We start from the raw sequence: 55225 nt of genomic DNA, 5'->3' as shown, positions 1-55225 counted from the left end.
TGCCGCGGGCGCGGTGGGGCGTGGCCGGCCGCGCCCCGGCCCCCCCCCCCCCCCCCCCCCCCCCCCCCCCCCCCCCCCCCCCCCCCCCGCCCGCGGACGGACCGCGTTCAGTCGCCGATCAGGGCGTCCACGAACGCCTCCGGCTCGAAGGGGGCCAGGTCGTCCGGGCCCTCGCCGAGGCCGATCAGCTTGACGGGGACGCCCAGCTCGCGCTGGACGGCGACGACGATGCCGCCCTTGGCGGTGCCGTCGAGCTTGGTCAGCACGATGCCGGTGATGTCCACGACCTCCGCGAAGACGCGGGCCTGGGTCAGGCCGTTCTGCCCGGTGGTGGCGTCCAGGACCAGCAGGACCTCGTCCAGCGGGCCGTGCTTCTCCACGACGCGCTTGACCTTGCCGAGCTCGTCCATGAGCCCGGTCTTGGTGTGCAGGCGGCCGGCGGTGTCGATGAGCACCACGTCGGCGCCCTCGGCGATGCCCTCCTTGACCGCGTCGAAGGCGATCGAGGCCGGGTCGCCGCCCTCGGGGCCGCGCACGGTGCGCGCCCCGACCCGGTCGCCCCACGTCTGGAGCTGGTCGGCGGCGGCGGCGCGGAACGTGTCGGCGGCGCCGAGCACCACGCTGCGGCCGTCGGCCACCAGGACGCGGGCGAGCTTGCCGGTGGTGGTGGTCTTGCCGGTGCCGTTCACGCCGACGACCATCACGACGGCGGGGGTGTCCACGCCGCTCTCGGTCTTCACGGCGCGGTCGAAGTCGGTGCCGACCAGGGTCAGCAGCTCCTCCTTCAGCAGGGCGCGCAGGTCCGCGGGGGTGCGGGTGCCGAGCACCCTGACCCGTGCGCGGAGCCGGTCGACCAGTTCCTGGGTGGGTACGACACCCACGTCGGCGATGAGGAGGGTCTCCTCGATCTCCTCCCAGGTGTCCTCGTCGAGGTGCTCGCGGGAGAGCAGCGTGAGCAGCCCCTTGCCCAGCGAGTTCTGCGAGCGGGCGAGGCGGGCGCGCAGCCGGATCAGGCGGCCCGCGGTGGGCTCGGGCACCTCGATCTCGGGTGCGGCCGGCGCCTCGACGACGGGGTCCTCGACGGCGACCGGGGAATCGGTGGCGGCCGCGGTGTCGGGGAGGGTGACCTCCTCGATCGTGCGGCGCGGCTCTTCCGCCGTCGGTGCGGCGTCCTCCCCCACCTGCGGTTCGGCGGGCGGGGCAGTGATGGTCGGCGTGCTCGACGGTGCCGAGGGCGGCAGCTGCTTCTTCTTGCGGCTGCTGACCACGAGCCCGCTGATCATGCCGACCGCGACCAGGGCGATGACTACAGCAAGGATGAGGATTTCCATAACGTCCCCAGTATCGGCCACGGGCGCTCCGGACCCGGGACCCGGGAGCGCCGCACCAGGACCGAATCCTCTATTTGTGGTCTTAGTGGCACATCTACGATGATGGACGACTCCCCGCCCATCTCCCCCACCGGAGTACCGCATGCCTGCCGAGCCCGCCGAGGGTGCGATAGAGACCGCGATCGAGACCCGCGGGCTGGAGCCCGTCCCGGACGGCGAGCGCACCGGCCGGGTGCGCGAGCTCGTCCCGACGTGGGTCGCCGCCAACATCAGCGTGCTGCTGCTCACCATGGGCGCCGGCCTGGTGATCTTCAACAAGCTCAACATCTGGCAGGTGCTCGTCGTCGCGGTGGCCGCCCCGGTCGTCTCGTACGGGATGGTCGGCGTCATCTCCATCGCCGGCAAGCGCGGCGGCTCCCCGGGCATGGCCCTGTCGAGGGCGGTGTTCGGACAGCGCGGCAACCTGTTCCCCGGGGCGCTGATCTGGGTGGCGCGCTGGGGCTGGGAGACCATCAACGCGGTCAGCGGCGCCTACGCCGTGCTGACCGTGCTCGACCTGCTGTTCGGCGTCGAGAGCAGCACGCCCCTGATCGTGGTCACCCTGCTGTTCTTCGTGGGCTGCACCTTCGTGGTCTCCGGCCTGGGCATCAACGCGCTGCGCGTCTGTTCCACCTGGTCCACGTACCTCTTCGGAACCTTCAGCGTGCTGGTCCTCGGCTACCTGGTCGCCACGACCGACTGGTCCGCCGTCTTCGGGAAGCCGGCCGGCTCCACCGCGATGATGATCGCGGGCATCGGCACCATCGCGGCCGGCGGCATCAGCTGGGTCCCGTCCGGTCCGGACTTCACCCGCTACCTGCCGCGCACGGCCTCATCCAAGGGCATGGTCGGCGCCACGATCGGCGGCGCCGGCGTGGTCGTCCTTCCGATGGTGCTGATGGGCGCGGTCATGGCCGTGGGCACGCCGGACCTGGCCAGCGCGCAGGACCCGGTCTCCTTCATCGGCGAGCTGCTGCCGACCTGGATCGCGGTCCCGTACCTGCTCATCGCGCTCGTCGGCATGCTGCTGATCAACTCGATGTCGATGTACTCGGCCGGGTTCACCGCACAGACCCTCGGCATCAAGGTCCCGCGCGCCTGGGCCGTCAGCGTGAACGCCGTGATCAGCCTGGTCTTCGGCTTCCTGCTGATGGTGGTCGCGACCAGCTTCTTCGGCTCGTTCATCTCCTTCCTGACCCTGCTCGCCGTGGCGTTCTCCGCCTGGATCGGCGTCTTCGGCGTGGACATGCTGCGCCGCGAGACCTACGACGGCGCCGCACTCCTGGACACCACGCGGACCAGCGCCTACTGGTACAAGGGCGGGTTCGCCTGGCAGGCGATGACCGCGTGGGCGCTCGCCCTGGTGGTCGGCCTGCTCTTCACGTCGGTGGACTGGTTCAGCGGGCCGCTGTCCTCCACCTGGATCGGGGAGAACGGCCTCGGCTGGGTGGCCGGCATCGTGACCTCCGCGGCGCTGTACGCGGTGCTGCCGCGCACGCCCGCCCCGGCCGCGGCCGGGGCGCCGGCCGAGGACCGCGAGCCCGCCGGAACCCTGTCCAACTGACGTCACGTCAGCTAACGTCCCCCTTCGCCCGCCCACCCACATCCGGCGAAGGGGGACTCCTCCATGCCCATCACCGTGGCCCGGTTCAATCTCGTCGACCCGAACGGCACCCCCGAGTCGCTCTCCGCCCGCTACCGGGCGGCCCTGGAGATGGCCCGGTACGCGGACGACCGCGGGATCGACACCGTCCAGACCGAGGAGCACCACGGCACCGCCAACAACTGGCTGCCCTCGCCCTTCGCCTTCGCGGGCGCGGTCTTCGGCGCCACCCGCCGCATCGCGGTGACCGTCTCGGCGATCATCGGCCCGCTGTACGACCCGTTGAAGGTGGCCGAGGACATCGCCGTGCTCGACCTGCTCAGCGGCGGCCGGCTGGTGACGGTGGCGGGCATCGGCTACCGGCCCGAGGAGTACGAGCAGCACGGCGTGGAGTGGGGCCGGCGCGGCCGGCTCCAGGACGAGCTGCTGGAGACGCTGCTGAAGGCGTGGACGGGCGAGCCGTTCGAGTTCCGCGGCCGGACCGTACGGGTCACCCCGCGGCCCTTCACGCGGCCGCACCCGCTGCTGCTCGTCGGCGGCAGCTCCGAGGCGGCGGCGCGGCGCGCGGCCCGGCTGGGGCTGCCGTTCTTCCCGAGCGCACACCTGCCGGAGCTGGAGGCGTACTACCAGGCGAAGCTCGCGGAGTACGGGACGGAGGGCTTCTGCATGATGCCCGCCGCCGAGACCCCGCTGCTGCACATCGCGGAGGACCCGGACCGGGTCTGGGCCGAGCACGGCGGGCGCTTCCTGCACGAGGCGGGCATGTACGCGTCCTGGCAGTCCAAGGACATCCGCAGCGCCGTGCGGTCGGGCGCGCGCACGGTGGAGGAACTGCGCGCCGAGGGCGTGTACCGCGTCCTCACCCCGGACGAGGCGGTCGCGTACGCGAAGGGCGCCGGCGAGGCGGGGAACCTGGTGCTGCACCCCCTGTGCGGCGGGATGCCGCTGGACGAGGGCTGGCGCAGCCTGCACCTGCTGTGCGAACGGGTACTGCCCCGGCTCAAGGACTGAGCCGGGGCAGTACCCGTACGAGAGGAGAGGGGTGGTGGCGGGGGTGGTTACCCCATCTCCTCCAACGCCTTGCCCTTGGTCTCCGGCACCCATTTGAGGATGAAGGGGATCGAGAGCACGGCGAAGACCGCGTAGATGACGTACGCGCCGGACAGGTTCCAGTCCGACAGCGTGGGGAACGTGACGGTGATGACCCAGTTGGCGATCCACTGGGCGGCGGCGGCGACGCCGAGGGCGGCGGCGCGGATGCGGCCCGGGAACATCTCGCCGAGCAGGACCCAGACCACGACGCCCCAGGACAGGGCGAAGAAGAGGACGAAGAAGTTGGCCGCGATGATCGCGACGAGTCCCTGAGTGTGCGGCAGCGTGATGTCGTCGCCCACGCCGGACCGGAAGGAGAAGGCCCAGGCGGCGATGCCGAGGGAGATCGCCATGCCGACGGAGCCGATGAGGGCCAGCGGCTTGCGGCCGATCCGGTCGACGAACAGCATCGCGATCACCGTACCGATGATGTTCACGACCGAGGTCTCGAAGGAGTACAGGAACGAGGAGCTCGCGTCGATGCCGACCGACTGCCACAGCGAGGAGCTGTAGTAGAAGATCACGTTGATGCCGACGAGCTGCTGGAAGACGGAGAGGCCGATGCCGATCCAGACGATCGGCAGGAAGCCCATGCGGCCGCCGAGCAGGTCCTTGAAGGTGGACTTCTGCTCCGAGTGGATGGCGTTGTGGATCTCGTTGACCCGGGCGTCGGCGTCGATGCGCTCGCCCTCGACCTCGCGCAGGACGGTCTTGGCCTGGTCCATCTTGCCGACCGAGACGAGGAAGCGCGGGGACTCGGGGATGGCGAAGGACAGCAGGCCGTAGAGCACGGCCGGGACGACCATGACGCCGAGCATCCACTGCCAGGCTTCCAGGCCGCCGAGCTCGCCGCGCTGGTCGCCGTCGGCGAGGTTGAGGATGCCCCAGTTGACCAGCTGCGAGACGGCGATGCCGATGACGATGGCGGCCTGCTGGAAGGAGGCGAGCCGGCCGCGATAGGCGGGCGGCGAGACCTCGGCGATGTAGGCGGGGCCGATCACCGAGGCCATGCCGATGCCGAAGCCGCCGATGATGCGCCACATGGCGAGGTCCCACAGGGCGAACGGCGTCGCGGATCCGATGGCGCTCGCGGTGAAGAGGACGGCGGCGATCTGCATGCAGCGGATGCGGCCGATCCGGTCGGCGATGCGGCCGGCGGTCGCCGCGCCGAAGGCGCAGCCGATGAGGGCGGCCGCGATCACCTGGGCGAGGGCCGCGGAGCCGACGTCGAACCGGTCGCGGATGGCCTCGACGGCGCCGTTGATGACGGAGCTGTCGTAGCCGAAGAGGAAACCGCCCATGGCCGCGGCCGCGGTGATGAAGATGACGTGCCCGAGGTGCTCGGGCTGGGTGCTTCCACCGCCTGCCGAGGGTGCGTTCGCTGTGCTGGTCAAGGTGCGCTCCTGGGCCCGGCGCCGACGGCGGGCAGCGTGAGGGGTGTTGGTTCTCGTGTCGTCGCCTGATCGTGTTCCTCACAGTGGCGCACATCAAACAGTGCGCCACCACCTGAACGTGCCGGGCGACAGAGGAGAGCCTATGACTTCACTTCTTGAAGTCAAGAGGATGTGAAGAACCGATTTCGCCCCCATGAAATCGACAGTTGCGGCAGCAGCTCGGGCTTGATGTTCAAAACTTGAACGAGACAGACCCCTAACGGAGCCTTTGACTGATCACTTTGGACACTCCATCTCCCTGCATGGAGACGCCGTACAGGGCATCGGCGACCTCCATCGTGCGCTTCTGATGCGTGATGACGATCAGCTGCGAGCTCTCCTGCAGCTCCTCCATGAGCCGGATCAGCCGCTGCAGGTTGGTGTCGTCGAGCGCGGCCTCCACCTCGTCCATCACGTAGAACGGGCTGGGCCGCGCCTTGAAGATCGAGACCAGCAGCGCCACGGCCGTCAGGGAGCGTTCGCCGCCGGAGAGCAGCGAGAGCCGCTTGACCTTCTTGCCCGGCGGACGGGCCTCGACGTCGACGCCGGTGGTGAGCATGTTGTCGGGGTCGGTGAGGACCAGCCGCCCCTCGCCGCCGGGGAACAGCCGCGAGAACACCCCCTCGAACTGCCGGGCCGTGTCGTGGTACGCCTCGGTGAAGACCTGCTCGACGCGCCGGTCGACCTCCTTCACCACCTGAAGGAGGTCGGCCCGCGTCTTGCGCAGGTCCTCCAGCTGCTCGCTGAGGAACCGGTGGCGCTCCTCCAGCGCCGCGAACTCCTCCAGCGCGAGCGGGTTGACCTTGCCGAGCTGCTGGTAGGCGCGCTCGGCCGCCTTGAGCCGCTTCTCCTGCGCCGCCCGTACGAAGGGGCCCGGCCGGTTGCGGGGGTGCTCCGGATCGTCGGGGAGCTCCTCGCCGTCCGCGGCCGGCGACGCGGGCACGGGCTGGTCGGGCCCGTACTCGGCCACGAGCCCGGCGCAGTCCATGCCGAACTCCTCCAGCGCCCTGGCCTCCACCTGCTCGATGCGCAACCGCTTCTCGGCCCCGAGCACCTCGCCCCGGTGGACGGAGTCGGTGAGCTTGTCGAGCTCGGCCTTCAGGTCGCGGCCCGCGGTCCTCGCCCCGGCGAGCTCCCGCTCGCGCAGGCCCCTGGCGTGCTCGGCGCCGGCGCGCTCCTCCTCGGCGCGGGCCAGCGACACCTCCACGTGCGCGAGCAGCTGCCGGGCGCCGTCGGCCACCGCCCGGGCCACCTCGGCCTCGTACCGCAGCCGGGCGCGGCGGCGCTCGGCGCGGGCCCGGGCCTCCCGTTCCGCGCGGGCCCCCCGGTCGAGCGAATCGGCCCGCCCGGCCAGTGCCTTGACCCGCTCCTCGTGGGTACGGAGCTGGAGGCGGGCCTCCATCTCGGTCTGCCGGGCGTTCGCGCCGTCGGCGGCCAGCCGGTCCCGACGCGAGGCGTCCGGCTCGTCCTCCACCGGCAGCTCCTCGGCCGCCGCCAGGCGTTCCGCGCACTCCTCCACGTCGAACAGCGCCTGCTCCAGCGCGTCCTGGGCCTTGGCCGCGGCGGTGGCGGTGCGCTCGGCCTCGCCCTCGGCGCCCTTGGCCTGCCCCGCGAGCCGGCCGAGCTGCTGCGCGACCCCGGCCCGGGCCCGCTCCCCCGCCCGGCGCCGCTCGGCGATCTCGTCGGCCAGGGCCGCCGCGTCCCGGTGCCGGGTCCGGGCGGTCTCCTGGGCCGAGCCGAGCTCCGCGCAGCGCAGGTCCAGGCCGGCCAGTTCCGCCGCCGCCTCGTCGACGGCGGCCTGGACCTCGATCAGGCTGGGCGCCCCGGCGGAGCCCCCGTGCGCGAGGTGCGCCCCGAGGACGTCGCCGTCGAGGGTGACGGCCACCGCGTCGGGGCGCTCCGCCACCAGGGCCTGCGCCGCGTCGAGGCCGCCGACCACGAAGCAGTCCCGCAGGACCCAGGCCACCGCCCGCAGCACGGCGCCGTCCCCGCCGACCAGCCCGGCGGCGGCGACGGGGGGTGCGGCCGCGGCGCCGTCGGCCGTACCGGGGCGGGGCCTCGTCCCGAGGACGGCTTCGGCCGCCGGGCCCGCGGGCGCGACCGGTGCGGGGCCGGGGGCACCGGCGACCGGGGCAGGGGCTGCCGGGACGGGCGCTGCCGGGGCAGGCGCTGCCGGGACGGGGCCGGAGCCCCCGGTGGCACCGTGGGACGCGGGTCCCGCCGGATCCGCGGCCGCGGAGTCCCCCCGCCCGCCGCCGGTGCCGGCTGCGTACGGCGCGGGATCCGCGTCCCGGGAGGGGGCCGGACGGGGGAACGCCCCCGCGGCGGCGTCCGCCCCCCGGTGCGGGAGCCCGGCGCCGACCCCGGTGGCCGCGCCGGCCCCGTCCCCGGCATCGGCGCCGCTCCCGGACCCGGCCGGCTCGGCGGCCGGTCCCGGGACCGTCGCCCCCGGTGCGGCGATCAGGAGCGTGGCCCGGCCCCCGTCACCGTCGCGGAGGTGCCGGATGGCCGCGGCGGCCGCCTGCGGCGAGGCCACCGCCACCGCGTCCGCCGCCGCGCCCAGCGCCGCGGCCACCGCGACCTCGTACCCCGGGGTCACCGTCAGCCGCTCGGCCGCCGGTCCCAGCAGCCCCGCCAGCCGCTCCCGCGCCGCGAGCAGCGCGCCCGTACCGTCCTTGCGGCGCAGCCCGAGCGCGAGCGCGTCCCGGCGGGCCGTCACCGCCGCGCGCGAACGTTCCGCCGCGGTCACCGCCTCCCGCGCCGCGGCCAGTCCGGCCTCGGCGGCCGCCAGCCCGGCCCGCGCCGCCTCGTGCTCCCCCTCCACCGCGGGGTCGTCGAGGCCGCCGACCTCCTCGGCCAGCGCCTCGTACTCCTCCCGCGCCAGGGCGGCCCGGGTCTGCGCCTCGTCCCGCGCGGCGACCAGCCGGTCGATCTCGGACTGCGCCGCTCCCGCCCGGGAGCGGGCCGCGCCGAGCCGGCCGGTGAGCCGGGCCAGCCCCTCGCGCCGGTCGGCGATGGCCCGGGCCGCGTCCCGAAGCCGCCGTTCCTCCCCGGCCAGCTCGCGCTCCAGCTCGGCCCGGTGCCCGGCCGTGTCCTCCAGGGCGCGCGAGGCCGCCTCCAGGGCGGCCGTCAGCTCGGCCTCCTGCTCGCGGACGCGCGCGGCCTCCTTCTCCATGTCCTCCGGGTCGCGGCCGCGCCGCTCCTCCTCCACCGGCGCCGACGCGCTCTTGACCCGCGCCTGCGCCAGGGACGCGGTCCCGCGCACCCGCTCGGCCAGCTGCGACAGCTCGTACCAGGTCTGGCGGGCCCTCGTGAGCCGCGGCGCCAGCTCCCGTACGGCCTCCTCCAGCTCGGCTTCGCGGCGCAGGGCGTCCGCGAGGCGCGCCTCCGCGGCCTCCTTGCGCTCCTTCAGGGCGGCCTCGTCCGCGATCTCGGCGTCGAGCGCACGCCGCAGGTCCGTCAGGTCGTCGGCGAGCAGCCGCAGCCGCGCGTCGCGCAGGTCCGCCTGGATGACGGCGGCCCGCCGGGCCACCGCCGCCTGCCGCCCCAGCGGCTTCAGCTGCCGCCGCAGCTCCTCGCCCAGGTCCTGGACGCGCGCGAGGTTGGCCTGCATCGCGTCCAGCTTCCGCAGCGCCTTCTCCTTGCGCTTGCGGTGCTTCAGTACGCCGGCGGCCTCCTCGATGAAGGCCCGGCGGCCCGTGGGGTCGGCGTGCAGGACGGAGTCCAGCCGGCCCTGGCCGACGATGACGTGCATCTCACGGCCGATGCCGGAGTCGGAGAGCAGTTCCTGGATGTCGAGCAGGCGGCACGTGTCACCGTTGATCTGGTACTCACTGCTGCCGCCGCGGAACATGATCCGGGTGATGGTGACTTCGGCGTACTCGATGGGCAGCACGCCGTCGGAGTTGTCGATCGTCAGCGACACCTCGGCGCGCCCGAGCGGCGGGCGCCCCGTGGTGCCGGCGAAGATGACGTCTTCCATCTTCCCGCCGCGCAGGGATTTGGCACCCTGTTCGCCCATGACCCAGGAGAGCGCGTCCACCACGTTGGACTTGCCGGAGCCGTTCGGACCCACGACGCAGGTGATGCCGGGTTCGAACCGCAGGGTCGTGGCGGAGGCGAAGGATTTGAAGCCGCGCAGGGTCAGGGACTTGAGGTGCACGCCGCCGGACTCTACCTTTTGCGTGCGGTTTCGCCCGTGAAGGTGCGGGGCATCACCGACGTCACGCGGGGGCGGCCCCCCGCCTGGCTCCACGTCGGCGTGCGGCGCGGCGTCCAGGCGTTCGGGCGTCCAAGAAAGAAGGGACGCCGGAGCGTCCCTTGCAGATCAAGCAGGGCTGGGAGTCCAGCGACCTGGAGAGCGCGAATCAGGTGAGCGCAGGCTCCGCCTGCGGTACGTCGATATCGATGCTGTCCAGCAGCGAGTCTCCGTCGTGCTGAGCGGCGGCCGCGTTCAGCGCGTCATTTTCGGACTGAATCCGTACGAGCTCGGACTCGAGGTCCTGGACGCGCTGCTGAAGCCGTCGCATCTCGGCGAGGAGTCGCGGATCGGAACCGCCGACGTAACCGAGAAGCGCCTTTGCCATGATGGATGGTCCTCCACACTGAGTGACCGACCGAAGCGGTGTGGGTCGTGAGGGAATCGCACCCGCGGATGTCCGGCAGCGACTGACAGTCACTGCGCTTACTAATGCCAACACTGCCAAACAGCTCAGGTGCGCGGGGCTTCCAGCGTCTCACCAAAAAGTTTGACGGTCAACACGATCACGCCCCGTATCGGCGGGCGGCCCGGCTCCCGCAAGGGACGTGGAGATCATCCTCGCCTCCGAGCCTTCCACGGATCGGGGCCGTCGGCAACGCGTCGGCGATGAATGCGCAGTTCCGACCGGGTGCAGCCGCCCGATGCGTGTGATCAGTACATGATCAGTCGATCGATCACCGGATCGCGAATCCGTCGTAGCCGCCTCGCGGTGTGCCCCAGATCTCCGTCACACCGTCCACCCGGCCGGGCGTGTCGGCGGACCGGAGCCACTCCAGCAGCCGGTGGCAATTCTCACGTTGACCTTCGGCCACCACCTGTACCCGCCCGTCGTCGAGGTTGAGGGCGAAGCCGACCACTCCTCCGAGCTCCAGGGCATTGGCCCTGGTGAACCAGCGGAAGCCCACTCCCTGTACACGGCCGCGCACCCAGGCGGTCAGGCGGACATCGTCATTCATGCGTGAACGCTAACCGGGCGGGCCCTTTCCGGGCACATCGCCCCCCTGGGCCCATGGCGTACAGTCGCGCAGCAATGAACTCACCCATTTGGGTGAGTAACGGATGATCTTGAGCTCCGAGGAAGGCACGACGCCGATGGGACGCCACCGACTCAACGCCGCCCCGCGCCGCGAAGGCAGGCGCGGGACCGCCCTGCGCACCGGCCTGCTGGGCGCCTCGGTCGCCGTGGCCCTCGGCACCGCGGCCGTCACGACGGGCATGGTGCCGGTCGGCGGCTCCTTCCCCTATGTAGGGGTCAGCGGTACGGACGCCCCGAGCGGGGCGGAGGCCGGCGCGGCCTCCAAGCCGACCCGGAACGGCGCGCTCGACCAGCAGGGCGGCCTCGCCAACCTGTCCGGCCGGACCCCTTCGGGCGCCGCCGCCCCGAGCCCGTCCGGCAGTCCGTCGGCCGCCCCGACGCCGTCGGCCCCGCCCGGCCCCTCCACGCCGCCCAGCCCCTCCGCCTCGGCGTCCGCCTCCGCGCCGGCGTCGCCCTCCGCCCCGGAGGAGCCGCCGGCCCCGGCCGCCACGCCGGCCCCCTCCACCAAGGCGCCGCAGAAGAGCACCGCCCCGGCGCCCGCGAAGCCGCAGCCCCCGAAGCCGGTCCCCCCGAAGCCTTCCGCCCCGGCGCCGACCGCGCCCGCACCCGGGGACGGGCACTCCGCCGCGGAGACGGCCGTGGTCACCCTGGTGAACCAGGCCCGCGCGCAGGCCGGATGCGGCCCGGTCCGGGCCAACCCGCCGCTCGCCGCGCTGGCCGGTGCCTTCAGCAAGGACATGGCGGTCCGCGGCTTCTTCGACCACACCGACCCCGACGGGGACACCCCGTGGGACCGCGCGTCCCAGGCGGGCCTCTCCGGCCTCGGCGGCGAGAACATCGCCCGCGGCCAGGGTGACGCCGCGTCCGTGATGAACTCCTGGATGAACAGCCCCGGGCACAAGGCGAACATCCTCAACTGCGAGTTCCGCACCCTCGGCGTCGGCGCCCACTTCGCCTCCGGCGGCCCCTGGTGGACGCAGGACTTCGGCTTCTGAGACGAGCGCCTGCCGTCAGGCCCCGCCGGCCCTTCGGGCCGGCGGGGCCTGACGCGTTCCGGGCGGCCGTCCGCGGGATCCCTCAGACGGAGACGAGCACCGCGTCCGCCAGGGCGGCACGGCCCGCGACGACGACGCGCGCGTGCTCGGCGACGCGTCGGCCCAGGTGGGCGGCCGTGGCGATGTCGGCACGGTGGACGCCTTCCGGACCCTCGTCGGAGTTGGTCTGGGCGGCCGCGCCGGAGAAGAAGCCGAGCCGGTTGAGGTCGTCCTCGGAGCCGGCGGTGGAGTTCCAGCCCGGCTTCAGCCCCAGGTTGACCCAGCTCATGCCGTGCTGGGCGGCCAGCGTCTGGAAGAACTGCAGGGTGTGGAGCTTGTCGCCGCTCTTGGAGCCGGAGTTCGTGAATCCGGCCGCGATCTTGTCCCGCCAGACGTCGCCGAACCAGCGCTTCGAGGTGGCCTCCGCGAAGACGTGGAAGGCGCCGGACGCCGTGCCCATGTAGGTCGGCGACCCGAAGACGATCGCGTCGGACGCGTCGAGCAGCTCCCACTGGGTGTCGTCGATCGCGTCCACCGCGATCAGGTGCACGGTCGCGCCGGCTTCGACGGCTCCGGAGCGGACGGCCTCGGCGACGACGGCGGTGTGGCCGTATCCGGAGTGGTAGGCGATCGAGACGACGGGGGCGTGCGTGATGGCGGACAAAGCGGTCTCCCTCGGACAAGTCTGCGCCGTCCCACGGAGTGCGGTCCGACGAGAGAAGAAAAACACTTACTTTTCGAAAGCGCAACCCGACAGTTAGCGCTGCACGGAGGTACGCTGTGAGGCATGGAGACACCAGCCGCCTGTACCGAAGCCGCCGGATCAGACCTTCCGTTCGACGTTTTCGCACGCGCGTGCCCGTCCCGGGAGACCCTGGAGCACGTCACCGGACGCTGGGGCAGTCTCACCGTGGGAGCGCTGCGCGAGGGCCCGTGCCGCTTCAACGAACTGCGCCGGCGCGTGGAGGGCGTGAGCGAGAAGATGCTCTCGCAGACCCTGCACGCGCTGGAGCGCGACGGCATCGTCAACCGCGAGGCACAGCCGACGAACCCGCCTCGCGTCGACTACGAACTGACCCCGCTCGGCACGGAGGTCGCGGACCGGCTGCTCGCCCTCATCCACTTCCTGGAGGGGAGCATGGCAGACGTGCTGGCCTCCCGGCGGACCTACGACGCGACGCGCGCCGGCCTCTGACAGCGCGGGCAGAAGTAGCTCGACCGGTTCATCCACGGCCTGCGCCGCATCGGGGTGCCGCATCGGCGGCAGGGCTCGTCCTCGCGGCCGTAGGCGTCGAGCGAACGGTCGAAGTAGCCCGACTCCCCGTTCACGTTGACGTACAGGCTGTCGAAGCTGGTCCCGCCGACGTCGAGGGCCGCGTTCATGACGTCCCGGACATGGCCGAGGAGTTCCGCGCTCCGGGGGCGCGCGAGGGTGGCGGTGGGGCGCTCGTAGTGCAGCTTGGCGCGCCAGAGCGCCTCGTCGGCGTAGATGTTGCCGACCCCGCTGATGAGCGACTGGTCCAGCAGCGCCCGCTTGAGGGTGGTGCGCTTGGCGCGCAGGGCCAGGTGGTAGACGCCCTCGTCGAACAGCGGGTCCAGCGGGTCCCGCGCGATGTGCGCGATGACGTCGGGCAGCCCGTCGGGCGTGTTCTCGTGCAGGGAGAGGCCGCCGAAGGTGCGCTGGTCGACGAAGCGCAGCTCGGTGCCGAGGTCGTCCGCGAACCGCACGCGGATGCGCAGGTGCTTCTCGTCGGGGGACTCCTGCGGCTGCACGAGCAGTTGCCCGCTCATCCCGAGGTGCCCGAGCACGGACAGGTCCCGGCCCTCCAGGGGCAGCCACAGGTACTTCCCGCGCCGCTGCGGAACCCCGACGGTCTGACCGCCCAGCCGCGCCGCGAAGTCGGCCCCGCCGCCGGGGTGGCGGCGCACCGCGCGCGGGTGGAGGACCTCGACGGACTCCACGGTCCGCCCCGCGACCCAGCGGGCCAGCCCCCGCCGCACGACTTCGACTTCGGGCAGCTCGGGCACGGCTTCTCCTCGGGGCGGCGCGCCGGTGGGCGCGGGGTCCGAGCCTACCGGCCCCGTCCCGGGCCCCGGAAACGGGTCCGCCCCGCCACCTGCGGACAGGTGGCGGGGCGGGGAGTTCCCGAAGGAAGGGTCAGGCGTCGGGCTGCGGGTCGGCGGGCGTCGGCGCCCCGCCTTCCCCGGCCCCGGCGTCGGCCGGAGCCTTCGCCGCTGCCGCAGGAGCCGGTGCGGTCGCGGCGGGTGCCGCGTTCCGCTCGTCCGCCTTGGCGCGAATGCCGCGCCAGGCCGACTCGGCGGCCTGCTGTTCCGCTTCCTTCTTGCTGCGGCCGGTGCCGGTGCCGTACGAGACACCACCGACGCGAGCAGCAGCGGTGAAGGTCTTCTCGTGGTCCGGGCCGGTCTCAGAGACCAGGTATTCCGGTACGCCAAGACCTTCGGACGCCGTGAGTTCCTGGAGGCTGGTCTTCCAGTCCAGGCCGGCGCCGAGGTTCGAGGACCTGTCGATGAGCGGGTCGAAGAGCCGGTGAACCAGCTCCGAGGCCGCGTCGAGGCCCTGATCGAGGTAGACCGCGCCGATCACCGCTTCAAGGGTGTCGGCGAGGATGGATGCCTTGTCCCGGCCACCCGTGCCCTCTTCGCCGCGGCCGAGCCGGACGAAGGAACCGAGTTCGAGGCCGCGCCCGACCTCCGCCAGTGCGCGCGAGTTGACCACCGCGGCCCGAAGCTTGGCCAGCTGGCCTTCGGGGAGATCCGGGTGGGTCGTGTACAGCGTGTCCGTGACCACCAGGCCGAGCACGGAGTCCCCGAGGAACTCCAGCCGCTCGTTGGTGGGCAGACCGCCGTTCTCGTACGCGTACGAGCGGTGCGTCAGCGCGCGCACCAGAAGGGCGGTCTCGAGTTTGTACCCGAGCCGCCCTTCCAGAAGCGTGTGGGACGAGGCCGCTTTGTTACTGTCTGCCTGCTTCTCAGCGCTGGACAGCTCAGACATTGCGCCTCTCACCAGCCGCTCAGACCTCGAGGACCTGGCGCTTGTTGTAGGTGCCGCAGCTCGGGCACGCAATGTGCTGGAGCTTCGGCTCCTGGCAACGCTCGCACGAAACCAGGGTGGGGACCGCAGCCTTCCACTGCGACCGGCGGTGGCGCGTGTTGCTGCGCGACATCTTCCGCTTCGGAACAGCCACGGCTACTTCTCCTGCTTCTCGGCGGCGCCCTGAACTCCGTCAGAGGCAGTGCCGCTCATGTTGTCCTTCTCATCGCCCTGATCGGTGACGAGTCCCTGCAGTGCCGCCCAACGGATGTCGACGGCGTCATGGTGGTGGTCCGGGTCGTCGTTCAGGCTGAGCCCGCAATCGGGGCACAGTCCGAGACAGTCCTCCCGGCACACCGGCTGCAGCGGCAGTGCGAGCACCACCACGTCACGCAGCACGGGTTCGAGGTCGAACAAGCCGTCCTCGAGAAAGAGCGTGTCCTCGTCGTCCTCGGCGTCGTCGGCCGGCTCCGCCTTGGAGCGGGTCCGGTCGTCGGCGTCAGGGTACGAGAACATCTCCTGGAAGTCCGCCTTGAGCTCGCGCTCGACGGCCTCCAGACACCTTACGCACTCCCCTACGGCCGATGCACGGGCGGTGCCTGTGACAAGCACCCCTTCCATGACCGACTCGAGGCGGAGCTTGAGCTTGAGCGGTGCGCCTTCCGGCACTCCGATGACCCCGGCGAGACCGAGGTCCGCCGGTGCCGCGATCTCACGGAACAGCTTCTGCATGGCACCAGGACGCCGACCCAGCTCGTGCGTGTCGAACACGAGGGGGTTGCGGTGGTCGAGGCGGGTATTCAGGGCTGTTCCTGCTTTCACGGATTGCTCAAGATCAAAGATTCCGCCACATGTGGGCAGCATGGATCGCGGTGCATACGCGCGACCGAAGAGCCAGGATACCCGCCGGGGAGCTCTCCGCCCAATCCGGTGCTAGCGCCCCTGTTCGTACTGGCGCAGCTGGTCCAGGTTGATCATGCTCGTGTCGAAGAGGCTGGTCTCGTCGAGCGCGGGCTGCTGGGCCTGGTGCGCCTGCTGCGCATGGGCCTGCTGCTGAGGCTGCTGCTGGTACGACGCGTAGGGGTCGTGCTGCTGCGGGTCGTAGTGGCCGCCGTAGGACGCTCCCGCCGCGTCGGCGCCGGAGTACGGGTCGGGCTGCTGCTGGTAGCCGCCGTACGGGTCCTGGTAGCCGTACGCGTCCTGGTGCTGCGCGGCCGGCTCGCCCGAGTACTGCGCGGCGTACGCGTCGTAGACGGGCTGCGCCTGGGCGGGGATGGGCGGCTGCGCCGGCGCCGCGGCCCGCTCCGGTTCCGCCAGGCCCGCCAGGAAGTCCGCGTCGCTCGACGAGCGGGACTGCTGGGAGCCCGCCGCGTCCTGGGCGGCCATGTGCGCGCCGAGGTCGTCGGTGGGCATCCGGCCCAGCAGCTTCTGCCGGCCCTTGCCCACCGCCTCCAGGGTCTTGGAGAGCACCGCCTCGAAGGTGGCCAGCTTGGTGTCCACGTACGCGTCGGCCTGCAGGCGCTGCGTCTCGGGGTCGTGGCTGCGCTCGGGCGCCTCGGCGTCCGGGTAGCCGTGCTCGTCCAGCCCCGGTCCGCGGCCCAGCAGCTTCTCGCGTCCGCGGTCCACCGAACCGATGGTCTTGGTCAGGACGACCTCGAAGTTGGCGAGCTTGCTGTCCACGTAGTCGTCGGCCTCGGCCCGGACCTCCTCCGCCTCGCGGCGGGCGTCCTCCAGGATCCGGTCGGCCTCGGCCTGGGAGCGCCGCGCGACCTCGGTGTCGGAGATCAGCGAACCGCGCTGGCTGTGCGCGGACTCGATGATCCGGTCCGCCTCGCGGCGGGCCTCCTCGACCATCTGCTCGCGGTCGCCGATGAGCTCGCGGGCCTGGGCGAGGGAGCCGGGGAGAGCCGCGCGGACCTCTTCGAGCAGGGCGAGCAGTTCGGCGCGGTTGATCACGCAGGAGGCCGACATGGGCATGGAGCGGGCGCCGCCGACGGCCGCGACGATCTCGTCGAGCTTCTTCTGCACGTCCATGGGGGCTCGCACTCTCTCGGCCTCGGGCGGTTCCCGAGTCGGACGGGACGACTGTAAGGCCGGTGGGCGGGAGCCCGACACCGGCCCGACGGCCTGCGCCCGGGCGGTCAGCGGTCGCGCAGCCGTTCCAGCAGGGCGGCGTGCACGTGCGCGGGCAGCAGGTGGGCCACGTCGCCGCCCCAGGTCGCGACTTCCTTGACCAGCGAGGACGACAGGAAGCTGTAGGTCGGGTTCGTCGGCACGAAGAGCGTCTCGACGCCGGACAGCCCCATGTTCATCTGGGCCATCTGGAGTTCGTAGTCGAAGTCGCTGACGGCGCGCAGGCCCTTGACGATGGCCGGGATGTCCCGCTGCTTGCAGAAGTCGACGAGCAGTCCGTGGAAGGACTCGACCTCGATGTTCCCGTAGTCGGCGGTCGCCTCGCGGATCAGCTCGATCCGCTCCTCGACGGTGAACAGGCCCTGCTTCGACTGGTTGATCATCACGGCGACGTGGACCACGTCGTAGAGCCGGGAGGCCCGGCCGATGATGTCGAGGTGTCCGTTGGTGATGGGGTCGAACGACCCCGGACAGACGGCGCGGCGCAACTGAAGTCCCTCGCTCTCCGGTGCGGACATCATGAATCTTCGCTGGTGAAGGCGGCGCGACCGTACCAGAGGGTCCCCTCGCCGTACTTGCGCGACCGGAGCGGCTCGAAGCCCTCGGGCCACGGGAACGCACCGCTCCTGGTGCTCCTCTCCACGGTGACGAGCGCATCGCCGGTGAGCCAGCCCTGGGACCGGAGTGTGAGGAGGATCTCCCGAAGATCGTCGTGCCCGACGGCGTACGGCGGGTCCAGGAAGACCAGGTCGTACGGGTCCCCGGCGGCGACGGCCGCGGCGATCTGCTCGGCCCTGCCCGCCCGGAACTCGGCCCCGGGCAGGCCCAGCGTCGTGATGTTCTCCCGGATGGCCTTGGCCGCCTTGGCGTCGGGCTCGACCAGCAGGGCGTGGCCGGCGCCGCGGGAGAGCGCCTCCAGGCCCACGGCGCCGGAGCCCGCGTACAGGTCGAGCACCCGGGACCCTTCGATGCCGTGCAGCGACTCCCAGGTGGAGAAGAGGCCTTCCCGCATCCGGTCCGAGGTCGGGCGGGTGCCGGTGCCCGGGGGCACGGCCAGCCGTCGCCCGCCGGCGCTGCCGGCGATCACGCGGGTCATCTGGGGTCCTTCGTACGGCGGTGGGAGGGGTACGGGCCTCCAACGATAGGTCGTACCGGTCAGCCCTTCTCCAGGTACTGCTCCCGCTCGGTGTCCAGCAGGGCCTCCAGCGCGGTGCGCAGGCCCGGCAGGCCCTCCAGCTCGGGGTCCTCGGCGACGACGCGGGTGGCTTCCTCCCTGGCCTCGGCGATGACCTCCTCGTCCTCGATGACGGCGAGCATGCGCAGCGAGGAGCGCACCCCGGACTGGGCCTGGCCGAGGACGTCGCCCTCGCGGCGCTGTTCGAGGTCGATCCGGGAGAGCTCGAAGCCGTCGAGGGTGGCGGCGACGGCGGCGAGCCGGGCGCGGGCGGGGCTGGCCTCGTGCATCTCGCTGACCAGCAGGCACAGGCCCGGGGCGGTGCCGCGGCCGACGCGGCCGCGCAGCTGGTGGAGCTGGGAGACGCCGAACCGGTCGGCGTCCATGATCACCATGACGGTGGAGTTCGGGACGTTCACCCCGACCTCGATGACGGTGGTGGCGACCAGCACCTTCACCTCCCCGGCGGCGAAGCGACGCATCACGTCGTCCTTGTCGGCCGGGTCCATCCGCCCGTGGAGCACCTCGACGGAGATCCCGGCGAGCGGGCCGCGGGTGAGCTGCTCGGCGATCTCCAGGACCGCGAGCGGGGGCCGCTTGTCCCCGTCGGCCTCGGCGGCGGCCTTCTTCTTGCCGGGGGCGGCCTCGTCCCCGTCCCCGATGCGCGGGCAGACGACGTACGCCTGGTGGCCGTTCTCCACCTCCTCGCGGACCCGTTCCCAGGCGCGGGCCAGGAAGTGCGGCTTGTCCTGGGCGGGCACCACGTGGGTGGCGATGGGCGAGCGCCCGGCGGGCAGCTGGTCCAGGACGGAGGTCTCCAGGTCGCCGAACACGGTCATGGCGACCGTGCGCGGGATCGGGGTCGCGGTCATCACCAGCAGGTGCGGGGGCTGCTTGCCCTTGGAGCGCAGCGCGTCGCGCTGTTCCACTCCGAAGCGGTGCTGTTCGTCGACGACGACGAGCCCGAGGTCGTGGAACTGCACCTTGTCCTCGATCAGGGCGTGCGTGCCGATGACGATCCCCGCCTCCCCGGTGACCAGGTCGAGCAGGGCCCGGCGGCGGGCCGGCACTCCCATCGACCCGGTGAGCAGCACCACCTTCGTGCCCCGGTCGGAGCCGCCGAGCATGCCGCCCTCGGCGAGCTCGCCCATCATCTCGGTGATCGACCGGTGGTGCTGCTGGGCGAGCACCTCGGTGGGCGCGAGCATCGCGGCCTGTCCGCCGGAGTCGACGACCGCGAGCATCGCGCGCAGGGCCACCATCGTCTTGCCCGACCCCACTTCGCCCTGGAGGAGGCGGTGCATGGGGTGGCTGGTGGCAAGGTCGTCGAAGATCTCCGCGGAGACCTTCAGCTGGCCGTCGGTGAGGGTGAAGGGGAGCTTGGCGTCGAAGGAGTCCAGCAGGCCGCCGGGCGTGGGCCGTCGGGGCACGGCCGGGAGCTGGGAGTCCGCGTGGCGGCGGCGGGCGAGGGCGACCTGGAGGACGAAGGCCTCGTCCCACTTCAGGCGCTGGCGGGCGTCCTCGATGTCGGCCTTGGTCGCCGGGCGGTGAATCTTCAGCAGGGCCTCGGTGAGCGGGACCAGGCCGCGGCCCTCGCGCAGGGCGGGCGGGAGCGGGTCCACGGTCTCCCGGACGCCGGGCAGCACCGCGTCCACGCACTTGGTGATCTTCCAGGACTCCAGCTTGGCGCAGGCCGGGTAGATCGGGATGAGCCGGCTCGCGAACGCGGTCGCCGCGTCCTCGTCGGAGGCGTCGGCGCTCAGCAGCTCGTAGGCGGGGTGGGAGAGCTGGAGCTTGCGGTTGAACATGCCGACCTTGCCCGCGAACATGGCGCGCGTGCCGGGCAGCAGGTCCTTGTGCGGCTTGTGGACGCCGGCGCCGAAGAAGACGAGCTGGAGCCGGCCGCTGCCGTCGGTGATGGTCACCTCCAGGCGTCTGCCGCGGCCGCCGTTGAAGGTCAGGATCCGCGCGTCGGCGACCTGGGCGACGACGGTCACGTGCTCGTCGAGCTGTTCGGCGAGCTCGGCCAGCGGGGTCAGCTCGCCCCGCTCCGCGTACCGCCGCGGGTAGTGGTGGAGCAGGTCCAGGGCCGTGTGCAGGCCGAGCTGCTCGGCCAGCACCTTCGCGGTGGCGGGGCCGAGCGTCTTCTTGAGGTCTTCGTCGAGCGCGGGCACGTGTTCCATTGCACACCATGGCGCTGACAAGGCGGCTATTCGACCCCTATTCGACCCCGATGAGGAGCGGCGCCGAGTGCCGCCCGCCCCGGTAGGTGACGGTGTCCACGGCCAGGTGCCCGTGCTGGACGTACGTCTCCAGGCGCTCGGCGAGCGCGTCCGGCGCGTCGGGACCGAGGACCAGGGTGACCAGTTCGCCGCCGGAGCCGAGCATCCGCTCCAGGACCGCCTCGGCGGTCTCGGCCAGGCTCGCGCCGATGACCGCGACGTCCCCGTCGATGAGGCCGAGCACGTCGCCGGCCTGGCAGATGCCGGCGGAGGTGAAGGACTGCCGTTCGGCGACGGCCAGTTCCGCGTAGCGGGTGGCGCCGGCCGCCGCCGTCATGGCGACCACGTCCTCGTCGAAGCTGCCGTCCGGGTCGTGGACGGCGAGCGCGGCCAGCCCCTGGACGGCGGAGCGGGTGGGGATCACGGCCACCCGTACGCCGTCGGCCCGGGCCTGCTCGGCCGCCGCGGCGACGACGGCCCGCAGTTCGGGACCGCCGGGCAGCAGCACCACCTCGCGGGCGTGCGCGCGGCGGATGGCGTCCAGCAGCTCGGCCGCCGCCGGTACCTCCCCGGGGCGGGCGAGCACGGCGGTCGCGCCGGCCTCCCCGCAGAGTCCCGCGAGCCCCTCCCCCGGGACCACGGCGACCACGGCCCGCTGGGCGCGCTCGCCGCGGGCCCGGCGCCGCTCGTCGCCGAAGTGGGTGATGCGTATCCGGTACGGCCGCCCGGCGACGACCCCGGCCTCGACGGCCGCGCCGGGGTCGTCGACGTGCACGTGGACGTTCCACAGGCCGTCGCCGCCGACCACGACGAGGGAGTCGCCGAGCCCGTCGAGCCGGGCGCGCAGGTCCGCGACCGCCGCGTCGGAGGCCTCCAGCAGGTAGATCACCTCGTACGCCGGTCCGTCCTGCCCGTTCGCGCAGGGCTCCGCCGTCCGCGGTACGGGCACGGCCCGGCCGCGCACCGGTTCGGCGGCCGGCTCCTGCCCCGACAGCGCCTGCCACAGCGCCCCGAGCACGGCGACCACGCCGCAGCCCCCGGCGTCGACCACCCCGGCCCGGCCGAGCACGGCCAGCTGCCCCGGGGTCTCGGCCAGGGCGTCGCGGGCCCCGTCGTAGGCGGCGCGGGCCACGTCGGCGGCGGTCCCGGCGGCGGCTCCGGCCGCCTCGCCGGCCCGGGCCGCGGCGGTGGCCACGGTGAGCATGGTGCCCTCGACCGGGTGGGCGACGGCCGCGTACGCCGATTCCGCGGCCCGGGTCAGCGCCTGCGCCAGCATCCGCCCCGGGCCCCGGGCGCCGGGTTCGTCCCCGAGCACGTCGGCGACCCCGCGCAGCAGCTGCGCCAGGATCGTCCCGGAGTTGCCCCGGGCGCCGACGAGCGCTCCGTGCGCGTAGGCCCGTACGGCGTGGGCCAGGGAGGTCTGCGGTGTGCCCTCGGTCACCTTGGCGAAGGCCTCGTCGAGGGCGCGGTCGGCCGATTCGGCGGTGAGGTAGAGGTTGGTGCCGGTGTCCGCGTCGGCGACGGGATAGACGTTGATCGCGTCGATGTCCTCGCGGGCCCGGCCCAGTGCGGCCACGGCCAGCGAGCTCCAGGTGCGCACCGCTTCGGCGTCGAGCTCGTCGGGCGGCTGCGGCTGGGGCTCGTGCGGCACCGGGCGTTCCTCCTTGTGCGGGCCAGGGTTCACCGCAGGGTAACGAAGGACCGCCGGGGCGTCCGGACCTCGGGGCGGGGGCGGCGGCGGCCATGGTAGTTTTCTTGGACCGGTGCAGGCGTTGTATGCTGCTCCGGTTGCCCGATGAGAGTCGGGCCATTCCCCCGGCAAACCACTTCAGATCTCTGGATCCGGTGCGCCGGTTTCACTGTAATTGCACCTGAAGTCTTTGGAGTGACCTGTGGCTGCCAACTGCGACGTTTGCGCCAAGGGGCCGAGCTTCGGCAACAGCATCTCCCACTCGCACCGCCGTACCTCGCGTCGCTGGAACCCGAACATCCAGCGCGTGCGTGCCGTGGTCAATGGGACGCCGAAGCGCCTCAACGCCTGCACCTCGTGCATCAAGGCCGGCAAGGTCTCGCGCTGACGCCTCCCGTCGTAGCGCAGCCCTTTCCGGTTGCCAAGAAGGCCGGTTCACCTCTGGTGAACCGGCCTTTTGCCTTTCCCGGACCCGGGGAACGCCCCGGACCCGGCGGGCCCGGCGGGGCTCAGCGCCACCGCCAGGCGTGATCCACCGGGCCGATGCCCGCGCCGAGCGCGAAGCCCGCGGCGATGGCCCCGGTCACGTACGCCTTGGCCTCGGTGACCGCCTCCGGGACGGTCAGGCCCTTGGCGAGGCCCGCCGCGACCGCGCTGGCGAGGGTGCAGCCCGTGCCGTGGCTGTGCCGGTTGTCGAAGCGGGGGGCGCGCAGCCAGCGCTCCTCGGTTCCGTCGCTGAGCAGGTCCACCGCCTCGCCGCCGTTCCCCGCGAGGTGGCCGCCCTTGATGAGCGCCCAGCGCGACCCGAAGCCGAGGATCGCGTCGGCGGCCCGGCGCATGTCGTCCTCGGTCTCCACGAGCAGGCCCGTGAGCTGCGCCACCTCGTCCAGGTTGGGCGTGGCCACGGTGGCCCGCGGCAGCAGTTCCCCCCGTACGGCGTCCAGCGCGGAGGCGGCCAGCAGCGCGTCCCCGTGCTTGGAGACGCCGACCGGGTCGACGACGGCCGGCGCGGCGGTGTCGGCCAGCAGCGCGGCCACGGTCTCCACCAGCACGGCCGAGGAGAGCATGCCGGTCTTGACGGCCCGAACGCCGATGTCGTCCACGACGGCCCGGTACTGGGCCGTCACGGCCTCGGCGGGGAGCTCCCAGGCTCCCAGGACCCCGAGGGAGTTCTGCGCGGTCACGGCGGTCACCACGCTCATGCCGTGGACGCCGAGCGCGAGCATGGTCTTGAGGTCGGCCTGGATGCCCGCGCCGCCGCCGGAGTCGGATCCGGCGACGGTCAGGCACAGCGGCGGCGCCGTGGTCACGGCGCACCGTCATCGGCGGCCGGATCGGCGCCGAAGTGGTCCCAGCCGCCGGTGCTGGTCCAGGGGGCGCCGTCGACGGTCACCTGGGGCAGCGCGGAGCGGTTGAGCACGCCGCCGATGACCTTCCAGCGGGCCGGCAGCTTCACGTCGGGCGGGAAGGTCGCCACGATCGCGTGGTCCTCTCCCCCGGTGAGGACCCACTGGAGCGGGTCCACTCCGACGGCCTGGCCGATGTCGTGCATCTGGCTGGGGATGTCCACGGCCGAGGAGCGCAGGTCGATCCGCACCTTGCTGGCCTCGGCGATGTGCCCGAGGTCGGCGATCAGGCCGTCGCTGACGTCGGTCATGGCGGTGGCGCCGAGTCCGGCGGCCGCGGGACCCGCGTGGTACGGCGGTTCCGGGCGGCGGTGCGCCTCGACGAAGGCCCGGGGCGAGCGGAAGCCCCGCGAGAGGACCGCGAACCCGGCCGCGGACCAGCCCAGCCAGCCGGTCACGGCGACGACGTCGCCGGGCTGGGCGCCGGAGCGCAGGACGGGCTCGTGGTTGCGGAGGTCTCCGAGGGCGGTGATCGCGACGGTGATGGTGTCGCCGCGGACCACGTCCCCGCCGACCACGGCAGCGCCGGCGACCTGGCACTCGTCGCGGATGCCGTCCATCAGCTCGGTGGGCCAGGTGACCGGCAGCTCTGCCGGGACGACCAGGCCGAGGAGCAGTGCGGTCGGCACCGCGCCCATGGCGGCGATGTCGGCGAGGTTCTGCGCGGCGGCCTTGCGGCCGACGTCGTAGGCCGTGGACCAGTCGCGCCGGAAGTGCCTGCCCTCCAGCAGGATGTCGGTGCTCGCCACGACCCGCCGGTCGGGGGCCGACACCACCGCGGCGTCGTCGCCCGGCCCGAGCCGGACCGCCGGGGTGGTGGTGAGCCGTGAGGTGAGTTCCCTGATGAGCCCGAACTCCCCCAGCTCGCCCACAGTGCCCTTCATCGCTGTGCCCCTTCTTGCCCAGTCCGCTTGCGGTCGCGAGCCGTCACAGCTCTGGGTACCGTCAACAGATACGTCAACTTCTGCTCCCCGTACGCCCCGCCGTGCGCGGCGCCGGGCTCGCGGGTCTCCCCGCGGCCCTCGGCGACGCGGTACCGTGGCGTCCCTTCTTCCCCCAGCCCCTTCGATCGTGTGGGGCCCACCCGAAGGTTAGGGGAAATGATCCTCGTGGCCGCCCTGGAGGTTCCGTGGTACAGGCGTACATCCTCATCCAGACCGAAGTGGGCAAGGCGTCGTTCGTCGCCGAGTCCATCGGCCAGATCCCGGGGGTGATCCAGGCCGAGGACGTGACGGGTCCGTACGACGTGATCGTGCGCGCCCAGGCCGACACCGTGGACGACCTCGGCCGCATGGTCGTCGCCAAGGTCCAGCAGGTGGAGGGGATCACCCGCACCTTGACCTGCCCGGTGGTCCATCTGTAGCCCCCGTCTACTCTTGGCCGGTGATGTCCCTCCACCACCGGCCCCGCCGTGTCCTGGCCCTGCCCGCCGCGCTGTCCGTACTGGCCCTCGCGGCGTGTTCACCGGGCGGTTCCCGGGCCCGGGTGGATCCGCCCGCCACGCCGCCCGCCGATGTCGCGGGGTTCTGTGCAGCGCTGCACGAGGAACTCCCCGAAACGGTGGCCGGCCTGGCGCGGACCACCACCGAACCGGCATCGGATCTGACGGCCTCGTGGGGCGGCTCGGCGATCGTACTGCGGTGCGGGATCCCCAAGCCCCCCGAGATGGCCGATCCGGCACAGGAGGGCGTCCACGTGAACGACGTGGCCTGGCTGCTGGAGAAGCTCCCCGACGGCGGCGGCTTCCGGTTCACCACCGGGGGCCGGCTCGCGTACACGCAGGTGCGGGTCGACCGGGAGCACGCCGAGGACGCCGGGATGCTGGTCGGCCTGTCCGACGTCATCGCCAGGACCGTGCCCGAGGGCATCTCCTCCTACTGAACGGCCCGGAGCGGCGAAGGGGCCGCCCGGCGTCCCGCCCGGCACGGCGCCGCCCGCCGGCCCGCGCCCTTCAGGGCGGGTCCGGCGGGCGGTCTGCTGTGGGTGGGAGCCGGCCCAGGCCGTCTCTTTCGGATCTTGTCGGCCGAGCCCGCGGCGTCTGGCGCCGTGCCTGGTCGTGCTGTCGGGGCGCCCGTGTACTGGACGTACTCGGTTGCCCTGGCAGTGCGGCCGGGCGCGGTGCCAGACGCCGCGGGCCCGGCAAGATCCGAAAGAGACGGCCTAGCGCAGGCCGGTGGAGCGGCGCAGGGCCGCCTGGATGAGGCGGTCCACCAGCTCCTGGTACTCGATGCCCGACTCCTGCCACATCCGCGGGTACATGGAGATCGGTGTGAAGCCCGGCATCGTGTTGATCTCGTTGATGACGAACTCGCCGTCCTCGGTGAGGAAGAAGTCGGCGCGCACGAGGCCCTCGCACGACGCCGCCTCGAAGGCCTCGATCGCGAGCCGCTGCACCTCGGCGGTCTGCTCCGGGGTCAGCGGGGCGGGCACGATCCCGGAGGCGGAGTCGATGTACTTCGCCTCGAAGTCGTAGAAGTCGTGGCTGGAGACCGGCGGGATCTCGGCGGGCGCGCTCGCGCGCGGCCCGTCCTCGAACTCCAGGACGCCGCACTCGATCTCGCGGCCGCGCAGCAGCGCCTCCACGATGACCTTCGGGTCGTGGCGGCGGGCCTCCCGGATCGCGGCGTCCAGGTCTGCGGCGTCGTCGACCTTGGTGATGCCGATGGAGGAGCCGGCCCGGGCGGGCTTCACGAACAGCGGCCAGCCGTGCTCGCCGGCGAAGTCCAGGACCTTGGCGCGCGCCGCGTCCCGGTCGGCTTCCCACTCGCGGGGGCGGATGGTCACGTACGGGCCGACGTTCAGCCCGAAGGACGTGAACACCCGCTTCATGTAGTCCTTGTCCTGGCCGACGGCCGAGGCGAGGACGCCGGAGCCGACGTACGGGATCCCGGAGAGCTCCAGCAGGCCCTGGAGGGTGCCGTCCTCGCCGTACGGGCCGTGCAGTACGGGGAAGACGACGTCGACCTCGCCCAGTGCCTTGGGGACGGCGCCCGGCTCGGTGTAGACGACCTCGCGGTTGGCCGGGTCGACCGACAGCACGACGGCGCCGTCCTCGGAGTCGGCCAGTTCGGCGACGTTCGGGAGCCGGCGGTCGGCGATGGCCATCCGCTCGGGCTCGTCGGCGGTCAGCGCCCACCGGCCGTCCGTGGTGATGCCGATGGGCAGCACCTCGTACTTGGACCGGTCGATGGAGCGCAGGACCGCGCCCGCCGTGACGACCGAGATGGCGTGTTCCGAGCTGCGGCCGCCGAACACGACGGCCACGCGGGGCTTGCGGCCCTGCTGCTCAGGGGTCTGGGGGAGGTTCTCGCTGCTCATATCGCCACGAGGGTACCCGCTCGAACGGCCGGAAAGGAGTCAGCGCCGTTCCGGTTTGGCGCTGCGCCCCATCAGTTCCTTGAGCGCGACCAGGGTCGGCTTGCCGTGGTGGACGATATCGACGACGGTGTCCGTGATCGGCATGTCGACCCCGTGGCGCCGGGCCAGATCGGCCACCGACTGGCAGGACTTGACTCCCTCGGCGGTCTGCCGGGTGACCGCGATGGTCTCCTCCAGCGTCATCCCGCGGCCGAGGTTGGTGCCGAAGGTGTGGTTCCGGGAGAGCGGCGAGGAGCAGGTGGCGACGAGGTCGCCGAGGCCTGCGAGGCCGGAGAAGGTGAGCGGGTCCGCGCCCATGGCCACGCCGAGCCGGGTCGCCTCGGCGAGTCCGCGGGTGATGAGGGAGCCCTTGGTGTTGTCGCCGAGGCCCATGCCGTCCGCGATGCCGACGGCGAGGCCGATGACGTTCTTGACGGCGCCGCCGAGTTCGCAGCCGACGACGTCGGTGCTGGTGTACGGCCGGAAGTACGGGGTGTGGCAGGCGGCCTGGAGGCGCTGGGCCACGGCCTCGTCGACGCAGGCGACGACGGAGGCGGCGGGCTGCCGGGCGGCGATCTCGCGGGCCAGGTTGGGACCGGTGACGACGGCGATCCGGTCGGCGGGGACCTTCGCCACCTCCTCGATGACCTCGCTCATCCGCTTGGCGGTGCCGAGTTCGACGCCCTTCATCAGGGAGACGAGCACGGTGTCGGGGGCCAGCAGCGGGGCCCAGGAGGCGAGGTTGCCGCGCAGGGTCTGGGAGGGGACGGCGAGCACGGTGAAGTCGGCGTCCGCCGCGGCCTCGGCCGGGTCGGTGGTGGCCCGGAGGTTCTCCGGGAGCACGACGTCCGGCAGGTAGTCCGGGTTGGTCCGGCCGCCGTTGACGGCGTCGACCAGTTCCCGGCGGCGGCCCCACAGGGTCACCTCGCAGCCGGCGTCGGCGAGAACCATGCCGAAGGCCGTGCCCCAGGAGCCCGTTCCGTAGACGGCTGCCTTCACGGGACGTGTCACTTCTTGCCCTCCCCTGCGGCCTTGCGCCGCTGCTGTGCCCTGGCCTTGCGGTGGTCGTACGGCTGCGCGGGAGCGCGCTCGCCCCGCACCTCCTCCAGAAGGGCCGTGATGGCGGCCATGACGACCTCGGTGGCCTCCTTGAGGACCTCCGGGGTCGGCTCCCTGTCGTAGAACGCGGAGAGGTCCACGGGGGGCCCCGCGAGCACCTGGAGGGTCTTGCGCGGGAAGAGGCGGACCCGGTCCCGCTTCGCGTACGGCGGCACCGCGAGGTTCGCGCCCCACTGGGCCACCGGGATGACGGGGGCCCGGGTGATCAGCGCCACGCGCGCGGCGCCGGTCTTGCCGGCCATCGGCCACATGTCCGGGTCGCGGGTGAGGGTGCCCTCCGGGTAAAAGGCCACGCATTCGCCGCGCTCGATCGCGTCCACCGCAGCCCGGAATGCGACCAGGGCGTTGGTGCTCTCCCGGTAGACCGGGATCTGCCCGGAACCGCGCAGGATCGCGCCGACAATAGGGACCTTGAAGAGGGCGGCCTTCGCGAGCAATCGGGGCACGCGCCCGGTGTTGTACTGGAAGTGCGCGTAGGAGAGCGGGTCCAGATACGAGTTGTGATTGACGGCGGTGATAAATCCGCCCTCGGCCGGAATGTGCTCCATTCCCCGCCAGTCCCGCTTGAAGAGCACTACCAGCGGCGGTTTCGCGATGACCGCCGCCAGGCGGTACCAGAAGCCGATTCTGCGGCGGGACACTCGGACACCTTCCTCTAGGACCGGTGCGCGGCTCGGGCCACCTCGTCGGCCGGACAAGTGTCGTCCCGGGCCCGGTCTCTGTCGAGAACACCGTACGCCCCGGTCGCACCAGCGGTCCCCCGGGTCGCCCGGGGAGGGCGACAATGGGCCGAGACGTGACCCGGCCATGACCTGACCATGGCATAGGCCCGTGCCGGAGCGCACCGGAGGGAAGGGATCGGCCACGAACGCCGTCTGGAGTCTGGTGGTCCCGCTGAAGCCCCTGGGGATGGCGAAGAGCCGTCTCGCGGCGGCCGTCGGCGCCTCCCGTCCGGGGCTGGCCCTGGCCTTCGCCCAGGACACCGTGGCCGGAGCGCTGGCCTGCGCCGCGGTGGCGGATGTGGTGGTCGTCACGGACGACCGCACGGCCGGCGGGGAACTGTCGCGGCTGGGGGCCCGGATCGTTCCGGACGCGCCCGCCGCCGGACTCAACGCGGCGCTGGCCCACGGGGCGCGGGCCGCCCGGGCGGCCCGGCCGGGGGCTGCGGTGGCCGCGATGAACGCCGATCTCCCCGCCCTTCGGCCGTGCGAATTGCTACGCGTGCTCGATAACGCTTCGGCATTTCCCCGGGCATTTCTGGCGGATGCCGCCGGAATCGGGACGACCTTGCTTTCCGCTGCGCCGTACGTGGAATTGGCACCCTCGTTCGGCGGTCTGTCCAGGGCCCGCCATTCGGACTCGGGGGCCGTGGAAATCACGCTGGCGGGCGTCGACAGCGTGCGCCGGGACGTGGACACCGCGGCGGATCTGCGGGCGGCCCTCGTGCTCGGGGTCGGGCGGCACACCGCCCGATACAGTGCCGGTATGCAGGCGACCGCGTACACGTACGACTCCCAGACCCGCAGCGGCAGCGTGCTGCTGGACGACGGCACCCCGGTGCCCTTCGACTCCCCGGCGTTCGACGCGGGCGGCCTGCGGCTGCTGCGGCCCGGGCAGCGGGTCCGGATCGAGACGGACGGCGAGGGCACGGGCCTGCGGATCACCCTGGTCACGCTGCAGACCTTCTGAGTTCCCGGGGCTTCCGGGCTTCCGACCTGCGCGTTCCGCACGGTCGAATCGGCACGGGCGCTCCTGCGCACCGGCGTCCGGACAGCACCGCGGGCCGGCTTCCCCCGAGGGGGAAGCCGGCCCGGCGTGTGTGACTCGTGCCCCTACTTCTTGCGGGCGGTGGTCTTCTTCGCGGTGGCCTTGCGCGTCGCCGTCTTCTTGGCGGGCGCCTTCGTCGCTGCGGTGGCCTTCTTGGCGGCCGGAGCGGTCTTCTTCGCGGTGGCGGTGGTCTTCTTCGCCGCCGGGGTGGCCTTCTTGGCGGTGGCCGTGGCCTTCTTCGCCGTGGCCGTCGCCTTCTTCGCGGTGGCCGTGCTCTTCACCGCCGCCTTCTTGGCGGTCGCGGTGGCGGCCTTCTTGGCGGCGGGCGTGGTCTTCTTTGCGACCGCGGTCTTCGCCGTCGCCTTCTTGGCGGTGGTGGCCCTCTTCGCGGCGGCCTTCTTGACCGTCGCGGAGGCGGCGCCGGTCAGGCTGCCCTTGGGCGCCTTCTTCACGGACACCTCGCCGCCCTTGGGCAGCTTCTTGGTGCCGCTGACCAGGTCCTTGAAGCCCTGGCCCGCACGGAAGCGGGGCACCGAGGTCTTCTTGACCCGGACGCGCTCTCCGGTCTGCGGGTTGCGGGCGTAACGGGCCGGGCGGTCGACCTTCTCGAACGAGCCGAAGCCCGTGACCGAGACCCGGTCGCCCGCGACGGTAGCGCGGACGATCGCGTCCAGTACCGCGTCGACAGCGTCCGCGGCCTGCTGACGGCCGCCCAGCTTGTCGGCAATCGCTTCTACGAGCTGCGCCTTGTTCAACGTCTTCCCCTTCGGAGACTTCGCCAGAACGAATGTGTTCAAGCTTATTTCGCACGTTAGGCGGATATATACCGCAAATCAAACACGAAACGGGCTAATCACCCTAGTGCCGCAACGCTGTAGGCCGTTACGGAGTTCCTTCGCATCAGTCGCCTTCAGGGAATCGACCCTCGTCGAGGTCCTTCATCAACCTGTCCAGGCGCCTTGCCGCATCGGCGAGATCGTGCTTCGCCGAAGCCGTGGCGACCAACAGCTTCCGGGACAGCGCCATCCTTACGCCCTCCGGGACTTGCAGTGAGCGCACCCTTGTGTGTGCTTCTTTCAGCCGGTCCGCGACGAGTTCGTAGAGCTCAAGTTGACTGTCGCGTTCCATGCACAGATTGTGCCATCTGGGGCGAGTTGTCGCCTCACGGGGCCTCAACACACAGCTGTGCCCCCCACCGGACGGTGGGGGGCACAGTGTTGTCGATGTGGTCGCCAAATGGCGAATAAGCGCTGATCAGGCCGGAATCAGAGCCGAATCGTGCGGGGCTTGAAGGCGGGCCGGGTGCTTTCGTACGTGGCGATGTCCGCTTCGTTCTGAAGGGTGAGCGAGATGTCGTCCAGCCCCTCCAGCAGCCTCCAGCGGGCGTTGTCGTCGAGCTCGAACTCGGCCACGACGCCCTCCGCCCGCACCTGGCGGTCGACGAGGTCGACGGTGATCTCGGCCAGCGGGTCGGCCTCGGTCAGCTTCCAGAGCCGCTCGACCGTCTCCTGCGGGAGCACGACGGTCAGCAGACCGTTCTTCAGCGAGTTGCCGCGGAAGATGTCGGCGAAGCGGGAGGAGATGACCGTCTTGAAGCCGAAGTTCTGCAGGGCCCAGACGGCGTGCTCGCGCGAGGAGCCGGTGCCGAAGTCGGGGCCGGCGACCAGCACCGTGGCGCCCGCGCGCTCCGGACGGTTGGTGACGAACTCCGGGTCCTTGCGCCAGGCCTCGAAGAGCCCGTCCTCGAACCCGTCGCGGGTGATCTTCTTCAGCCAGTGGGCGGGGATGATCTGGTCGGTGTCGACGTTGCTGCGGCGCAGCGGGACGGCCCGGCCGGTGTGGGTGGTGAAGGCTTCCATGGTGTTCAGACTCCGGCGGTCGCGTGGGCGTCGGACAGGTCGGCGGGCGAGGCCAGATGGCCCAGTACCGCGGTGGCGGCGGCCACCTGCGGGGAGACCAGGTGGGTCCGCCCGCCCTTGCCCTGCCGGCCCTCGAAGTTGCGGTTGGAGGTGGACGCGGAGCGCTCGCCCGGCGCCAGTTGGTCGGGGTTCATGCCCAGGCACATCGAACAGCCCGCGTGCCGCCATTCGGCCCCGGCCTCCTTGAAGACCTTGTCCAGGCCCTCTTCCACGGCCTGCAGCGCGACCCGGACCGACCCGGGGACGACCAGCATCCGTACGCCGTCGGCCACTTTGCGGCCCTCGATGATCCCGGCCACGGCGCGCAGGTCCTCGATGCGGCCATTGGTGCAGGAACCTACGAAGACGGTGTCCACCGTGATGTCCCGCAGCGGCTGCCCGGCGGTCAACCCCATGTACTCCAGGGCCTTTTCGGCGGCGTGGCGCTCCGAAGCGTCCTCGTACGAAGCAGGGTCGGGGACGTGTCCCGACAGCGGGGCGCCCTGGCCCGGGTTGGTCCCCCAGGTGACGAACGGGGCCAGCGTCGTGCCGTCGATGACGACCTCGGCGTCGAAGACCGCGTCGTCGTCGGTGCGCAGCGTCTTCCAGTACGCGACCGCCGCGTCCCACTCCTCGCCCTCGGCGGGGGCGTGGTCGCGCCCGCGGAGGTACTCGAACGTGGTCTCGTCGGGGGCGATCATGCCCGCGCGGGCGCCGGCCTCGATCGACATGTTGCAGATGGTCATGCGGGCTTCCATCGAGAGCTGCTCGACGGCCTCGCCGCGGTACTCCAGGATGTAGCCCTGGCCGCCGCCGGTGCCGATCCGGGCGATGATCGCCAGGATCAGGTCCTTCGCGGTGACGCCGTCGGCCAGCGCGCCGGTGACGGTGATGGCCATCGTCTTGGGGCGGGCCAGCGGGAGCGTCTGGGTGGCCAGCACGTGCTCGACCTGGCTGGTGCCGATGCCGAAGGCCAGCGCGCCGAAGGCGCCGTGCGTGGAGGTGTGGGAGTCGCCGCAGACCACGGTGGTGCCGGGCTGGGTCAGGCCCAGCTGCGGTCCCACCACGTGGACGACGCCCTGCTCGACGTCGCCCAGCGAGTGCAGGCGCACGCCGAACTCGGCGCAGTTCTTGCGCAGCGTCTCCAGCTGGGCGCGGGAGACCGGGTCCGCGATCGGCTTGTCGATGTCGATGGTGGGGGTGTTGTGGTCCTCGGTCGCGATGGTGAGGTCGAGCCGCCGGACGGGCCGGCCGGCCTGGCGCAGACCCTCGAAGGCCTGCGGGCTGGTGACCTCGTGCAGCAGGTGCAGATCGATGAAGAGGAGGTCGGGCTCGCCCTCGGCGCGCCGGACGACATGGTCGTCCCAGACCTTCTCCGCGAGTGTCCTACCCATCGCTTTCCCTCCGGCCGGCCGGTCCGGCCGGCGCTTCATAGAGACTGTTGCGCCTGATCGCCCGTACCCCACGCACCGGACGACGGCTCGGACCCAGTGGTTCGTGGACCCGCACATACAGACTCGCTGGTTCTTGGAAAAATTGAACTTGCGTTTCACAGTGTGAGACGCGAATATCGTTTCATGGACAACTCTAGCGGCGTCGGCGTTCTCGACAAGGCAGCTCTGGTACTGAGCGCACTGGAGTCCGGTCCGGCCACCCTCGCCGGGCTGGTCGCGGCGACAGGGCTCGCACGACCCACGGCGCATCGCCTTGCCGTGGCTTTGGAACACCACCGGATGGTGGCGAGGGACATGCAGGGACGTTTCATCCTCGGTCCGCGACTGGCAGAACTTGCCGCCGCGGCCGGCGAGGACCGCCTGCTGGCCACGGCGGGACCGGTACTCACCCATCTCCGGGACGTGACGGGGGAGAGCGCGCAGCTCTACCGCCGCCAAGGGGACATGCGCATCTGCGTGGCGGCCGCCGAGCGGCTGTCGGGCCTGCGGGACACCGTCCCCGTGGGCTCCACCCTCCCGATGAAGGCGGGCTCGGCCGCGCAGATCCTGATGGCCTGGGAGGAGCCCGAGCGGCTCCACCGCGGCCTGCAGGGCGCACGCTTCACGGCGACGGCGCTCTCGGGCGTACGCCGCCGGGGCTGGGCCCAGTCGATCGGCGAGCGGGAGCCCGGCGTGGCCTCCGTGTCGGCGCCGGTGCGCGGCCCCTCGAACCGCGTGGTGGCCTCGGTGTCGGTCTCCGGGCCGATCGAGCGCCTGACCCGCCACCCGGGCCGGATGCACGCCCAGGCGGTCATCGACGCCGCGGCGCGCCTCACGGAGGCCCTGCGCCGCACCGGCTGACCCTTTACGTTTCCCTTCCCCCACCACTCCCCCGGGTCCGGGGGCGCGTACGACGCCGCACACGTCCGAACACGCGCCTCCGGGCCCGTACTTGCCGTCGCGCCGACCGCGTCCGGAAACGGCGAAGAGGCCCTCCGCGATGATCGCGGAGGGCCTCTTCGATGCGTACCCCCGACCGGATTCGAACCGGCGCTACCGCCTTGAGAGGGCGGCGTGCTAGGCCGCTACACAACGGGGGCTAGCTGCTTCTTGCCTTGTACTGCGCTGGGCTACCAGGACTCGAACCTAGAATAAGGGAACCAGAAACCCTCGTGTTGCCAATTACACTATAGCCCAAAATGGTCTAGACCAGACCAGTACCCCCGACCGGATTCGAACCGGCGCTACCGCCTTGAGAGGGCGGCGTGCTAGGCCGCTACACAACGGGGGCCCTAGCGATCCTGCATCAAGACGTCCGGGTGCGACCCTGGAGATCTCGCGGGAAGGATCTGTACCCCCGACCGGATTCGAACCGGCGCTACCGCCTTGAGAGGGCGGCGTGCTAGGCCGCTACACAACGGGGGCAAAGCACTGCGTCACTACTTGCACTGCGCTGGGGTACCAGGACTCGAACCTAGAATAAGGGAACCAGAAACCCTCGTGTTGCCAATTACACTATACCCCACCATAAGTCAACCCCTTGTCGGGGTTTTTCTTTGGGTGGCGCCTCCGTCCGGCCTTTCGGCCCGCTCCGGCGGCGCAGAAAGAACATTACCGGATGCCTGACCGTGCTCCAAAACGGGTATCCCCTGCCAGCAGCTCCGGTAGCCGGTCAAGACCCTCGATGCGGTGGATCCCCCCGGGCCCCGGTCCCCGGCCGCCGTCGCGGTCCAGCCAGACCGCCAGCAGGCCGGCGTCACGGGCCCCGCGGGCGTCGATCTCCGGCTGGTCCCCCACGTACGCCACCTCGCCGGGCCGGAGCCCGAGCGCCTCGCACGCGGCGAGGAACGCGGCGGCCTCGGGCTTGCTCACCCCGAGCTCGGCGGCGCAGACCAGCACCTCGAAGCGGTCGCGCAGCCCGAGGTGGCGCAGCTTGGGGTCCTGGTTGGCGACGGAGGAGTTGCTGAGCACCCCGTGCCGGTAGCCGGCGGCGAGGGAGTCCAGTACGGGCACCACGTCGGGGAAGACGACCCAGGCGGCCTTGTAGTGCGTGACGTACCGGTCGAACCAGGAGTCCGTCTCGGCGCCGGTCATGGCCGGGGCGTCAAGGAAGTCGCGGACGCGGTCGCGGCGCTGTTCGCGGAAGTCCACCTCCCCCGCGGCGAAGCGGGCCCAGTGCCGTTCGGTGATCTCCCGCCACAGCGCCAGCGCCTGCGCCGGGGACCCGTACCGGCCCTCCAGGCCCTCGTCGGCGAGCTGGCGCGCGAGCCCGGCCCGGTCGGCCCCGGTGTAGTCGAACAGGGTGTCGTCGATGTCCCACAGCACGGCTCTGATCACCATGGGCCAAGTATGCGAGGAGGCCGGCCGCCGCACCCCGGATACGGCGAAGAGGCCCGGCCCCGGAAGCGTGCTTCCGGGGCCGGGCCTCGTGTCAGCGGCGCGGCGGTCAGCCGGCGAGCTTCGCCAGGGCGGCGTCGATGCGGGACAGCGAGCGCTCCCGGCCCAGGATCTGCAGGGACTCGAAGAGCGGCAGGCCGACCGTGCGGCCGGTGACGGCCACGCGGACCGGCGCCTGGGCCTTGCCGAGCTTGAGGCCGTGGGCCTCGCCGGCGGTCAGGACGGCCTGCTTGAGGGACTCCGGGTCGTTCCAGTCGGCGGCGGCGAGGTTCTCGCGCGCCGTCGTCAGCAGGGCCGCGGGCTCGCCCTTCATCGCCTTGTCCCAGGACGCCTGGTCCTCGACCGGCTGCTTCAGGAACAGGAAGTCGACGTTCGCGGTGATGTCCGACAGGACGGTCACGCGGGTCTGGGCGTACGGCGCGATGGCCGCCCAGGCCTCGGCGTCGAAGTCCTCCGGGGCCCAGTTCGCGTGCGGGGCCCGCAGCCACGGGCCGCAGGCGTCCGCGAAGGCCTTCGGGTCCAGCAGGCGGATGTGGTCGGCGTTGATGGCCTCGGCCTTCTTCAGGTCGAACCGCGCCGGGTTGGCGTTGACGTCCGGGATGTCGAACTTCGCCACCATCTCCTCGATCGAGAAGATGTCCTGGTCCTTGGAGAAGGACCAGCCGAGGAGCGAGAGGTAGTTCAGCAGGCCCTCGGGGAGGAAGCCGCGCTCGCGGTACAGGTTGAGCGAGGACTCCGGGTCGCGCTTGGACAGCTTCTTGTTGCCCTCGCCCATGACGTACGGCAGGTGGCCGAAGTCCGGGACGCCCTTGGCGATGCCGAGCTCGATCAGCGCCTTGTACAGGGCGATCTGGCGGGGGGTGGAGGACAGCAGGTCCTCGCCGCGCAGGACGTGCGTGATCTCCATCAGCGCGTCGTCGACCGGGTTGACCAGCGTGTACAGCGGGGCGCCGTTGGCCCGGACGATGCCGAAGTCGGGCACGTTCTCCGGGGTGAAGGAGAGCTCGCCGCGGACCAGGTCGGTGAAGGTGATCGTCTCGTCCGGCATCCGGAAGCGGACGATCGAGGTGCGGCCCTCGGCCTCGTACGCGTCCCGCTGCCCGGCGCTCAGGTCGCGGCAGTGGCCGTCGTAGCCGGAGGGGCGGCCGGCCGCGCGGGCGGCGTCGCGGCGCTGGTCGAGCTCCTCGGTGGTGCAGTAGCAGCGGTAGGCGTGGCCGCCGTCCTGGAGCTTCTTCGCCACGTCCGCGTAGATGTCCATGCGCTGGGACTGGCGGTACGGGGCGTGCGGGCCGCCCACCTCGGGGCCCTCGTCCCAGGTGAAGCCGAGCCAGCGCAGCGAGTCGAGCAGCTGGTCGTACGACTCCTCGGAGTCGCGCGCCGCGTCGGTGTCCTCGATGCGGAAGACGAACGTGCCGCCGTGGTGCCGGGCGAACGCCCAGTTGAAGAGGGCGGTCCGGACCAGGCCCACGTGGGGGTTGCCGGTCGGGGAGGGACAGAAACGTACGCGGAAGTTCGCGTTAGCCACGCTTGATCACCTTGTTGGTGAGAGTGCCGATGCCTTCGATGGTGACGGCGACCTCGTCGCCGACGTTCAGGGGGCCGACTCCGGCCGGGGTCCCCGTGAGGATGACGTCGCCGGGGAGCAGCGTCATGGCCTCGGAGATGTGGACGACCAGGTCCTCGATGGACCGGACCATGTCGCTGGTGCGGCCGAGCTGGCGCTGTTCGCCGTTCACGGTGCACTGGATGGTCAGGTCGGCCGGGTCGAGGTCGGTCTCGATCCAGGGGCCGAGGGGGCAGGAGCTGTCGAAGCCCTTGGCCCGGGCCCACTGCTTCTCGCGCTGCTGGACGTCGCGCGCGGTGACGTCGTTGGCGCAGGTGTAGCCGAGGATCACGTCCTTGACGCGCTCCTTCGGGACCTCGCGGCACATCCGGCCGATGACCACGGCGAGCTCCGCCTCGTGGTGGAGGTCCTGCGAGAAGGAGGGGTACGTGATCGGGTCGCCCGAGCCCACCACCGAGGTGGAGGGCTTGAAGAAGGTGATCGGCGGTTCGAGGCGGCCCTGGTCGTCGACGACCGAGTGGCCGAGCTCCGCCGCGTGCTCCGCGTAGTTGCGGCCCACGGCCACGACCTTGTTCGGGAGCACGGGCGGCAGCAGCCGGACCTTGCCGAGCGGGACCTTCACCCCGGAGAGCTCGAAGTCCGCGAACGGAATCCCCTTGATGATGTCGAGGACGAGCTCACCCTCGGCGCCGGGGGCAGTGCTGCCCTCGACCGCGCCGAACGCGACATTGCCGTCGATGGAGAACCTGGCGATGCGCACGTGTTGCGTCTGCCCCTCTGTATGTCCGCTGGCTGGAGTCTGCGGGCTCCAGGCTAACGCGGCGGACGGGGGCGGTTCGCGTTCGTTTGCGCCGCGCCTACTGCGCGACGGCGACCGGTGCGTCCATGAGGATGGTGCGGCGCGGGTTCGCGGTCTGCGCCGGCAGCTCGACGGCGTGCTCCGGGACGGCCGGGGCCGCCTGCAGCTCCTCTGCGTCCTTCAGGTGCGCGAGGGTGGTGCGGCGGGGGTTGGCAATGTTGCGGAACATCGTCGTCGTCTTCATCGGGATTCGTGGTCCTCGGTTCGGTCTCGTGGAGGGACGGTTGCGTGTGTGCCAACCCTTTAAGGGGCAAGGCTAAACATCTGAATCCCCCGCGGAACCGGGAAGTAATGGCCACGGCTGTGTGAGTTTGCTCACCCGTGACACGACATAGCAGGCATAACGGGCAGTCAAATCCAGCTAACAAAGCGGACATTGCGCCACTGAATGCGCCATTCCGCTCCTGATCATCGCGACTGGGACACCTTGCCAGCCTTGGTGTTTGGTTGGCGTAAGTCCGGTTCCTCCCGAAAGAAGCCCCACATGGCGTAGCCCGCCTGTCACGTGCCGTCACCGACGCTCCGGGCCGACACGCGCACCTTGTTGGAGATCCTCCACTGTGCTGGAATTCGCGGGACCGCCGCGGGAAACAGTCGGCGCGCAGGTGGCGCGACCCAGCGCCGAGCGCGGTGGCAAGGAGAGGGAAGCGCGCCGGTCACCGACGACCACACATGGGGCCGTTTGTGCCCCACGACTCGACACCGTCCCACCGGTCACCCGGTAGGACGCCTGGTCCAGAGGTTGCGACGCTAGTGCAGGGACGATTCAAGAGGGATGGCAGCGCTGCGGCGGAGCAGGAGCCGCGCGGCGGGACCGACCGTGGCTCCTCGCCCCAGCACGCCCAGAACCGCGGGCCGGCTGTCGAAGGCGCGAGCCCCAACGCCTCCGCCGCGGTGAAGGCGAAGGGCCGCGGGAGGCCCGGCAAGGGCAAGGCGGCCGTCAAGGCGACGCCGGCGACGCAGGACGTGGCGATACCGAAGGCCCCCAGCGGGCCCGGCTCTCGTCTCGCCATGCAGAACTGGCGCATCAGCACGCGACTGGTGTCGCTGCTGACCCTGCCCGTCGTCGCGGCCACCACGCTCGGCGGCTTCCGCATCAACGACTCGATGAACGACATCGCCCAGCTGGAGCACATGCAGCTGCTGACGACCATGACCCGGCAGGCCACCAACCTGGCCGCCATGCTCCAGGAGGAGCGGGACATGTCGGCGGGTCCGATGTCGATCACCAAGAACGGCAAGAGCAACAGCATCGTCGACGGTGTCCGGGAGCAGACCGACACCGCGGCCAAGGCCTTCGCCTCCGCGACCGACAAGGTCGACAGCGCGGAGGACAAGGACGAGACGCTCAAGTCGATCCGCAACAACATCCTGCAGATCGGCCGCCAGCTCACCGGCATCGAGGACATCCGCAAGAAGGCGTACGCCAACGGCGCCCAGCAGACCATCACCGAGTACAACGCACTGATCGTCTCGCTGCTGTCCCTCTCCCAGGACATGGCACAGGCCACCTCGAACCCCGAGATGATCAAGCGCACGCGCGCCCTGGCGGCGTTCTCCTCCGCCAAGGAGTACGCCTCCATCCAGCGCGCGGTCATCGCCGCCTCCCTCCCCGACAGCGGTGAGAAGCAGGGCAGCCTCGGCGAGAACGACCGTCTGTACGCCCTCTCCGCGCTCCGCGGCGAGAGCCAGTCGAAGAAGACCTTCGAGCTCGTCTACCAGGGCAAGCCCGAGGAGCTCCTCGCCGCGCTCGGCGACGGCAACCAGGAGATCGGCAAGGCCGACCACTTCACCCGCCGCGTCCTGAGCACCGAGGGGCAGTTCGCCAAGGAGCAGCAGTACCGCTCCTGGATGGACTGGTACGACGCCGACGGCACCAAGCTCCAGGCCATGAAGGTCATCGAGCTCACCCTGCTCGAGGACATGGAGCAGAAGGCCCGCGAGCTCAAGAACGAGTCGCAGCAGGACGCCATCCTCAACGGTGCGCTGATCCTCCTCGTGCTCGGTGTCTCCCTCGTCGGCGCCTTCGTCATGGCCCGGTCGATGATCCGCTCGCTGCGCCGCCTGCAGGACACCGCGACGCGCGTCGCCCAGGACCGCCTCCCCGAGCTCGTCAAGCAGCTCTCCGAGTCCGACCCGCAGGACGTCGACACGTCCGTGGAGTCGGTCGGCCTGCACACCCGCGACGAGATCGGCCAGGTCGCCGCGGCCTTCGACGACGTGCACCGCGAGGCCGTCCGCCTCGCCGCCGAGCAGGCCCTCCTCCGGGGCAACGTCAACGCGATGTTCACCAACCTCTCGCGCCGCTCCCAGGGCCTCATCCAGCGTCAGCTCTCGCTCATCTCCGAACTGGAGTCGCGCGAGGCCGACCCGGACCAGCTGTCCTCGCTCTTCAAGCTCGACCACCTCGCGACCCGCATGCGCCGTAACGGCGAGAACCTCCTCGTCCTCGCGGGCGAGGAGCCGGGCCGCCGGTGGACCCGCCCCGTCCCGCTCGTCGACGTCCTGCGCGCCGCCGCGTCCGAGGTGGAGCAGTACGAGCGCATCGAGCTCACGTCGGTGCCGGGCACCGACGTCGCCGGCCGCGTCGTCAACGACCTCGTGCACCTGCTCGCCGAGCTGCTGGAGAACGCCACCTCGTTCTCCTCCCCGCAGACCAAGGTCAAGGTCACCGGCCACGCGCTGCCGGACGGCCGCGTGCTCGTCGAGATCCACGACACCGGCATCGGCCTGTCCCCCGAGGACCTCGCCGCGATCAACGAGCGGCTCGCCGCTCCGCCGACCGTGGACGTCTCCGTCTCCCGCCGCATGGGCCTGTTCGTGGTCGGCCGCCTGTCCCTGCGACACGGCATCCGCATCCAGCTGCGCCCCTCCGACTCGGGCGGTACGACGGCCCTCGTCATGCTTCCGGTCGACGTCGCCCAGGGCGGCAAGAAGCCGGCTCCGATGCCGAACCAGGGCGGCCCCGGCGGCGCCCCGGGCGGTTCCGGCGCGCAGGCCTCCGTGCCCGGCGGCGCCCGTCCCCCCGTGGGTACGGCTCCCCAGCGCGGCCAGGTCGGCGCGGTCGGCCAGCGCGCCGCCCTGCCGGGCCGCGACGGTGCGGGCCAGCAGCGGCAGCAGGGCCAGCAGTCCCCGCAGGGCGGTCTCCCGCAGCAGGGCGGCCCCGGCGCGCCGGGCGGCCGTCCGCAGGCCGGGCCGACCACGTCCGCCCAGGGCCAGGGCGCCTTCGGCTCCGGGGCACCGCTGCCGGGCCGCGGCCCGGCCGGCGCCGCGGGCGGCTTCGCCGGCGGCGGCCTCTCGGGCGGCCCGCAGGCCCGTCCGACGTCCCCGCCCCCGGGGTCCGGCGGTCCCGCCGGGTTCCCCCAGGGCAACGGCTTCCAGCGGCCCCAGCCGCAGCAGCCGGCGGCCCAGCCCCCGCAGCAGCAGCCCCAGCAGCCCGCCGGGCCCGCTTCGCGCGGTGCCCGGCCGCAGCTGCCGCCGCGCGGCGGCGCCCCGCGTCCCGAGCTCCCCGGCCCGCAGACCACCAGCTGGGGCGCCGACCAGGCGCGCGGCCACGACGAACTGTCGGGCCCCGGCTCGACCTCCGAGTTCGCCCGCCCGGACTTCAACGCCCCGATGCCCCAGGGCGACGGCCTGAACAGCACCACGGGACAGTTCGAGCGCCCGGACGTACGCGGTCCCCTGGACCCGTCCTCCACCGGCCAGTTCGAGCGCCCGGAGCTGCGCGGTCCCGCGGACGCCTCCTCCACCGGCCAGTTCGCCCGTCCGGGGTACCAGCCCCAGCGGCCGGGCGGCCCCGGTGTCGGCGGCTTCGCCCCCCAGCCGCAGGCCCCGCAGCAGCCGCAGCAGTACCAGCCGCCGCAGCCGCAGCCCGGCGCGGACTACGCGCCCGTACCGCCCCGGCGTCCGGAAGCCCCCGGCCTGCCGCCGGCCCCCCGGCCCGAGGCGCTGCCGCCGGCGCCGGGTGCCGGAGAGGCGCGCAGCCCGATCTTCGACACGCTGGAGTCGAACTGGTTCCGCGAGGAGGGGCAGCAGCCCCCCGCGCAGGGAGCGGCCGTACCCCAGCAGCCGCAGCAGTCCGCCCCGGCGCCCGCTCCGCAGCAGCAGCTGCCGCAGCGGGGCCAGGAGCAGGCGGCCGAGCCCGCGGCGGCCACCGGCGCCATGCCGACGGTCAGCTGGCGCTCCTCGCCGAACGACGAGCTGATGCGGCAGGCCGAGCGCGTGCGCCAGCCCGCCGCCGGCGGCATCACGACCTCGGGGCTGCCCCGCCGGGTCCCGCGGGCGAACCTCGTGGCCGGCACCGCGCAGCAGCAGTCCGAGGAGCAGGCCGGCCCTCAGGTCTCCCGGTCCCCGGACGACGTCCGCGGCCGTCTGACCAACCTCCGACGCGGCATCCAGCAGGGCCGTCAAGCCGGCACCAGCGGTCCGGCGACCGGCAGTTACCACATCGACCCCACTTATCAGCAGGAGCGTTAGTTGAGTTCGATGAGCCAGGCGGCACAGAACCTGAACTGGTTGATCACCAACTTCGTGGACAACACCCCCGGGGTGTCCCACACCGTGGTGGTCTCCGCCGACGGACTCCTTCTGGCCATGTCCGAAGGATTCCCGCGCGACCGCGCCGATCAGCTGGCGGCCGTGGCCTCCGGTCTGACCTCCCTCACCGCCGGCGCCTCCCGCATCTTCGAGGGCGGCGCCGTCAACCAGACCGTGGTCGAGATGGACCGGGGATTCCTCTTCCTCATGTCCGTCTCGGACGGCTCCTCGCTGGCCGTGCTCGCACACCCCGAGTGCGACATCGGCCTCGTGGGCTACGAAATGGCCCTCCTCGTGGACCGCGCGGGCAGCGTCCTCACACCGGACCTGCGCGCCGAGCTTCAGGGAAGCCTGCTCATCTGACCTCTCCCCTCCCGGCCGGACGGTACTTCCGGCCGGGAGACCGGGGCACGTGCCCCGGAACCCAGTACCCCCGACAGGCCGTCATACCGTCCCCCCACCGGCCGCCCCGTCAGACGGCACGCTGACCACTGCTGTCCAGCCCGGAGGATCAATGACCCCGCCCCCCGCCTACCCCGATGCGTACGGAGATTCGTACTCGGATGGCGACCAGCCGCTGGTGCGTCCGTACGCGATGACCGGCGGCCGGACCCGGCCCCGCTACCAGCTCGCCATAGAGGCGCTGGTCAGCACCACCGCCGATCCGATGCACCTCTCCGGCCTGCTCCCCGAGCACCAGCGCATCTGCACCCTGTGCCGAGAGGTCAAGTCGGTCGCGGAGGTCTCTGCACTGCTGTCGATGCCGCTCGGTGTCGCCCGGATCCTCGTCGCCGACCTGGCGGAGGCCGGAATGGTGGCCATCCACCAGCCGGGCAACGGAGAGGCCGGCGGCACGCCGGACGTGACTTTGCTCGAAAGGGTGCTCAGTGGACTTCGCAAGCTCTAGCGGCGGAGCGGCTCCTCGCTCCACCACCTCCGCGAAGATCGTGGTGGCGGGCGGCTTCGGCGTGGGCAAGACCACGTTCGTCGGCGCGGTCTCCGAGATCAACCCGCTGCGCACCGAGGCGGTGATGACCTCCGCGAGCGCCGGGATCGACGACCTCACCCACACGGGCGACAAGACGACCACGACCGTCGCGATGGACTTCGGCCGCATCACCCTGGACCAGGACCTGATCCTGTACCTCTTCGGTACGCCGGGCCAGGACCGCTTCTGGTTCATGTGGGACGACCTGGTCCGCGGCGCCATCGGCGCGATCGTCCTCGTCGACACCCGCCGCCTCGCCGACTGCTTCCCCGCCGTCGACTACTTCGAGAACAGCGGCCTGCCGTTCGTCGTCGCGCTCAACGGTTTCGAGGGGCACCAGCCGTACACCCCGGAGGAAGTCCGCGAGGCCCTCCAGATCGGCCCGGACGCCCCGATCATCACCACCGACGCCCGCCACCGCGCGGACGCCAAGAGCGCCCTCATCACGCTCGTCGAGCACGCCCTCATGGCGCGGCTCAAATAGCACGGTTCGGGTGGTGCGCGGGAGGGGCGGGCTGTGTCGTGCGACACGGCCCGCCCCTCTCGTTCATAACGTTTCGACAGAGAATTGCCGCCGGTCGGGCACAGGGCGCGTTCAGTTGGTGCCGCTGAGCTCACAACTTCCCCCATTTTTGCCGCCGGACGCTCTTTATGTCCGATTTATGTGGGGCATAAGGCTCTAGGAATGGCCGATTTCAACTGTTTGGAACACGGCCGTTAACCGTGCTGGAATTCAACGAACCAGCTAGTAGCACCGCGGAGAGGTTGTTGGTCGAGTGAGGCGAAGCAACGCAAGCCCCGCGGATGAACCCGCGCGCGGCAACTTCACCCCGCCGCCGAGAGCGGCCGTGTCGCCCGTCGACGCGCCCGTGGAGCCACCGGCCAGCAGCGGCAGCACCAGCCGGTTCGCACCCCGCAACTGGCGCGTGCCGACCCGCCTGAACGCCATCCTGCTCGTACCCGCGCTCGTCGGGCTGGTCATGGGCGGCTTCCAGGTGAAGGGCTCCGTGGACACCTGGAACGAAGCCCAGGACGCCGAGAAGATAGCCCGGGTCGTCCAGGCCTCCTCCGAGTACAGCCAGGCGCTGCTGAACGAGCGCGACCTCTCGGCCGAGCCGCTCCTGAGCGGCGACACCAAGAGCGAGACGGTCACCAAGGCCTACTCGGCGACCAACGCGGCCAAGGCCAAGTTCGACAAGGCCGTCCAGGACATGCCGAAGCAGCAGGGCCTGGAGCGGCGTCTGGAGCTCTTCCGCGGGGACGAGCCCAAGCTGGAACTGGTCCGGAAGTCCGCCTACCAGGCGGCGATCGAGACCCCGAAGAAGAACCTCCCCAGCGCGGCGGGCCCCATCCCCACCGAAGAGGGCTACGTCCTGGTCCAGCACTACCTCATGCAGTTCGCCAACGAGCTCGGCCTCGGCACCGGCAACGTGACCTCGTACGGCCGCATGGTCTACGCGATCCAGCTGGCCAAGGCGGCGAACTCGCTGCAGCGCGCGGTGGGCACCCACCTGCTGGTCCGCCCGAGCACCAACGAGGACGTCCGCAAGGCCCAGCTGGTCGCCTTCACCTCCTACGCCTACCTCGAAGAGATCGCCATCGGCGAGTTCGTCGCGGCCGGCACCGAGGCGGACACCAACCGCCTCAAGGAGGTCATGGGCCAGAAGTCCGAGGAAGGCGCCCAGAAGCTCGCCGAGGCCAAGTCGGCCGCCGAGCAGGCCGGCACCGCCTTCAGGCCGCCGCCGGTCGTCAACGGCTCCGCGCTCACCGGCATGACCGAGGCCATCGCCGGCGGCGACAGCAAGGCCAAGCTGGCTCTGAACGGCACCACTCCCGCCGCCTGGCAGTTCGCCGCCACCGCGAAGTTCGACGGCTACGACCAGATCGAGAAGGAATTCCTCGACAAGGCCGTGAAGGACGCCGGCGCGATCTCCGACGAGGCCCGCAACGACGCCATCACCAACGGCGCCATCGTGGTCCTGGCCCTGCTCGCCGCCTTCATCCTGGCGGGCCTCATGGCCCGGCAGATGGGCCGCGCGATGCGCGGTCTGCGCGGCGCCGCCTTCGACATCGCCGAGCAGCGCCTGCCGATGCTCGTCGACCAGCTCTCGCGCACCGACCCGGGCAAGGTCGACACCCGGGTCCGGCCGATCCCCATCGACTCCCAGGACGAGATCGGCGAGGTCGCCCGCGCCTTCGACCAGGTCCACCGGGAAGCGGTACGGCTCGCGGCCGAGCAGGCGCTCCTGCGAGGGAACGTCAACGCGATCTTCACGAACCTCTCCATACGCAACCAGTCGCTGATCGAGGGCCAGCTGACCCTCATCACCGACCTGGAGAACAACGAGGCCGACCCGGACCAGCTGGAGAACCTCTTCCGCCTGGACCACCTGGCCACCCGCATGCGCCGCAACGGCGAGAACCTCCTCATCCTCGCGGGCGAGGAGCCGGGCCGCCGCTGGGACCAGCCGGTCCCCCTCGTCGACGTCCTGCGCGCCGCCTCCTCCGAGGTGGAGCAGTACGAGCGCGTCGAGCTCTCCGGCGTCTCCGACGCCGAGATCCACGGCCAGGCCGTCACCGACCTCGTGCACCTGCTCGCCGAGCTGCTGGAGAACGCCACCACGTTCTCCTCCCCGCAGACCAAGGTGCGGGTCAACGCGACGCGTCTGCCCGACGGCCGCGTGATGATCGAGATCCACGACAAGGGCATCGGCCTCACCGCCGAGGACTTCGCGGACATCAACCACAAGCTGGCCAACCCGCCGACCGTGGACGCCGCGATCTCGCAGCGCATGGGCCTGTTCGTGGTCGGCCGGCTGGCGGACCGCCACAGCATCCGCGTCCAGCTGCGCCCCTCGGGCGAGGCGGCGGGCACCACGTCGCTGGTCATGCTCCCCGACGCGATCACCCACGGTGGCGGTGGCGAGGGCGTACCGGACGACGACTTCACGGTCTCCCAGATCATCCCCGAGCAGCAGACCCGGCAGCAGCCGCAGCAGGCCATCCAGGCGCCCGCGCTGCGCACCGCGGCCGAACTCGGCTTCGACGACTCCCGGTACGACCAGCAGGGCGCGGACGGCGGAAACCTCGACCCGGTCGGGCGTTCCCTGGGACGCGAGGAGCGCCGGGCCGCGCTGGAGGCCCAGGCCGGATACGGCCAGCCGGAGCAGCAGGGCGGCGGCCAGCCGCAGCAGGCCCAGCCGACGTATCCCGGCCCGGAGTATCCGGAACCCCAGCCTGAACACGGGTACCAGCCGTACCAGGGCTACGAGCAGCAGCCCGAACAGGGTTACGAAGCCCCGTACGAGCAGCAGGGCGCGCAGTCCGGCTTCGACGCCTACCCGCAGCAGGGATACGGCTATCCGGAAGCCGGCTTCCAGGACCAGCAGCAGGCCGCCCCGGCATATGACGGCGGCTACGATGCCCAGTCCGGAGCGTCCGAGTGGCCCGAGCAGAACACGTATCCGGCTGCCTACCAGCAGGATTACGGGACCGAATCGGAATCACCGTCCGGTGCCGAACAGGCCCCGGAACGCGTAGGCTTCGACCGTCCGGACACCGCTGCTGACACCGGTCACGAGATGACCGGAGCGGGTCTGCCGCGGCGCGGCAGCCAGCAGCAGTGGCAGCCGGCACAGAAGGAAGCGGAGTCCACCGGGTCCCTCTTCGAGCAGCGGCCGCCGCGTCAGCAGCAGCCCGCCGAACCGGAGAAGGCCCCGGAGGAAACTGAAGGCACCGCCGCCTGGCGTTCGCGCAACGACGAACGCTGGCAGCAGGCCGGCAAGCTCCGTGAGCCGAAGGCGGGCGGGGTCACCCCGTCCGGTCTCCCTCGGCGGGTACCCAAGGCCAACCTGGTCGAGGGTGCGGCGGAGACGACCCCGCAGGGCGGCCCACAGGTCTCCCGCGCCCCGGAGGACGTCCGCGGCAGGTTGAGCAACCTGCGGCGCGGTGTCCAGCAGGGACGCAGCGCGGGTTCCGAGCAGTCAAGTAACAGCTATGACCAGGAGCGTTAGTGTGAGCCCGATGAGCCAGGCGGCACAGAACCTGAACTGGTTGATCACCAATTTCGTGGACAACACCCCCGGGGTGTCCCACACGGTGGTGGTCTCCGCCGACGGACTGCTTCTGGCGATGTCCGACGGGTTCCCGCGCGACCGCGCCGATCAGCTGGCGGCCGTGGCCTCCGGTCTGACCTCCCTCACCGCCGGTGCCTCCCGCATCTTCGAGGGCGGCGCCGTCAACCAGACCGTGGTCGAGATGGACCGGGGATTCCTCTTCCTCATGTCCGTCTCGGACGGTTCCTCTCTCGCGGTGCTCGCGCACCCCGAGTGCGACATCGGCCTCGTGGGCTACGAGATGGCTCTTCTGGTGGATCGCGCGGGCAGTGTCCTCACCCCGGACCTGCGCGCGGAGCTCCAGGGAAGTCTTCTCAACTAGCAGACAGGCAGTGCGTTTCGCGCCATCGCACCATAGGGTGCGGTGGCGCGGTCCCACAGGGAGCACTGCGTACTTGGAGTCGGAGGAGGAAACGTGACAACACCCGGAGGACATCCCTATGGCGGCGCGCAGCAGCCGCAGGGTGGGCACGACCAGAACCGCTTCAACTTCCCGTCTGCTCCCAGCCGGCCCGTGTCGGAGCACAACCCCTACCAGCAGCCGTACGGACAGCCCCCGCAGTACCAGCAGCCTCAGGTGCCCCCGCAGCAGCCGCCGCGCGCCGCGCGCCAGCCCGCTCCGAAGGCCCACAATCCGCTGGTGCGCCCGTACGCGATGACCGGCGGCCGTACCCGGCCGCGCTACCAGCTCGCCATCGAGGCGCTGGTCAGTACCACGGCCGATCCCGCGCGGTTGCAAGGGCAGCTGCCCGAGCACCAGCGCATCTGCCGTCTGTGCCAGGAGATCAAATCCGTCGCGGAGATCTCGGCACTCCTCTCCATTCCTCTTGGTGTCGCCCGCATCCTCGTCGCCGACCTGGCAGAGGCGGGCCTTGTCGCCATTCATCAGCCCGGCGGCGACGAGTCTGCCGGCGGCCAGCCAGATGTGACACTGCTCGAAAGGGTGCTCAGTGGACTTCGCAAGCTCTAGCGGCGGAGCGGCTCCTCGCTCCACCACCTCCGCGAAGATCGTGGTGGCGGGCGGCTTCGGCGTGGGCAAGACCACGTTCGTCGGCGCGGTCTCCGAGATCAACCCGCTGCGCACCGAAGCCGTCATGACCAGTGCCTCCGCCGGGATCGACGACCTCACCCACACCGGTGACAAGACGACCACCACGGTCGCGATGGACTTCGGCCGCATCACCCTGGACCAGGACCTGATCCTGTACCTCTTCGGTACGCCGGGCCAGGACCGCTTCTGGTTCATGTGGGACGACCTGGTCCGCGGCGCCATCGGCGCGATCGTCCTCGTCGACACCCGCCGCCTCGCCGACTGCTTCCCCGCCGTCGACTACTTCGAGAACAGCGGCCTGCCGTTCGTGATCGCCCTGAACGGTTTCGAGGGGCACCAGCCGTACACGCCGGAGGAAGTCCGCGAGGCCCTCCAGATCGGCCCGGACGCCCCGATCATCACCACCGACGCCCGCCACCGCGCGGACGCCAAGAGCGCCCTCATCACGCTCGTCGAGCACGCCCTCATGGCGCGGCTGCGCTAGCGGCCCCCTGCAGCACACGAAGGCCCCCGCGTCCGGGACGCGGGGGCCTTCGCCGTTCCCGGAAAAGCGCCCCGCCCCTCCGCGGCCCGCTCAGGGCGCCGTACGGGGGCGTGCGGGAGGCCCCGCACCCCCCGAGGGGGTGCGGGGCCTCTCGGCGTACGGAGCCTCGCGGGGCTCAGCCCTGCCAGCTGTGCGGGGCGCGGAAGCCCGGCGTGCGCTCCAGGCGGCGCCAGCCGGCCTGGGAACGGGGGGTGCGTGCGGGGGCGGTCTCCGGGGTGGCGGCGGCGCGGGCCAGCAGGATCGCGGTGATAGCGGCCAGTTCCTCGGGGGCGGCGTTGCCCTTTTCGACGCGGAGCAGGGTGTCGGTGCTCATCGGTGGCGGGTCTCCTCTTACTGCGGCGGGTTGCCGTGCTTGCGGGACGGCAGGTCGGCGTGCTTGTTGCGGAGCATCGCGAGGGCGCTGATGAGGGTCCCGCGGGTCTCGGCGGGGTCGATCACGTCGTCGACGAGGCCGCGCTCGGCCGCGTAGTACGGGTGCATCAGCTCGGCCTTGTACTCCTTGACCATGCGGGTCCGCATGGCCTCGGGGTCCTCGGCGTCCGCGATCTGCTTGCGGAAGATGACGTTGGCCGCGCCTTCGGCGCCCATGACGGCGATCTCGTTGGTGGGCCAGGCGTAGGTGATGTCGGCGCCGATGGACTGGGAGTCCATGACGATGTACGCGCCGCCGTAGGCCTTGCGCAGGATCAGCGAGATCCGCGGGACGGTGGCGTTGCAGTACGCGTACAGCAGCTTGGCGCCGTGGCGGATGATGCCGCCGTGCTCCTGGTCGACGCCCGGCAGGAAGCCGGGCACGTCCAGCAGGGTGATGATCGGGATGTTGAAGGCGTCGCAGAGCTGGACGAAGCGGGCCGCCTTCTCGGAGGCGTGGATGTCGAGCACGCCCGCGAGGTGGCCGGGCTGGTTGGCCACGATGCCGACGACCTGGCCGTCGAGCCGGGCCAGGGCGCAGATGATGTTGCGCGCCCAGCGCTCGTGGATCTCCAGGACGTCGCCCTCGTCGACGAGTTCCTCGATGACCTTGAGCATGTCGTACGGGCGGTTGCCGTCCGCGGGCACCAGGTCGAGCAGGACCTCCGAGCGCCGGCCCGGGGGGTCGGACGTCTCGTGGACCGGGGGGTTCTCGCGGTTGTTGGAGGGCAGCATCGAGATCAGGTAGCGGACCTCGGAGATGCAGGTCTCCTCGTCGTCGTACGCGAAGTGCGCGACGCCGGAGGTCTCGGCGTGGACGTCCGCGCCGCCGAGGCCGTTCTGGGTGATCTCCTCGCCCGTCACCGCGCGGACCACGTCCGGGCCGGTGATGAACATCTGCGAGGTGTCCCGGACCATGAAGACGAAGTCCGTCAGGGCCGGGGAGTACGCGGCGCCGCCGGCGCAGGGGCCGAGCATGACCGAGATCTGCGGGATGACGCCCGAGGCCCGGGTGTTGCGCTGGAAGATGCCGCCGTATCCGGCGAGGGCGGAGACGCCCTCCTGGATGCGGGCGCCGGCGCCGTCGTTGAGCGAGACCAGCGGGGCACCGGCCGCGATGGCCATGTCCATGATCTTGTGGATCTTCATGGCGTGGGCCTCGCCCAGCGCGCCGCCGAAGATCCGGAAGTCGTGCGCGTAGACGAAGACCGTGCGGCCCTCGACCGTGCCCCATCCGGTGATCACACCGTCGGTGTACGGCTTCTTGTTCTCCAGGCCGAAGCCGGTCGCCCGGTGGCGGCGCAGCTGCTCGACCTCCCGGAAGGAACCCTCGTCGAGGAGCAGGGCGATCCGCTCACGGGCGGTCAGCTTGCCCTTGGCGTGCTGGGTCTCGGTCGCCCGGTCACTGGGGCCGCGCCGCGCCTGCTCGCGCAGCGAGTGCAGCTCGGCCACGCGCCCGCGGGCGTCCGTGGGCTCGCTCGGGGTCTGGTCCACAACGGTCATGTACCGACCTTACGAAGCGAGGGGTGAAAAACCTCCGTTGATTCCGCACAGTCTCGGGTGTCTTCCGCTGTCCGGCCCGCACAGAAGGGCTCGGCGATGCGCGGACTCCGCCATACGGGGGACGGCTCCTTTGTCGATCCCCGACAAAGAGAGACGACACCCGCCAAGGAAGTTGAAATTTGAACGGAATGGGTCTAGCGTCGTCCTCGTTGAAGTCGTTGAAGATTCAACAGACACGCAGGACGTGCAGGACACTACCGAGGAGCAAGTCATGGGTCTCTTCACCCGCCGCAGCCAGGACACCACCGCCGCCGTCGCCACGCTCGACGTGGACCCGGCCCTCGCCGCGCTCACCGGCGACTACGTCATCGACGCCTCCCACAGCAGCATCGGCTTCACCGTGCGCCACGCCATGGTGACCAACGTCCGCGGCGGCTTCGGCGAGCACGAGGGCACCCTGCACCTGGACGGCTCGGACCCGGCGCGCTCCACCGCCTCCATCGACGTCACCATCGCCTCGGTCTCCACCGGCATCGCGGACCGCGACGGCCACCTGCTGAGCGGCGACTTCTTCGACGCCGAGCGCTTCCCCCTGATGACCTTCCGCTCCACCTCGGCGGCCCAGCTCGGCGGCGACGCGTACCGCATCACCGGCGAGCTGACGATCAAGGACGTCACCCGCCCGCTCTCCATCGACCTGGAGTTCGCCGGATCCGCCACGGACGTCTACGGCAACGAGCGCGTCGGCTTCGAGGGCTCGGCCGAGATCCTGCGCTCCGACTGGGGCCTGACGTGGAACGCGGCGCTGGAGGCCGGCGGTGTGATGGTCAGCGACAAGGTGAAGCTGACCTTCGACATCTCCGCCATCAAGCAGGCCTGATCCACCGGACCGGCCCCCGGGGGCGGCTACCAGCCGCCCCCGCCGTCGAAGCCGCCGCCCCCGTCGAAACCGCCACCGCCGCCGAAGTCCCCGCCGTCGAAGTCGGACGGGTTGAAGTCGGCCCCGGAGACGTCCCCGCCCTCGAAACCGCTCCCCGCGCCGCCGAAGTCCGAGGCGTAGGCGGGAGTGGCCATCATCGAACCGAGCATCGTGCCCATCAGCAGACCCGGCAGCATGCCGCCGCCGAAGTAGCCGCCGGCCCAGGGACCGTACGCCGGGCCGGCGTCGTAGTAGGGCCGCGGCCCGCGCTCGGTGTCGACGGTGCGGACCGCCGGGTCGAGGCCGTCGCGCAGCCGTACGGCGTCCGCCGCGCAGACCGGGACGGTACGGGCGGCCCCGGCGGGCGGGGCCCACGCCGCGTCCTCGGTGCTCGGCCCGTGCCGGGGGTCGAAGAAGCACGGCGAGCGCCGCTCGGGCACCGGCTCGCCCTGACGGCGCGCGTCGAGGCAGACCAGGGCGTAACGGCCGTCCTCCAGCGCCTGGGTGACCCCCTTGACCTCTTCCGGCCGCTGCACGGAGGCCATGATCTGCTTGGCCTTCTCGTAGGAGTCGAGCCCCTGCTCGTAGTCCTTGCGCATGGCGTCGTCCGCACCGGGCTCGCCGGGGTGGAAGTCGAGCCGCTCCAGCTCCTCGCCGAAGGCCGTGATGTCCTCGTCCACCACGACGGCCAGGCGGGCGACCGCCTCGCGCCGGACCTCTTCCTTCTTCTTCCTGTTCCGCCGGACCAGCGCGTACGCGCCGCCGCCTCCGACCACCGCCACCGCGCCGAGCGCGATCAGCCCGCCGACCGGGGCGCCTTCGTCCGCTCCGGTCGCGCCCCAGGAGGCGGGCGCGGAGCCCTTGGTCTGCGAGAGGGCCTGGTCCACGAAGGTGTTCAGCTGGGTCGTCGCGTCGACCGGACCGCCGGCCTTCACGGCCTCGGAGAGGTTCTGCGCGACGTACCCCGGCATGACGGTCCGGTCGGCGGCGGCACGGAAGCCGTCGCCGAGGCGGATCGCGTACAGCCCGGTGATGCCGGTCTCGGCGCGGACTGCCGCGAGGACCTTGTCCTGCGGGAACTCGGCGGCGGCCGGCAGCACGGCGACGAACACCGGCTTCCCGGCGTCCTTGATCTTCTTGGCGAGCGCGTCCGCCGCGGCCGGGGGCAGCTGCTCCCCGGCCCGCGGATCGACGTAGACCGGGCCCTTCTTGAGGGCCTCCGCGACGGCGGCGGTCCCGGTGGCGGCCGACGCCTGCGGGGCGGCCACCACGAGGGCGGTCGCCGACAGGGCCAGCAGCAGACCGGCCAGCAGCGGTCCGGATCGTGCGGATATCAGCCTGGTCCTCATACTCACGACGCTACCCGAACCGCTACTTTCCCGTGTGAGCAGGACATAAGGCTCCGCGGGCGCCGCCGGGCGGCTACTCGGCCGGTTCCACGCCCGCGTGGAGGAGGCCGTAGGTGAAGGCGTCCTCCAGGGCCTGCCAGGACGCCGCGATCACGTTCTCGGCGACGCCGACGGTCGACCACTCGCTGACGCCGTCGGTCGTCGCGATCAGGACGCGGGTCGTGGACTCCGTGCCGTGCGTGCCCTCCAGGATGCGGACCTTGTAGTCCACCAGCTCGAACTTGGCCAGCTGGGGGTAGAACCGCTCCAGCGCCACCCGCAGGGCCCGGTCCAGGGCGTTGACCGGGCCGTTGCCCTCCGCCGTGGCGACGATCCGCTCGCCCTTGGCGCGCAGCTTGACCGTGGCCTCGTTGGCGTGGGTGCCGTCCGGACGGTCCTCGACGATCGCGCGCCAGGACTCCGTACGGAAGTACCGGCGGGCGCGGCCCTCGACCTCGGCGCGGAGCAGCAGCTCGAAGGAGGCGTCGGCGGCCTCGTACGTGTAGCCGCGCAGCTCCCGTTCCTTGACCCGCTCGACGACCCGGGAGATCAGCGCGCGGTCCCCGCCGAGGTCGACGCCGAGCTCCTTGCCCTTGAGCTCGATGGAGGCCCGGCCGGCCATGTCGGAGACCAGCATCCGCATGGTGTTGCCGACCCGTGCGGGGTCGATGTGCTGGTAGAGGTCCGGGTCGACCTTGATCGCCGAGGCGTGCAGACCGGCCTTGTGGGCGAAGGCGGAGACGCCGACGTACGGCTGGTGCGTGGAGGGGGTGAGGTTCACGACCTCGGCGATGGCGTGCGAGATGCGGGTCATCTCGGCGAGGGCGCCCTCGGGGAGCACCGTGCGGCCGTACTTGATCTCCAGGGCGGCGACGACGGGGAACAGGTTGGCGTTGCCGACGCGCTCGCCGTATCCGTTCGCGGTGCACTGGACGTGGGTGGCGCCCGCGTCGACGGCGGCCAGGGTGTTGGCGACGGCGCAGCCGGTGTCGTCCTGGGCGTGGATGCCCAGGCGGGCGCCGGTGTCCGCGAGGACGGTGGCGACGGTGGCGGTCACCTGGGCGGGCAGCATGCCGCCGTTGGTGTCGCAGAGGACGACGACGTCGGCGCCGGCCTCGTGCGCGGTGCGCACGACGGACTTCGCGTACGCGGGGTTGGCGCGGTAGCCGTCGAAGAAGTGCTCGCAGTCGACGAAGACGCGGCGGCCCTCGGCGACCAGGTGGGAGACGGTGTCGCGGACCATCTCCAGGTTCTCTTCGAGGGTGGTGCGCAGGGCCAGCTCGACGTGGCGGTCGTGGGACTTGGCGACGAGCGTGATCACCGGGGCGCCGGATGCCAGCAGGGCCCGCACCTGCGGGTCCTCGGCCGCCGAGCCGCCCGCCCGGCGGGTGGCGCCGAAGGCGACGAGCCGGGCGTTCTTGAAGTCGATCTCGGCCTGGGCCCGGGCGAAGAACTCGGTGTCGCGGGGGTTGGCGCCGGGCCAGCCGCCCTCGATGAAGCCCACTCCGAAGTCGTCCAGGTGCCGGGCGATCGTCAGCTTGTCGGCGACCGTGAGGTTGATGCCTTCGCGCTGGGCGCCGTCGCGCAGCGTGGTGTCGAAGACATGGAAGCTGTCGTCGAGGACCTCTGCGACCTCTGTCGTCGTCATGCTGATCTGACTCCTGTCGGATGAGTGGGTCCGGATGTCCGGGATCCACTGCCCCCATCATCGCGCGCGGCCCGGTCCCGGCAGGGATGGAGCCGGGAAACGAAAAAACCCCTCGCGGGTAGCGAGAGGTCTGCGCGCGGGTCTGGGGCACGGTGGCCGCCTCCGCGAAGTTCTTCCGCGGTTCAGCGGCCACTGGGGACCGGCGCGCTGCTGGCGATAATC

49 protein-coding genes, 5 tRNA genes and 1 pseudogene are annotated in these 55225 nt (G+C 71.6%); 18 read left to right on the top strand and 37 right to left on the bottom strand.

The features are described 5' to 3' along the window. Window positions 1-107: 107 nt before the first annotated feature. Window positions 108-1331 carry a signal recognition particle-docking protein FtsY gene (gene ftsY / locus ACZ6S8_RS02480; protein WP_469451666.1) on the bottom strand — a complete coding sequence of 408 codons (1224 nt, stop codon included), beginning with the start codon at window positions 1329-1331 and terminating at the stop codon, window positions 108-110. A 142-nt stretch (window positions 1332-1473) separates the two neighbouring features. Here ftsY and ACZ6S8_RS02475 point away from each other — a divergent pair, with 142 nt between their 5' ends. Both ACZ6S8_RS02475 and ACZ6S8_RS02470 read left to right on the top strand, forming a co-directional pair. Beyond that, entirely contained in the window at window positions 1474-2934 is a 1461-nt protein-coding gene (locus ACZ6S8_RS02475) for a cytosine permease (RefSeq protein ID WP_469451664.1), read from the top strand. Window positions 2935-2997: 63 nt separating this feature from the next. Further along, window positions 2998-3984, top strand: coding sequence for an LLM class flavin-dependent oxidoreductase (locus ACZ6S8_RS02470; protein ID WP_469451662.1), 987 nt, complete (start codon window positions 2998-3000; stop codon window positions 3982-3984). Between the two features lie 47 nt (window positions 3985-4031). On the opposite strand, the gene ACZ6S8_RS02465 is transcribed toward ACZ6S8_RS02470, so the two are convergent. From ACZ6S8_RS02465 to ACZ6S8_RS02450, 4 genes are all read right to left on the bottom strand, one after another. Then, window positions 4032-5459, bottom strand: coding sequence for a sugar porter family MFS transporter (locus ACZ6S8_RS02465; RefSeq protein WP_469451660.1), 1428 nt, complete (start codon window positions 5457-5459; stop codon window positions 4032-4034). 256 nt (window positions 5460-5715) lie between these two features. Beyond that, the gene (locus tag ACZ6S8_RS02460; RefSeq protein ID WP_469451659.1) at window positions 5716-9660 is read right to left on the bottom strand and encodes an AAA family ATPase; all 3945 of its coding nucleotides are present in this window, start codon (window positions 9658-9660) and stop codon (window positions 5716-5718) included. Between the two features lie 205 nt (window positions 9661-9865). Next, window positions 9866-10084: a hypothetical protein gene (locus tag ACZ6S8_RS02455; protein WP_030032603.1), complete on the bottom strand. Its 219-nt coding sequence runs from the start codon at window positions 10082-10084 to the stop codon at window positions 9866-9868. 349 nt (window positions 10085-10433) lie between these two features. After that, entirely contained in the window at window positions 10434-10715 is a 282-nt protein-coding gene (locus tag ACZ6S8_RS02450) for an acylphosphatase (protein ID WP_383921179.1), read from the bottom strand. A 136-nt stretch (window positions 10716-10851) separates the two neighbouring features. Between ACZ6S8_RS02450 and ACZ6S8_RS02445 the strand changes: the two genes are divergently transcribed. Beyond that, window positions 10852-11790 carry a CAP domain-containing protein gene (locus ACZ6S8_RS02445; protein WP_469451656.1) on the top strand — a complete coding sequence of 313 codons (939 nt, stop codon included), beginning with the start codon at window positions 10852-10854 and terminating at the stop codon, window positions 11788-11790. 82 nt (window positions 11791-11872) lie between these two features. On the opposite strand, the gene ACZ6S8_RS02440 is transcribed toward ACZ6S8_RS02445, so the two are convergent. After that, window positions 11873-12484 (bottom strand): flavodoxin family protein, encoded by a 612-nt coding sequence (locus ACZ6S8_RS02440; RefSeq protein WP_469451896.1) that lies wholly within the window; start codon window positions 12482-12484, stop codon window positions 11873-11875. A 132-nt stretch (window positions 12485-12616) separates the two neighbouring features. On the opposite strand from ACZ6S8_RS02440, the gene ACZ6S8_RS02435 reads away from it, so the two are divergent. Continuing rightward, complete coding sequence (locus ACZ6S8_RS02435) at window positions 12617-13024, top strand: winged helix-turn-helix transcriptional regulator (RefSeq protein ID WP_469451654.1); 408 nt, start codon at window positions 12617-12619, stop codon at window positions 13022-13024. Here ACZ6S8_RS02435 and mutM read toward each other — a convergent pair. The 9 genes from mutM to ACZ6S8_RS02390 form a co-directional block, all read right to left on the bottom strand. Next, window positions 12997-13857 carry a bifunctional DNA-formamidopyrimidine glycosylase/DNA-(apurinic or apyrimidinic site) lyase gene (gene mutM / locus ACZ6S8_RS02430; protein ID WP_469451652.1) on the bottom strand — a complete coding sequence of 287 codons (861 nt, stop codon included), beginning with the start codon at window positions 13855-13857 and terminating at the stop codon, window positions 12997-12999. The genes ACZ6S8_RS02435 and mutM overlap by 28 nt on opposite strands. A gap of 130 nt (window positions 13858-13987) precedes the next feature. Then, entirely contained in the window at window positions 13988-14842 is an 855-nt protein-coding gene (rnc, locus tag ACZ6S8_RS02425; RefSeq protein ID WP_469451650.1) for a ribonuclease III, read from the bottom strand. A gap of 19 nt (window positions 14843-14861) precedes the next feature. Further along, window positions 14862-15035, bottom strand: coding sequence for a 50S ribosomal protein L32 (gene rpmF, locus ACZ6S8_RS02420; RefSeq protein ID WP_003965982.1), 174 nt, complete (start codon window positions 15033-15035; stop codon window positions 14862-14864). 2 nt (window positions 15036-15037) lie between these two features. Beyond that, window positions 15038-15745: a YceD family protein gene (locus tag ACZ6S8_RS02415; protein WP_469451648.1), complete on the bottom strand. Its 708-nt coding sequence runs from the start codon at window positions 15743-15745 to the stop codon at window positions 15038-15040. 69 nt (window positions 15746-15814) lie between these two features. Continuing rightward, window positions 15815-16915, bottom strand: a complete 1101-nt coding sequence (locus tag ACZ6S8_RS02410) for an ATP synthase F0 subunit B (protein ID WP_469451646.1) — start codon at window positions 16913-16915, stop codon at window positions 15815-15817. A 107-nt stretch (window positions 16916-17022) separates the two neighbouring features. Then, on the bottom strand, window positions 17023-17502 hold the full coding sequence (coaD, locus tag ACZ6S8_RS02405) for a pantetheine-phosphate adenylyltransferase (RefSeq protein WP_267718360.1): 480 nt from the start codon (window positions 17500-17502) through the stop codon (window positions 17023-17025). A gap of 29 nt (window positions 17503-17531) precedes the next feature. Further along, the gene (rsmD, locus tag ACZ6S8_RS02400; protein WP_469451644.1) at window positions 17532-18110 is read right to left on the bottom strand and encodes a 16S rRNA (guanine(966)-N(2))-methyltransferase RsmD; all 579 of its coding nucleotides are present in this window, start codon (window positions 18108-18110) and stop codon (window positions 17532-17534) included. A gap of 59 nt (window positions 18111-18169) precedes the next feature. Then, complete coding sequence (gene recG / locus ACZ6S8_RS02395) at window positions 18170-20371, bottom strand: ATP-dependent DNA helicase RecG (protein WP_469451642.1); 2202 nt, start codon at window positions 20369-20371, stop codon at window positions 18170-18172. Window positions 20372-20408: 37 nt separating this feature from the next. Then, window positions 20409-22061 (bottom strand): DAK2 domain-containing protein, encoded by a 1653-nt coding sequence (locus tag ACZ6S8_RS02390; protein ID WP_469451640.1) that lies wholly within the window; start codon window positions 22059-22061, stop codon window positions 20409-20411. A gap of 241 nt (window positions 22062-22302) precedes the next feature. On the opposite strand from ACZ6S8_RS02390, the gene rpmB reads away from it, so the two are divergent. Beyond that, entirely contained in the window at window positions 22303-22488 is a 186-nt protein-coding gene (gene rpmB / locus ACZ6S8_RS02385) for a 50S ribosomal protein L28 (protein ID WP_073911113.1), read from the top strand. 121 nt (window positions 22489-22609) lie between these two features. Here the strand turns inward: rpmB and thiD are convergent, their stop codons facing one another. Both thiD and ACZ6S8_RS02375 read right to left on the bottom strand, forming a co-directional pair. After that, entirely contained in the window at window positions 22610-23410 is an 801-nt protein-coding gene (gene thiD, locus ACZ6S8_RS02380) for a bifunctional hydroxymethylpyrimidine kinase/phosphomethylpyrimidine kinase (RefSeq protein WP_469451638.1), read from the bottom strand. Next, window positions 23407-24390 carry a thiamine-phosphate kinase gene (locus ACZ6S8_RS02375; RefSeq protein WP_469451636.1) on the bottom strand — a complete coding sequence of 328 codons (984 nt, stop codon included), beginning with the start codon at window positions 24388-24390 and terminating at the stop codon, window positions 23407-23409. The genes thiD and ACZ6S8_RS02375 overlap by 4 nt, the downstream gene beginning before the upstream one ends. A gap of 245 nt (window positions 24391-24635) precedes the next feature. Here ACZ6S8_RS02375 and ACZ6S8_RS02370 point away from each other — a divergent pair, with 245 nt between their 5' ends. After that, on the top strand, window positions 24636-24869 hold the full coding sequence (locus ACZ6S8_RS02370; protein WP_030011290.1) for an Lrp/AsnC family transcriptional regulator: 234 nt from the start codon (window positions 24636-24638) through the stop codon (window positions 24867-24869). A 23-nt stretch (window positions 24870-24892) separates the two neighbouring features. Beyond that, window positions 24893-25387 (top strand): DUF3515 family protein, encoded by a 495-nt coding sequence (locus tag ACZ6S8_RS02365; RefSeq protein ID WP_469451635.1) that lies wholly within the window; start codon window positions 24893-24895, stop codon window positions 25385-25387. 279 nt (window positions 25388-25666) lie between these two features. On the opposite strand, the gene ACZ6S8_RS02360 is transcribed toward ACZ6S8_RS02365, so the two are convergent. The 3 genes from ACZ6S8_RS02360 to ACZ6S8_RS02350 are packed head-to-tail and all read right to left on the bottom strand — an operon-like array spanning window position 25667 to window position 28623. Beyond that, on the bottom strand, window positions 25667-26824 hold the full coding sequence (locus ACZ6S8_RS02360; protein WP_469451633.1) for a D-alanine--D-alanine ligase family protein: 1158 nt from the start codon (window positions 26822-26824) through the stop codon (window positions 25667-25669). Between the two features lie 39 nt (window positions 26825-26863). Further along, window positions 26864-27874 (bottom strand): NAD(P)H-dependent glycerol-3-phosphate dehydrogenase, encoded by a 1011-nt coding sequence (locus ACZ6S8_RS02355; RefSeq protein ID WP_469451631.1) that lies wholly within the window; start codon window positions 27872-27874, stop codon window positions 26864-26866. Continuing rightward, window positions 27871-28623 (bottom strand): lysophospholipid acyltransferase family protein, encoded by a 753-nt coding sequence (locus ACZ6S8_RS02350; RefSeq protein WP_469451629.1) that lies wholly within the window; start codon window positions 28621-28623, stop codon window positions 27871-27873. Before ACZ6S8_RS02350 ends, ACZ6S8_RS02355 begins: the two co-directional genes overlap by 4 nt. 268 nt (window positions 28624-28891) lie before the next feature. Here ACZ6S8_RS02350 and cofC point away from each other — a divergent pair. Beyond that, window positions 28892-29467 (top strand): annotated as a pseudogene (gene cofC, locus ACZ6S8_RS02345) (2-phospho-L-lactate guanylyltransferase); the annotation flags it as partial. 347 nt (window positions 29468-29814) lie between these two features. Here cofC and ACZ6S8_RS02340 read toward each other — a convergent pair. The 4 genes from ACZ6S8_RS02340 to leuC form a co-directional block, all read right to left on the bottom strand. Further along, window positions 29815-30504, bottom strand: a complete 690-nt coding sequence (locus tag ACZ6S8_RS02340) for an HU family DNA-binding protein (RefSeq protein ID WP_469451628.1) — start codon at window positions 30502-30504, stop codon at window positions 29815-29817. Between the two features lie 145 nt (window positions 30505-30649). Continuing rightward, the gene (locus ACZ6S8_RS02335; protein WP_351269946.1) at window positions 30650-30877 is read right to left on the bottom strand and encodes an SCO5555 family protein; all 228 of its coding nucleotides are present in this window, start codon (window positions 30875-30877) and stop codon (window positions 30650-30652) included. A 137-nt stretch (window positions 30878-31014) separates the two neighbouring features. Next, complete coding sequence (leuD, locus tag ACZ6S8_RS02330; RefSeq protein WP_383921126.1) at window positions 31015-31608, bottom strand: 3-isopropylmalate dehydratase small subunit; 594 nt, start codon at window positions 31606-31608, stop codon at window positions 31015-31017. Window positions 31609-31613: 5 nt separating this feature from the next. Further along, window positions 31614-33041, bottom strand: coding sequence for a 3-isopropylmalate dehydratase large subunit (leuC, locus tag ACZ6S8_RS02325; protein WP_469451626.1), 1428 nt, complete (start codon window positions 33039-33041; stop codon window positions 31614-31616). A 183-nt stretch (window positions 33042-33224) separates the two neighbouring features. On the opposite strand from leuC, the gene ndgR reads away from it, so the two are divergent. Then, on the top strand, window positions 33225-33941 hold the full coding sequence (gene ndgR, locus ACZ6S8_RS02320; RefSeq protein WP_150517662.1) for an IclR family transcriptional regulator NdgR: 717 nt from the start codon (window positions 33225-33227) through the stop codon (window positions 33939-33941). 166 nt (window positions 33942-34107) lie between these two features. Here ndgR and ACZ6S8_RS02315 read toward each other — a convergent pair. The 9 genes from ACZ6S8_RS02315 to ACZ6S8_RS02275 form a co-directional block, all read right to left on the bottom strand. After that, a tRNA-Glu gene (locus tag ACZ6S8_RS02315) sits at window positions 34108-34180 on the bottom strand. A gap of 25 nt (window positions 34181-34205) precedes the next feature. Next, a tRNA-Gln gene (locus ACZ6S8_RS02310) sits at window positions 34206-34277 on the bottom strand. A gap of 21 nt (window positions 34278-34298) precedes the next feature. Further along, a tRNA-Glu gene (locus tag ACZ6S8_RS02305) sits at window positions 34299-34371 on the bottom strand. 61 nt (window positions 34372-34432) lie between these two features. After that, a tRNA-Glu gene (locus ACZ6S8_RS02300) sits at window positions 34433-34505 on the bottom strand. Window positions 34506-34533: 28 nt separating this feature from the next. Continuing rightward, window positions 34534-34605: transfer RNA gene (locus ACZ6S8_RS02295), tRNA-Gln, on the bottom strand. 86 nt (window positions 34606-34691) lie between these two features. Beyond that, window positions 34692-35420 carry an HAD family hydrolase gene (locus ACZ6S8_RS02290; protein WP_469451625.1) on the bottom strand — a complete coding sequence of 243 codons (729 nt, stop codon included), beginning with the start codon at window positions 35418-35420 and terminating at the stop codon, window positions 34692-34694. A 106-nt stretch (window positions 35421-35526) separates the two neighbouring features. Then, a complete protein-coding gene (gltX, locus tag ACZ6S8_RS02285) occupies window positions 35527-37002 on the bottom strand; it encodes a glutamate--tRNA ligase (RefSeq protein ID WP_469451623.1) in 1476 nt (491 codons plus the stop codon). Then, on the bottom strand, window positions 36995-37801 hold the full coding sequence (locus ACZ6S8_RS02280) for a fumarylacetoacetate hydrolase family protein (protein WP_383921114.1): 807 nt from the start codon (window positions 37799-37801) through the stop codon (window positions 36995-36997). The genes gltX and ACZ6S8_RS02280 overlap by 8 nt, the downstream gene beginning before the upstream one ends. A gap of 97 nt (window positions 37802-37898) precedes the next feature. After that, window positions 37899-38084, bottom strand: coding sequence for a hypothetical protein (locus ACZ6S8_RS02275; RefSeq protein ID WP_469451621.1), 186 nt, complete (start codon window positions 38082-38084; stop codon window positions 37899-37901). Window positions 38085-38653: 569 nt separating this feature from the next. On the opposite strand from ACZ6S8_RS02275, the gene ACZ6S8_RS02270 reads away from it, so the two are divergent. From ACZ6S8_RS02270 to ACZ6S8_RS02235, 8 genes are all read left to right on the top strand, one after another. Next, window positions 38654-42376, top strand: coding sequence for a sensor histidine kinase (locus tag ACZ6S8_RS02270; protein WP_469451619.1), 3723 nt, complete (start codon window positions 38654-38656; stop codon window positions 42374-42376). A gap of 9 nt (window positions 42377-42385) precedes the next feature. Continuing rightward, window positions 42386-42799, top strand: coding sequence for a roadblock/LC7 domain-containing protein (locus ACZ6S8_RS02265; RefSeq protein WP_008739864.1), 414 nt, complete (start codon window positions 42386-42388; stop codon window positions 42797-42799). A gap of 151 nt (window positions 42800-42950) precedes the next feature. Then, entirely contained in the window at window positions 42951-43343 is a 393-nt protein-coding gene (locus ACZ6S8_RS02260) for a DUF742 domain-containing protein (protein ID WP_215149806.1), read from the top strand. Next, on the top strand, window positions 43324-43908 hold the full coding sequence (locus ACZ6S8_RS02255) for a GTP-binding protein (RefSeq protein WP_385229961.1): 585 nt from the start codon (window positions 43324-43326) through the stop codon (window positions 43906-43908). Before ACZ6S8_RS02260 ends, ACZ6S8_RS02255 begins: the two co-directional genes overlap by 20 nt. A gap of 292 nt (window positions 43909-44200) precedes the next feature. Further along, window positions 44201-47437, top strand: a complete 3237-nt coding sequence (locus ACZ6S8_RS02250) for a sensor histidine kinase (RefSeq protein ID WP_469451618.1) — start codon at window positions 44201-44203, stop codon at window positions 47435-47437. 10 nt (window positions 47438-47447) lie between these two features. Then, complete coding sequence (locus ACZ6S8_RS02245; protein ID WP_030037347.1) at window positions 47448-47861, top strand: roadblock/LC7 domain-containing protein; 414 nt, start codon at window positions 47448-47450, stop codon at window positions 47859-47861. Window positions 47862-47954: 93 nt separating this feature from the next. Further along, window positions 47955-48509 (top strand): DUF742 domain-containing protein, encoded by a 555-nt coding sequence (locus ACZ6S8_RS02240; protein WP_267717654.1) that lies wholly within the window; start codon window positions 47955-47957, stop codon window positions 48507-48509. Then, entirely contained in the window at window positions 48490-49074 is a 585-nt protein-coding gene (locus ACZ6S8_RS02235) for a GTP-binding protein (RefSeq protein ID WP_267717655.1), read from the top strand. The genes ACZ6S8_RS02240 and ACZ6S8_RS02235 overlap by 20 nt, the downstream gene beginning before the upstream one ends. A gap of 175 nt (window positions 49075-49249) precedes the next feature. Here the strand turns inward: ACZ6S8_RS02235 and ACZ6S8_RS02230 are convergent, their stop codons facing one another. Then, window positions 49250-49447: an acyl-CoA carboxylase subunit epsilon gene (locus tag ACZ6S8_RS02230; RefSeq protein WP_267717656.1), complete on the bottom strand. Its 198-nt coding sequence runs from the start codon at window positions 49445-49447 to the stop codon at window positions 49250-49252. Between the two features lie 17 nt (window positions 49448-49464). Next, entirely contained in the window at window positions 49465-51048 is a 1584-nt protein-coding gene (locus tag ACZ6S8_RS02225; RefSeq protein WP_469451616.1) for an acyl-CoA carboxylase subunit beta, read from the bottom strand. Between the two features lie 271 nt (window positions 51049-51319). On the opposite strand from ACZ6S8_RS02225, the gene ACZ6S8_RS02220 reads away from it, so the two are divergent. Further along, window positions 51320-51928: a YceI family protein gene (locus ACZ6S8_RS02220; protein ID WP_469451615.1), complete on the top strand. Its 609-nt coding sequence runs from the start codon at window positions 51320-51322 to the stop codon at window positions 51926-51928. A gap of 26 nt (window positions 51929-51954) precedes the next feature. Here the strand turns inward: ACZ6S8_RS02220 and ACZ6S8_RS02215 are convergent, their stop codons facing one another. Both ACZ6S8_RS02215 and cimA read right to left on the bottom strand, forming a co-directional pair. Then, on the bottom strand, window positions 51955-53316 hold the full coding sequence (locus tag ACZ6S8_RS02215; protein WP_469451613.1) for a hypothetical protein: 1362 nt from the start codon (window positions 53314-53316) through the stop codon (window positions 51955-51957). 73 nt (window positions 53317-53389) lie between these two features. Next, a complete protein-coding gene (cimA, locus tag ACZ6S8_RS02210; RefSeq protein WP_469451612.1) occupies window positions 53390-55003 on the bottom strand; it encodes a citramalate synthase in 1614 nt (537 codons plus the stop codon). Window positions 55004-55225 lie beyond the last annotated feature (222 nt).

The sequence above is a fragment of the Streptomyces sp. NPDC048461 genome, assembly GCF_055587105.1.
This window is presented reverse-complemented; position numbering and strand designations above follow the sequence as displayed.

Coding starts and splice junctions, on each gene's coding strand:
- ftsY (WP_469451666.1), bottom strand. CDS start 1,331: ATGGAAATCCTCATCCTTGCTGTAGTCATCGCCCTGGTCGCGGTCGGC.
- ACZ6S8_RS02475 (WP_469451664.1), top strand. CDS start 1,474: ATGCCTGCCGAGCCCGCCGAGGGTGCGATAGAGACCGCGATCGAGACC.
- ACZ6S8_RS02470 (WP_469451662.1), top strand. CDS start 2,998: ATGCCCATCACCGTGGCCCGGTTCAATCTCGTCGACCCGAACGGCACC.
- ACZ6S8_RS02455 (WP_030032603.1), bottom strand. CDS start 10,084: ATGGCAAAGGCGCTTCTCGGTTACGTCGGCGGTTCCGATCCGCGACTC.
- ACZ6S8_RS02450 (WP_383921179.1), bottom strand. CDS start 10,715: ATGAATGACGATGTCCGCCTGACCGCCTGGGTGCGCGGCCGTGTACAG.
- ACZ6S8_RS02445 (WP_469451656.1), top strand. CDS start 10,852: ATGGGACGCCACCGACTCAACGCCGCCCCGCGCCGCGAAGGCAGGCGC.
- ACZ6S8_RS02435 (WP_469451654.1), top strand. CDS start 12,617: ATGGAGACACCAGCCGCCTGTACCGAAGCCGCCGGATCAGACCTTCCG.
- rnc (WP_469451650.1), bottom strand. CDS start 14,842: ATGTCTGAGCTGTCCAGCGCTGAGAAGCAGGCAGACAGTAACAAAGCG.
- ACZ6S8_RS02415 (WP_469451648.1), bottom strand. CDS start 15,745: ATGCTGCCCACATGTGGCGGAATCTTTGATCTTGAGCAATCCGTGAAA.
- ACZ6S8_RS02410 (WP_469451646.1), bottom strand. CDS start 16,915: ATGGACGTGCAGAAGAAGCTCGACGAGATCGTCGCGGCCGTCGGCGGC.
- rsmD (WP_469451644.1), bottom strand. CDS start 18,110: ATGACCCGCGTGATCGCCGGCAGCGCCGGCGGGCGACGGCTGGCCGTG.
- recG (WP_469451642.1), bottom strand. CDS start 20,371: ATGGAACACGTGCCCGCGCTCGACGAAGACCTCAAGAAGACGCTCGGC.
- ACZ6S8_RS02375 (WP_469451636.1), bottom strand. CDS start 24,390: ATGAAGGGCACTGTGGGCGAGCTGGGGGAGTTCGGGCTCATCAGGGAA.
- ACZ6S8_RS02365 (WP_469451635.1), top strand. CDS start 24,893: ATGTCCCTCCACCACCGGCCCCGCCGTGTCCTGGCCCTGCCCGCCGCG.
- ACZ6S8_RS02360 (WP_469451633.1), bottom strand. CDS start 26,824: ATGAGCAGCGAGAACCTCCCCCAGACCCCTGAGCAGCAGGGCCGCAAG.
- ACZ6S8_RS02335 (WP_351269946.1), bottom strand. CDS start 30,877: ATGGAACGCGACAGTCAACTTGAGCTCTACGAACTCGTCGCGGACCGG.
- leuD (WP_383921126.1), bottom strand. CDS start 31,608: ATGGAAGCCTTCACCACCCACACCGGCCGGGCCGTCCCGCTGCGCCGC.
- leuC (WP_469451626.1), bottom strand. CDS start 33,041: ATGGGTAGGACACTCGCGGAGAAGGTCTGGGACGACCATGTCGTCCGG.
- ndgR (WP_150517662.1), top strand. CDS start 33,225: ATGGACAACTCTAGCGGCGTCGGCGTTCTCGACAAGGCAGCTCTGGTA.
- ACZ6S8_RS02290 (WP_469451625.1), bottom strand. CDS start 35,420: ATGGTGATCAGAGCCGTGCTGTGGGACATCGACGACACCCTGTTCGAC.
- ACZ6S8_RS02275 (WP_469451621.1), bottom strand. CDS start 38,084: ATGAAGACGACGACGATGTTCCGCAACATTGCCAACCCCCGCCGCACC.
- ACZ6S8_RS02265 (WP_008739864.1), top strand. CDS start 42,386: ATGAGCCAGGCGGCACAGAACCTGAACTGGTTGATCACCAACTTCGTG.
- ACZ6S8_RS02260 (WP_215149806.1), top strand. CDS start 42,951: ATGACCCCGCCCCCCGCCTACCCCGATGCGTACGGAGATTCGTACTCG.
- ACZ6S8_RS02245 (WP_030037347.1), top strand. CDS start 47,448: ATGAGCCAGGCGGCACAGAACCTGAACTGGTTGATCACCAATTTCGTG.
- ACZ6S8_RS02230 (WP_267717656.1), bottom strand. CDS start 49,447: ATGAGCACCGACACCCTGCTCCGCGTCGAAAAGGGCAACGCCGCCCCC.
- ACZ6S8_RS02225 (WP_469451616.1), bottom strand. CDS start 51,048: ATGACCGTTGTGGACCAGACCCCGAGCGAGCCCACGGACGCCCGCGGG.
- ACZ6S8_RS02220 (WP_469451615.1), top strand. CDS start 51,320: ATGGGTCTCTTCACCCGCCGCAGCCAGGACACCACCGCCGCCGTCGCC.
- ACZ6S8_RS02215 (WP_469451613.1), bottom strand. CDS start 53,316: ATGAGGACCAGGCTGATATCCGCACGATCCGGACCGCTGCTGGCCGGT.
- cimA (WP_469451612.1), bottom strand. CDS start 55,003: ATGACGACGACAGAGGTCGCAGAGGTCCTCGACGACAGCTTCCATGTC.